Annotated in this window: 52 protein-coding genes, 1 tRNA gene and 1 pseudogene (2 of these 54 running past the window's edge); 36 read left to right on the top strand and 18 right to left on the bottom strand. The window is 61.2% G+C overall.

The window, feature by feature from the left end; genetic code table 11:
• The 5 genes from PPN31114_RS09655 to PPN31114_RS09635 form a co-directional block, all read right to left on the bottom strand.
• On the bottom strand, nucleotides 1-885 hold the 5' portion of the coding sequence (locus tag PPN31114_RS09655) for an alpha/beta hydrolase (RefSeq protein ID WP_150679320.1). The gene continues 48 nt to the left of window position 1, outside the view; 885 of the gene's 933 nt are visible here — the first part of the coding sequence; its start codon is at nucleotides 883-885; the stop codon falls past the left edge of the window.
• 94 nt (nucleotides 886-979) lie between these two features.
• Nucleotides 980-1,435 carry a CoA-binding protein gene (locus PPN31114_RS09650; protein ID WP_150679319.1) on the bottom strand — a complete coding sequence of 152 codons (456 nt, stop codon included), beginning with the start codon at nucleotides 1,433-1,435 and terminating at the stop codon, nucleotides 980-982.
• Nucleotides 1,436-2,221: 786 nt separating this feature from the next.
• Nucleotides 2,222-3,013 (bottom strand): 2-oxo-tetronate isomerase, encoded by a 792-nt coding sequence (gene otnI, locus PPN31114_RS09645; RefSeq protein WP_150679318.1) that lies wholly within the window; start codon nucleotides 3,011-3,013, stop codon nucleotides 2,222-2,224.
• Nucleotides 3,014-3,070: 57 nt separating this feature from the next.
• The gene (locus PPN31114_RS09640; protein WP_150679317.1) at nucleotides 3,071-3,682 is read right to left on the bottom strand and encodes an energy transducer TonB family protein; all 612 of its coding nucleotides are present in this window, start codon (nucleotides 3,680-3,682) and stop codon (nucleotides 3,071-3,073) included.
• 152 nt (nucleotides 3,683-3,834) lie between these two features.
• Nucleotides 3,835-5,082 carry a dienelactone hydrolase family protein gene (locus tag PPN31114_RS09635; RefSeq protein WP_150679316.1) on the bottom strand — a complete coding sequence of 416 codons (1,248 nt, stop codon included), beginning with the start codon at nucleotides 5,080-5,082 and terminating at the stop codon, nucleotides 3,835-3,837.
• Nucleotides 5,083-5,441: 359 nt separating this feature from the next.
• Between PPN31114_RS09635 and arsC the strand changes: the two genes are divergently transcribed.
• Nucleotides 5,442-5,798 (top strand): arsenate reductase (glutaredoxin), encoded by a 357-nt coding sequence (gene arsC, locus PPN31114_RS09630; protein ID WP_150679315.1) that lies wholly within the window; start codon nucleotides 5,442-5,444, stop codon nucleotides 5,796-5,798.
• A gap of 127 nt (nucleotides 5,799-5,925) precedes the next feature.
• Here the strand turns inward: arsC and PPN31114_RS09625 are convergent, their stop codons facing one another.
• Both PPN31114_RS09625 and PPN31114_RS09620 read right to left on the bottom strand, forming a co-directional pair.
• On the bottom strand, nucleotides 5,926-6,717 hold the full coding sequence (locus PPN31114_RS09625; RefSeq protein WP_150679314.1) for a 3'-5' exonuclease family protein: 792 nt from the start codon (nucleotides 6,715-6,717) through the stop codon (nucleotides 5,926-5,928).
• Nucleotides 6,714-7,370 carry an MBL fold metallo-hydrolase gene (locus PPN31114_RS09620; protein ID WP_150679313.1) on the bottom strand — a complete coding sequence of 219 codons (657 nt, stop codon included), beginning with the start codon at nucleotides 7,368-7,370 and terminating at the stop codon, nucleotides 6,714-6,716. Before PPN31114_RS09620 ends, PPN31114_RS09625 begins: the two co-directional genes overlap by 4 nt.
• Before the next feature lie 213 nt (nucleotides 7,371-7,583).
• On the opposite strand from PPN31114_RS09620, the gene PPN31114_RS09615 reads away from it, so the two are divergent.
• The 4 genes from PPN31114_RS09615 to PPN31114_RS09600 all read left to right on the top strand — a co-directional run bounded on the left by PPN31114_RS09615 (nucleotide 7,584) and on the right by PPN31114_RS09600 (nucleotide 11,487).
• Nucleotides 7,584-8,186: a septal ring lytic transglycosylase RlpA family protein gene (locus tag PPN31114_RS09615; protein WP_150679312.1), complete on the top strand. Its 603-nt coding sequence runs from the start codon at nucleotides 7,584-7,586 to the stop codon at nucleotides 8,184-8,186.
• Between the two features lie 439 nt (nucleotides 8,187-8,625).
• A complete protein-coding gene (locus PPN31114_RS09610; protein ID WP_150679311.1) occupies nucleotides 8,626-9,612 on the top strand; it encodes an ABC transporter substrate-binding protein in 987 nt (328 codons plus the stop codon).
• A 169-nt stretch (nucleotides 9,613-9,781) separates the two neighbouring features.
• Nucleotides 9,782-10,690, top strand: a complete 909-nt coding sequence (locus tag PPN31114_RS09605; protein WP_150679310.1) for an ABC transporter permease — start codon at nucleotides 9,782-9,784, stop codon at nucleotides 10,688-10,690.
• A gap of 2 nt (nucleotides 10,691-10,692) precedes the next feature.
• Entirely contained in the window at nucleotides 10,693-11,487 is a 795-nt protein-coding gene (locus tag PPN31114_RS09600; RefSeq protein WP_087721949.1) for an ABC transporter ATP-binding protein, read from the top strand.
• 162 nt (nucleotides 11,488-11,649) lie between these two features.
• Here PPN31114_RS09600 and rsmI read toward each other — a convergent pair whose 3' ends face one another.
• On the bottom strand, nucleotides 11,650-12,534 hold the full coding sequence (gene rsmI, locus PPN31114_RS09595; protein WP_150679309.1) for a 16S rRNA (cytidine(1402)-2'-O)-methyltransferase: 885 nt from the start codon (nucleotides 12,532-12,534) through the stop codon (nucleotides 11,650-11,652).
• Nucleotides 12,535-12,608: 74 nt separating this feature from the next.
• Here rsmI and PPN31114_RS09590 point away from each other — a divergent pair, with 74 nt between their 5' ends.
• The 22 genes from PPN31114_RS09590 to PPN31114_RS09485 all read left to right on the top strand — a co-directional run bounded on the left by PPN31114_RS09590 (nucleotide 12,609) and on the right by PPN31114_RS09485 (nucleotide 34,171).
• Complete coding sequence (locus tag PPN31114_RS09590; RefSeq protein WP_150679308.1) at nucleotides 12,609-12,962, top strand: YraN family protein; 354 nt, start codon at nucleotides 12,609-12,611, stop codon at nucleotides 12,960-12,962.
• A gap of 259 nt (nucleotides 12,963-13,221) precedes the next feature.
• Complete coding sequence (locus PPN31114_RS09585) at nucleotides 13,222-13,809, top strand: phosphoheptose isomerase (protein WP_150679307.1); 588 nt, start codon at nucleotides 13,222-13,224, stop codon at nucleotides 13,807-13,809.
• A gap of 119 nt (nucleotides 13,810-13,928) precedes the next feature.
• The gene (locus PPN31114_RS09580) at nucleotides 13,929-14,702 is read left to right on the top strand and encodes a BON domain-containing protein (protein ID WP_150679306.1); all 774 of its coding nucleotides are present in this window, start codon (nucleotides 13,929-13,931) and stop codon (nucleotides 14,700-14,702) included.
• Between the two features lie 17 nt (nucleotides 14,703-14,719).
• Nucleotides 14,720-15,274 (top strand): c-type cytochrome, encoded by a 555-nt coding sequence (locus PPN31114_RS09575; RefSeq protein WP_150679305.1) that lies wholly within the window; start codon nucleotides 14,720-14,722, stop codon nucleotides 15,272-15,274.
• Nucleotides 15,275-15,283: 9 nt separating this feature from the next.
• The gene (locus tag PPN31114_RS09570) at nucleotides 15,284-16,597 is read left to right on the top strand and encodes an NAD(P)/FAD-dependent oxidoreductase (RefSeq protein WP_150679304.1); all 1,314 of its coding nucleotides are present in this window, start codon (nucleotides 15,284-15,286) and stop codon (nucleotides 16,595-16,597) included.
• 229 nt (nucleotides 16,598-16,826) lie between these two features.
• Nucleotides 16,827-18,608 (top strand): ShlB/FhaC/HecB family hemolysin secretion/activation protein, encoded by a 1,782-nt coding sequence (locus tag PPN31114_RS09565; protein ID WP_150679303.1) that lies wholly within the window; start codon nucleotides 16,827-16,829, stop codon nucleotides 18,606-18,608.
• 390 nt (nucleotides 18,609-18,998) lie between these two features.
• Nucleotides 18,999-19,343, top strand: a complete 345-nt coding sequence (locus PPN31114_RS09560; protein WP_150679302.1) for an ArsR/SmtB family transcription factor — start codon at nucleotides 18,999-19,001, stop codon at nucleotides 19,341-19,343.
• Between the two features lie 168 nt (nucleotides 19,344-19,511).
• Complete coding sequence (gene soxC, locus PPN31114_RS09555) at nucleotides 19,512-20,885, top strand: sulfite dehydrogenase (protein ID WP_150679301.1); 1,374 nt, start codon at nucleotides 19,512-19,514, stop codon at nucleotides 20,883-20,885.
• Nucleotides 20,869-22,119, top strand: a complete 1,251-nt coding sequence (locus PPN31114_RS09550) for a c-type cytochrome (protein ID WP_246182488.1) — start codon at nucleotides 20,869-20,871, stop codon at nucleotides 22,117-22,119. The genes soxC and PPN31114_RS09550 overlap by 17 nt, the downstream gene beginning before the upstream one ends.
• Nucleotides 22,120-22,201: 82 nt before the next feature.
• Entirely contained in the window at nucleotides 22,202-22,531 is a 330-nt protein-coding gene (locus PPN31114_RS09545) for a c-type cytochrome (protein WP_150679300.1), read from the top strand.
• Nucleotides 22,532-22,669: 138 nt separating this feature from the next.
• On the top strand, nucleotides 22,670-23,137 hold the full coding sequence (gene soxY / locus PPN31114_RS09540; RefSeq protein WP_058376480.1) for a thiosulfate oxidation carrier protein SoxY: 468 nt from the start codon (nucleotides 22,670-22,672) through the stop codon (nucleotides 23,135-23,137).
• A 30-nt stretch (nucleotides 23,138-23,167) separates the two neighbouring features.
• Nucleotides 23,168-23,479, top strand: coding sequence for a thiosulfate oxidation carrier complex protein SoxZ (soxZ, locus tag PPN31114_RS09535; RefSeq protein ID WP_150679299.1), 312 nt, complete (start codon nucleotides 23,168-23,170; stop codon nucleotides 23,477-23,479).
• A gap of 87 nt (nucleotides 23,480-23,566) precedes the next feature.
• Nucleotides 23,567-24,430: a sulfur oxidation c-type cytochrome SoxA gene (gene soxA, locus PPN31114_RS09530; protein ID WP_370865861.1), complete on the top strand. Its 864-nt coding sequence runs from the start codon at nucleotides 23,567-23,569 to the stop codon at nucleotides 24,428-24,430.
• 19 nt (nucleotides 24,431-24,449) lie between these two features.
• Entirely contained in the window at nucleotides 24,450-25,100 is a 651-nt protein-coding gene (gene soxX, locus PPN31114_RS09525; protein ID WP_150679298.1) for a sulfur oxidation c-type cytochrome SoxX, read from the top strand.
• Nucleotides 25,101-25,169: 69 nt separating this feature from the next.
• Complete coding sequence (locus PPN31114_RS09520) at nucleotides 25,170-25,700, top strand: TlpA family protein disulfide reductase (RefSeq protein WP_370865860.1); 531 nt, start codon at nucleotides 25,170-25,172, stop codon at nucleotides 25,698-25,700.
• Between the two features lie 89 nt (nucleotides 25,701-25,789).
• The gene (soxB, locus tag PPN31114_RS09515; protein ID WP_150679297.1) at nucleotides 25,790-27,499 is read left to right on the top strand and encodes a thiosulfohydrolase SoxB; all 1,710 of its coding nucleotides are present in this window, start codon (nucleotides 25,790-25,792) and stop codon (nucleotides 27,497-27,499) included.
• A 162-nt stretch (nucleotides 27,500-27,661) separates the two neighbouring features.
• Nucleotides 27,662-27,737, top strand: a tRNA-Ala gene (locus PPN31114_RS09510).
• A 400-nt stretch (nucleotides 27,738-28,137) separates the two neighbouring features.
• Nucleotides 28,138-29,238, top strand: a complete 1,101-nt coding sequence (locus PPN31114_RS09505; protein ID WP_174987891.1) for an EpsG family protein — start codon at nucleotides 28,138-28,140, stop codon at nucleotides 29,236-29,238.
• A gap of 345 nt (nucleotides 29,239-29,583) precedes the next feature.
• Nucleotides 29,584-30,591 (top strand): polysaccharide biosynthesis protein, encoded by a 1,008-nt coding sequence (locus tag PPN31114_RS09500; protein ID WP_150680336.1) that lies wholly within the window; start codon nucleotides 29,584-29,586, stop codon nucleotides 30,589-30,591.
• Between the two features lie 94 nt (nucleotides 30,592-30,685).
• Complete coding sequence (gene wbjC, locus PPN31114_RS09495) at nucleotides 30,686-31,813, top strand: UDP-2-acetamido-2,6-beta-L-arabino-hexul-4-ose reductase (protein WP_150679295.1); 1,128 nt, start codon at nucleotides 30,686-30,688, stop codon at nucleotides 31,811-31,813.
• 7 nt (nucleotides 31,814-31,820) lie between these two features.
• On the top strand, nucleotides 31,821-32,957 hold the full coding sequence (gene wecB / locus PPN31114_RS09490; protein ID WP_150679294.1) for a non-hydrolyzing UDP-N-acetylglucosamine 2-epimerase: 1,137 nt from the start codon (nucleotides 31,821-31,823) through the stop codon (nucleotides 32,955-32,957).
• A 14-nt stretch (nucleotides 32,958-32,971) separates the two neighbouring features.
• Entirely contained in the window at nucleotides 32,972-34,171 is a 1,200-nt protein-coding gene (locus tag PPN31114_RS09485; protein WP_150679293.1) for a glycosyltransferase family 4 protein, read from the top strand.
• A 60-nt stretch (nucleotides 34,172-34,231) separates the two neighbouring features.
• Here PPN31114_RS09485 and PPN31114_RS26615 read toward each other — a convergent pair whose 3' ends face one another.
• From PPN31114_RS26615 to PPN31114_RS09445, 9 genes are all read right to left on the bottom strand, one after another.
• A complete protein-coding gene (locus PPN31114_RS26615) occupies nucleotides 34,232-34,837 on the bottom strand; it encodes a glycosyltransferase (RefSeq protein ID WP_370865875.1) in 606 nt (201 codons plus the stop codon).
• 592 nt (nucleotides 34,838-35,429) lie between these two features.
• Nucleotides 35,430-36,758: a flippase gene (locus PPN31114_RS09480; protein WP_150679292.1), complete on the bottom strand. Its 1,329-nt coding sequence runs from the start codon at nucleotides 36,756-36,758 to the stop codon at nucleotides 35,430-35,432.
• 101 nt (nucleotides 36,759-36,859) lie between these two features.
• Nucleotides 36,860-37,738 carry a DUF4422 domain-containing protein gene (locus PPN31114_RS09475; RefSeq protein WP_150679291.1) on the bottom strand — a complete coding sequence of 293 codons (879 nt, stop codon included), beginning with the start codon at nucleotides 37,736-37,738 and terminating at the stop codon, nucleotides 36,860-36,862.
• 70 nt (nucleotides 37,739-37,808) lie between these two features.
• On the bottom strand, nucleotides 37,809-39,071 hold the full coding sequence (locus PPN31114_RS09470) for a glycosyltransferase family protein (RefSeq protein WP_150679290.1): 1,263 nt from the start codon (nucleotides 39,069-39,071) through the stop codon (nucleotides 37,809-37,811).
• 67 nt (nucleotides 39,072-39,138) lie between these two features.
• Nucleotides 39,139-40,242, bottom strand: a complete 1,104-nt coding sequence (locus tag PPN31114_RS09465) for a DegT/DnrJ/EryC1/StrS family aminotransferase (protein WP_150679289.1) — start codon at nucleotides 40,240-40,242, stop codon at nucleotides 39,139-39,141.
• Nucleotides 40,239-40,694, bottom strand: a complete 456-nt coding sequence (locus PPN31114_RS26535) for an acyltransferase (RefSeq protein WP_150679288.1) — start codon at nucleotides 40,692-40,694, stop codon at nucleotides 40,239-40,241. The genes PPN31114_RS09465 and PPN31114_RS26535 overlap by 4 nt, the downstream gene beginning before the upstream one ends.
• 1 nt (nucleotide 40,695) lies before the next feature.
• Nucleotides 40,696-41,577: a WxcM-like domain-containing protein gene (locus tag PPN31114_RS09455; protein ID WP_150679287.1), complete on the bottom strand. Its 882-nt coding sequence runs from the start codon at nucleotides 41,575-41,577 to the stop codon at nucleotides 40,696-40,698.
• 13 nt (nucleotides 41,578-41,590) lie between these two features.
• Nucleotides 41,591-43,045 (bottom strand): mannose-1-phosphate guanylyltransferase/mannose-6-phosphate isomerase, encoded by a 1,455-nt coding sequence (locus tag PPN31114_RS09450; RefSeq protein ID WP_150679286.1) that lies wholly within the window; start codon nucleotides 43,043-43,045, stop codon nucleotides 41,591-41,593.
• Nucleotides 43,042-43,407 (bottom strand): MarR family EPS-associated transcriptional regulator, encoded by a 366-nt coding sequence (locus tag PPN31114_RS09445; protein WP_150679285.1) that lies wholly within the window; start codon nucleotides 43,405-43,407, stop codon nucleotides 43,042-43,044. Before PPN31114_RS09445 ends, PPN31114_RS09450 begins: the two co-directional genes overlap by 4 nt.
• A 460-nt stretch (nucleotides 43,408-43,867) precedes the next feature.
• Here PPN31114_RS09445 and PPN31114_RS09440 point away from each other — a divergent pair, with 460 nt between their 5' ends.
• The 6 genes and pseudogenes from PPN31114_RS09440 (at nucleotide 43,868) to PPN31114_RS09415 (ending at nucleotide 50,491) form a co-directional block, all read left to right on the top strand.
• Nucleotides 43,868-45,217 carry a hypothetical protein gene (locus PPN31114_RS09440; RefSeq protein WP_150679284.1) on the top strand — a complete coding sequence of 450 codons (1,350 nt, stop codon included), beginning with the start codon at nucleotides 43,868-43,870 and terminating at the stop codon, nucleotides 45,215-45,217.
• Between the two features lie 206 nt (nucleotides 45,218-45,423).
• A pseudogene (locus tag PPN31114_RS09435) lies at nucleotides 45,424-46,551 on the top strand (cytochrome c oxidase subunit II); the annotation flags it as partial.
• 373 nt (nucleotides 46,552-46,924) lie between these two features.
• Nucleotides 46,925-48,745 carry a cytochrome c oxidase subunit I gene (ctaD, locus tag PPN31114_RS09430; protein WP_150679282.1) on the top strand — a complete coding sequence of 607 codons (1,821 nt, stop codon included), beginning with the start codon at nucleotides 46,925-46,927 and terminating at the stop codon, nucleotides 48,743-48,745.
• Nucleotides 48,742-49,368, top strand: a complete 627-nt coding sequence (locus tag PPN31114_RS09425; protein ID WP_246182486.1) for a cytochrome c oxidase subunit 3 — start codon at nucleotides 48,742-48,744, stop codon at nucleotides 49,366-49,368. Before ctaD ends, PPN31114_RS09425 begins: the two co-directional genes overlap by 4 nt.
• A 91-nt stretch (nucleotides 49,369-49,459) precedes the next feature.
• The gene (locus tag PPN31114_RS09420) at nucleotides 49,460-50,131 is read left to right on the top strand and encodes a heme-copper oxidase subunit III family protein (RefSeq protein ID WP_150680334.1); all 672 of its coding nucleotides are present in this window, start codon (nucleotides 49,460-49,462) and stop codon (nucleotides 50,129-50,131) included.
• A 9-nt stretch (nucleotides 50,132-50,140) separates the two neighbouring features.
• On the top strand, nucleotides 50,141-50,491 hold the full coding sequence (locus PPN31114_RS09415; RefSeq protein ID WP_150679281.1) for a cytochrome C oxidase subunit IV family protein: 351 nt from the start codon (nucleotides 50,141-50,143) through the stop codon (nucleotides 50,489-50,491).
• Nucleotides 50,492-50,531: 40 nt separating this feature from the next.
• Here the strand turns inward: PPN31114_RS09415 and PPN31114_RS09410 are convergent, their stop codons facing one another.
• Entirely contained in the window at nucleotides 50,532-51,464 is a 933-nt protein-coding gene (locus tag PPN31114_RS09410) for a LysR family transcriptional regulator (RefSeq protein WP_150679280.1), read from the bottom strand.
• A gap of 204 nt (nucleotides 51,465-51,668) precedes the next feature.
• On the opposite strand from PPN31114_RS09410, the gene PPN31114_RS09405 reads away from it, so the two are divergent.
• The 3 genes from PPN31114_RS09405 to PPN31114_RS09395 form a co-directional block, all read left to right on the top strand.
• A complete protein-coding gene (locus PPN31114_RS09405; RefSeq protein ID WP_150680333.1) occupies nucleotides 51,669-52,442 on the top strand; it encodes a putative hydro-lyase in 774 nt (257 codons plus the stop codon).
• 205 nt (nucleotides 52,443-52,647) lie between these two features.
• A complete protein-coding gene (locus PPN31114_RS09400) occupies nucleotides 52,648-53,988 on the top strand; it encodes an MFS transporter (RefSeq protein WP_150679279.1) in 1,341 nt (446 codons plus the stop codon).
• Between the two features lie 168 nt (nucleotides 53,989-54,156).
• Nucleotides 54,157-56,855 carry the 5' portion of a hydantoinase B/oxoprolinase family protein gene (locus PPN31114_RS09395; RefSeq protein WP_150679278.1) on the top strand. The gene runs 946 nt beyond the window's last position, so 2,699 of the gene's 3,645 nt are visible here — the first part of the coding sequence; the start codon lies at nucleotides 54,157-54,159; the stop codon falls past the right edge of the window.

The raw sequence follows: 56,855 nt of genomic DNA, 5'->3' as shown, positions 1-56,855 counted from the left end.
ACGAGCTTGCGGTACGTAGGGCTGTAGCCGCGCGAAGCTATGCGTCAGACCGGCCGCCTCGATGACCTCGGCGCGCCCTCCCGACTGCGCGGCGAAATGCGCGTATTCCACCGCTTCGTCATGCAACGGGTCGTACTCGGCCGCAATGACCAACGTGTGCGGTAGCGGATGCTTCGGCGCTTCCGCCGTCAAATTCACCCGAACGTCGCTTGCTTTCGGCTCAGTCCCGTTCAGGAACTGCTTCCAGTACCAGCGCATTTCGTCGCGCGTCAAACCGACGCCGTCCGCCAGACGCTCGTAACTCGGCGTGTCGAAGCGATACTGCACCACCGGGTAGATCAGCAACTGCGCACCGATGACACCCGGATGCTGGTCGTTGAACCACGCCGTCGCCTGCGCCGCCAGATGCCCGCCCGCGCTATCGCCCGCGACGGCTAGCCGGTCTGGCGAGACGCCCAGTCGCACGCGCTGTTCGGCCGCCCACGCCAATGCTTCGCGGGCGTCGTCCACCGGGGCCGGAAACGGATGCTCCGGCGCCAGACGGTAATCGACGCTCAACACGGCGAAATCGCCATCCTGCGCAAGAAACGCCGCCATCGTGCCGTGCGTATCGACATCGCCGACCACCCAGCCGCCGCCGTGAAAAAACACCACCAGCGGCACTTCCCGCCCGACCGGACGGTAAAGGCGCGCGCGCACATTGCGCCCCGGCAGGGGAATCTCGAAGGTCTCGCTTTTCAGCCCGGCGGGCAACGGACGCAGCGCCTCATTGGCGACGGTTGCGAAACGGGCGCGGACATCTTGCGGACTCGGGGAACCCTCGGGCGCAGGGTACTTGCGCGCCATCAGGTCGTAGTAGGCAAGCAAATCGGCATCGATGGTCATGGCTGCGGACAGTGTGTGGAGTTAGTCGGTGACGGGCGCTCGGGTGGCGCCTATGTCGCTGTGTCTCGGTGTCTTTCGGGTCTCGCTCGGGCAATTAGGACTGACCGGCGCCGAGCATCTGCCAGCGCTGGTGTTCGATCTTGACGCAGCGATCCATCACGACATCGAGCCCGGCCGCGAGCGCTACTGCGGCGGCATCGTCGTTCTCGATACCCAACTGCATCCATAAACTGTTTGCGCCAATCGCGACCGCCTCGTCGGCGATGGGCGGAATGTCGGCGCTGCGCCGGAAACAATCGACCATCTGAATTCGCACACCCTCAGCGCGCAGCGCATCGGCCGCCTCGGTGAGGCTCGCGTAGACGGGTTCGCCCAGAATGGTCGCGCCGCTGTCGGCGGCCTGCGGGTTCACCGGCACGATGCGGTAGCCGTGCTGCTGCATGTAGCGCGATGTGGTGAAGCTCGGCCGGTCGGGCCGCGGCGACAAGCCCACCACGGCGATCACGCGGTCGCGCGCAAGGATCTGTGCCAGTCGTTCGATGGTTTCCATGCGGGGTCGGCCGGTCCGGCCGGGGAGTCAACGGTTGGACTGCGAAGCTACCCGTGGCCTACCGGGCGCGCGCCAGATTGGTGCACGATTCGGCGGCGCACTATGTTGCCACGCACAAAGACTGAACTTAGCACATCGACGCCCAGGGTGTGAAACCCCTGCCTGCTCACCGCGATGGTGCGTGTATGGATGGGTGCGAGGGTGGGTGGGTTGGCGTGTGTCGTGACGGGGACGAGATTTCGGCGTGTAACTCAAGTTCACGCTCGATTAGATAATTTACTCAGGATGACGAAACAAGTGACATTTGCGTGTCACGCCGCAAAGTCTTGCTGGAGAACGGAGATGCTGAGGGTTTTCGAGGGAATTATGGGCTGAGGTGTTACAACCTGAAACACTTTGTTACCCCTCCTGCTATACGTTTCCACCACAATGCATCTCAACGCTGAAGTGCTTATCCCCCGGTAACACAGCAGCGCGGCTGTATCGGCAACGAGCGTCCCCCGGCGCAATTTGCAAGGTAATTCGATACGGTGCTCCGAATCTGGTCTCCTCGCGCTAACCCCGTAGCGTGTGGTTTTGGCGGGCCCAAGTGTCCCGCCATTTTTTTTGCCTGCAACGTCCTACATCTTTCCTCACCCGTCCTCTGACAAGTGAGCGACACGCGCATGAAGCGCACATGATTCGCGCATGATGCGGTTACGAAAATCGTTCGCCATCCGAGTGAAATTCGGAAATCGATTTCTCCCTGCGTAATTCCAAAATGACGATGGATCGTGAGCACTCCGCTTATCTTGCGGCGCTGCGCAACCATGGTTTGAGCCAGCCAAGTCCCGCGCGTGTTTCGCCCTGTGGCCGATATTCGCAGCCGATCCAGCCCGTATAGCCGAGCTCGTCTAGCAACCGGAACAGGAAGGGATAGTTGACTTCGCCGGTGTCCGGTTCATGCCGCGCAGGTACCCCGGCAACTTGCACGTGTCCGATGTTGGCAATGTGTTGGCGCAACTTCATGGCGAGGTCGCCTTCGACGATCTGGCAGTGATAGGCGTCGAACTGCACTTTGAGATTGCTCGCGCCGACTTCCTGCCGAATCGCCTGTGCCTGATCCTGACGCGTGAGGAAGTAACGCGGAAAGTCGCGCGGATTGATCGGCTCGATCAAGATGGTCACGCCGTGGGCGGCCGCTCGTTCTGCCGCGAAGGCAAGGTTTTCGAGATAAACGGCGCGGCACCGTTCGAGCGATTGCGCCGCATCGGGGCAGCCTGCCATCACGTGCAACTGACGGCAGCCGAGCGTATCGGCGTAGTCGAGCGCGAGTTCGACGCCATCGCGAAACTGCGCTTCGCGCCCCGGGAGCGCCGCGAGGCCTCGCTCGCCGCTCGCCCAGTCGCCGCCCGGCGTGTTGAAGAGCACTTGCGTGAGCCCGGCATCGTCGAGTCGTGCGCGTATCTCGTTGGCGGGGTGTTCGTAGGGAAACAGACATTCCACACCACGGAAGCCGTCGGCCGCAGCCGCGCGGAAACGTTCCAGAAAAGGGACTTCCTGATAGAGCAGCGTCAGGTTCGCAGCAAATCGCGGCATGGGCGGAATCTCCGTCGCGTGAAGCGGATGGTCGGTGGGCAGATGCTTGCCACGATATCACTGGCCGTCGATCTGAGGCGCCGCCACGCTGCGCAATTGATACCGGCCGTCGTTATTGAAGAGCCACGTCTCGACGGCGCGTACCCGGCCGCTGCTGTCGACCAGCGCACGGCTCGGTGCGGGCAACGGACTCGCCCGGCGCAGGCTTGCCACCGCAATGCGCTCGGCCTCGCGATCGCCGTTGCTGCGGTACAGGATCACTTGCGTGACGTTGCCGCTGCGATCGACCCAGTATTCGAGCGACACGACGGAGCGCAGCATCGGCTGCGGATTGCCTGGCGTGATTTGCCGCGCGTTCACTTCGGTCACGCGCTGCGCTGCGGCGATCTTGTATTGATCGAGTGCCGAGACCGGTGCGTTGCCCGGTGAGAAATCGAGCACGAGCGGCGACTTGGGCGCGAAGTCGGGATTGGCGCAACTGGTCAGCAGGAGCGGTGCGCTGTTCAGCAACAGCACCAACGCCAGTGCAGCGCGGCTAAATTTGCCGGGCTTGGCGGGGCTGGCAGCGAGGCTGACGCCAGCGTTGTTGCCAACTTCGCGCCACTCGCGCGAGCGCTGCCAGTGGTGTGAGCCGTTAGGCCGTACGCGTTGGGACGATCCGATTTTCATGGGCGCCTCCTGCCAAGTCAGCGACGCTTCTAGGTTTTTCACGTCCTGTCGCGCGACGACCCGACGGCCGTCACGCGATGTCCTGCTTTGCTGCCTAATGCGGTCGTTAGTGCGATCGTTGGTGCGGTCGTTAATGCCGCCGTCAACGACCGTTAATGCGGCCGAGTGCCGAACGCCCAGTTCGGCATCAGCGTATTGGACGGCAAATTCTCATCCTGCAACTTGCGGGCGGTCTCGATACCGGCCACGGGCAACCCGGTCGGGTCGAGCAAGCCGATTTGCACCAGCACGCTCGCCTGATCCCAATAGATATGCTCGTGCTCGAGCTTGCCGCCCCGGAAGCGCACGATCGCCACGAGCGGAATCTCGACGCGGCGCCCGGTCGGTGCCACGCCCGGCAACATCCAGTCGACCGGTGTCGTGTGCGTGAAGCAAAACAGCAACTCGTCGACCAGTTGCGTCGCCCCAATGGTGCGCGAGATCGGAATGAGCTTCGTGTCGGGCGGGTTGCTGTTGACGAAGTGGTTGCGATAAAAGTGCGCCAATTGCTGATGGCCGACGCCGCCCGTCATCGTCGGGATGTGATTGACGTACGGCTCGTCGACCATCGTCTTCATCAGCGGATCGATCTCGCGAATGGCGAATTCGTAGGCGCAATGCGTCTCCCACAGCGAGGCGAAATCGAAATGCGGACCGATGACGTTGCGCAGGGCACCCATGGTGCGTTGATGCGCGAGTTGTGTCGCCGAGCGGTTGAAGTGATCGCCGGGGCGAGCAAAGGCGTGGTCGGCGTCCGGATAGGTATAGAGGGTGACGTTCGGGTGCTCGCCCAACTGGGCGGCCAGCGTCTCGCGCACTTCGGCCGGGGCGTACTTGTCGAGTTCGGCAATGTGCAGCACGAGCGGCGGATGGTCACCCGCGAGTTCTTCCACGTGCTGTTCCAACCCCACGCCGTAGTAACTCACCGCGACCTCGGCGCTGGTGCGGGTGACGGAGAGCGCCGCGAGTTTGCCGCCGAGACAGTAGCCGACCACGCCAACACCGCCCACGCATTCGGGCAGTGCGCGCAAGGCATCGACGGTCGCGCCGACGTCTTCCATGCCGAGATCGATGTCGAAACTCTGGAACAACGCAAACGCGCGCTGCCAGCCGCCCGGGGAGTAGTCCAACTCGATGCCTGGCTCGATGCGCCAGAACAGATCGGGGGCCAAGACGACATAGCCCTCTTCCGCGTAACGGTCGGCAAGGTCGCGAATGTGCGCGTTCACGCCGAATATCTCCTGACATAGCACCAAGCCCGGGCCTTTGTTGCTGCCCGCTTTGCTCGCGTCGGGTAAGGCGAGATACGCCTGGAAGGTCTTGCCGTCGCGCGACTCGATGCTGATGAAGCGTCCTGCCATGTCACTGTCTCCTGAGGGGCCGGATCGTGCGGCAGACAGCGCTCTTTGCCTAGCTTAGGCGGTGCACGCGCGCCGCGCCGCGCGGTAAACCCGCAGCGGTGCGGCGAGGCGCGCAACCGTGCCCGTGAGGGGCGACGGCCGAGCGCTGCCACCGGTTGGATACGCGGACATTACGGTGATGTTGCGAGGTAACGGTTGACGCTGGTTTGACTCTGGTTTGGCACTGCGCTCGGGCACTGCGGCGCAGAGACTGCGGTCCGTGCCGTGGCGTCAGTAGCGGCATTCGACGATACCATGCATACTCGGTGCGCACGTTCGATGGGTGAACGTTTGCCTGTTTTTGACGCATTGGAGTGACCATGATTACCGTGTATCACAACCCGCGCTGCTCGAAGTCGCGCGAAGCGCTGGCGCTCGTGGAAGGCTCGCCGGCCGTGGGTGGCAGCGATTTGCAGATCATCGAATACCTGAAGGCGCCGCCGAAAGCGGCCGAACTCAAACGCCTGCAAAAGCTGCTGGGCGTGCCCGTGCGCGACATGATTCGCAGCAACGAGACGGAGTACACCGAGTTGGGGCTGTCGGACAAAGAACTGACCGACGAAGAATTGCTCGCCGCGATTGCCAAGCATCCGAAGCTGTTGCAACGCCCCATCGTGGTCAACGGCGACAAGGCGGTGATCGCTCGTCCGCCGGAGTTGGTGAACGAGGTTTTGTAACGTTGCAGGCTGGCGAGCACGGTGGGGTTGGCTCGCCGTGGCGCGGACGCACCATCGGGACACCGGCGCGCCGCTCGGTTGACCCGCCGGTTACGGCGGTGTCAACGCATCCACTGAAAAAGCGCGCCTAGCGGTGTGCCGTGCTGTCTTTCTCCGGACCGGCTTCGTCAGACGACGCGCCGGACTGATCGGGCGCTACGGCACCGGCGGAAGCGGCGGCAGCGGCTGCTGCCTGCGCCGCCGCTGAGCCGAACACCGGCGTGTCGGCATTGGCCGTCAACCCGGCACCGCGCCATTCGGGCAGTGCCGCCAGCGTTTTCTGCTGTTCTTTCAATTCCGCGAGCATGTTGCAGAAGAGGGCGCCTTGTTCGAGGGCGTCGTCGAGCGCGACGTGCGTGTGCGGCAGCGGGTCGAGCCACACCTGCGGCAAGCGCGGTTTGATGCACTTGCGATACGGCATGCCTGTCATCGCGAAGGCCAGCGTCTTGATGTCGAGTGCCGACCACGAGAACGGGCAGCGGCCGACAAAACGCATCATGTACCAGAACATGAACGTGAAATCGAAGCCCGCCGGATACGCCACGAACACCGGTTTGCCGGGCAACTTCTCGACCCACTTCACATAAGCCTTCATTGCCTTAGCCGGATCTTCCGGCTCGATACGGCACGCCGCCCACGCCTCAGGCTCGGTCTTCCACCACTTCATCGTGAGCGGATGGCCTTTCGCGTCGGGCAGGAATTCGAGATTCGCGCTGAAGGTGCCGATCAGTTCCTTATCGGCCGTGTACGCGGCCGAGGCGAAGCTCAGCATCGAGTGCGGTCCGGGAATCGGGCCGTCGGCTTCGACGTCGGTGCTGACAAAAATCTCTTCGTCGACGGGAATGATGCGCGAGGGGATACGGGCGGTCGCGGTGCTCATGCGCCGCTCCGGGCCAGCACGGCGTCGGCCACGTACGGGTTGGTTTCGCGTTCTTGACCGAAGGTGGACACCGGTCCGTGCCCCGGAATGAACGTCACGTCGTTACCCAGCGGCCAGAGTTTGTTGCGAATCGAGGCGATCAGGTCGCCATGGTTGCCGCGCGGAAAGTCGGTACGCCCGATGGAGCCCGCAAACAGCACGTCGCCCACGCTCGCCAACTGCTCGTCCTTGGAAAAGAACACCACATGGCCCGGCGTGTGGCCCGGGCAATGGAAGACGTCCAGCGTGATGTCACCGAAAGTGACGGTGTCGCCGTCGCCTAGCCAGCGATCCGGCGTGAAGGGCTGCGGTTCGGGAAAGCCGAAGCGCGCGCTCTGGGCTTCCAACTGATCGATCCAGAAGGCGTCGTCGGGATGCGGGCCTTCGATGGGTACGTCGTACTTAGCGGCCAGTTCGCCCGCACCGCCGCAGTGATCCAGATGGCCGTGCGTGAGAAAAATCTTTTCGAGCGTCACCCCTTGGCGTTCGATCTCACCGGCGATGCGCTCGATATCGCCGCCGGGGTCGACGACGGCGGCCCGGCGGGTCGCGTCGCACACGAGCAGCGTGCAGTTCTGTTGGAAAGGCGTGACGGGAATCAGGGTGACGTTCATGAGGTATCGGGGACGCGGTTTTCGTCTATTGTAATTCGGTCAGCGAACTCGCCACCGCGTACGACACCCGGCGATCGGCTGGCGGGCGCCACGGGACGTGATACCCAGCCTTGGCGTAACGCTTTGTAAACAAGCCACGCCATGTAAGTGAACGCTCGCTGATGGGTTGACTTTGACGGCGTGTTAAACTTGCGGGCTATGCGAACACGCGACATGCTCAAACGGTTCGCGGTCGGCTGCGCCCTCGCCCTGACGTTGACAGCCTGCACAACGCCGCTCGAACCCTCCAGCCAAACGGCTGCCGCCCCCTCGGCGACAGACGTCCGTACCCGCTCGCGTGAAGCCAACGCCCCCGTCGGCTCCAGCTTCGATCTCCACTGGCCCGGCCGGTCGTATCGCGGTGAGGGTCTGAACCCCGGCGACCCGAACGCCCCGGACCGCGACGGCGAAGCGCGGTTGCGCGCCGACGCTGGCACGTTCTTTCAGACCGGCACGGCCTCGTGGTACGGCAAGAAATTTCATGGCCGACGCACCGCCACGGGCGAGACGTTCGACATGAATGAACTGACCGCCGCCCACCCCACGTTGCCGCTCGCGAGCTTCGTGCTCGTGCGCAACGTCGCCAACAACAAGACGGTGGTGGTGAAGATCAACGATCGCGGCCCCTACACCCGCAATCGCATCATCGATCTCTCCTACGGTGCGGCCAAACAGCTCGACTTCATCCGCTCGGGCCACGCGAAGGTCGAAATTCGCCGCTTGTCGCGTAGCGAAGTCGCCGCCCTCGGTCTCGACGAAAGCAATACCGCCCCCTGAGGCACCCGCTGCATCCGCCACACTCGCCGTTTTCCCGGCCTGCCGTCTCGAATTCGAATCGGATTCCTCTCAAAAACTGGGACGAAAGTGCGTGTCCTTCGACGCGAATCACGTAGCGCGTCCCGGTTTTTTCACCGCCGATCGGCAATTTCTCGCTATCTCATTGGCTGAACGCTTCGCACGAATGTGCGCGAGTGCGAACCAGCGCGCCAAAATCGGCTAATTTTTTTCCGATTGCCGCACAGTTCTGCCAGTCTTTGGGCGCAATCCGATATGTGGCGGGCCTCGCCGTCCGTTGCGTTGGCAACCGTTGTTCGCTGCTGGGGATGTGGGTAGACTGTGCCCCACGCGCAGGTGCACGCTTTAAGTGCATCCGAATGAGGCCCGCAGAGACCCGGGCACGGCGCACCTTTCATAAAGCAATCCTGGAGGAGTTTTGATGTCGACCATGGGCAAATTCGCCAAGCGCACCCTGCTGTGCGCGGTGACGGCAACGATGTTGGGGGCAACGGGCGCTGCATTCGCGCAGGATACGAAGTCGGTAGCCGTGCTGGCCATCGTGGAGCACCCGGCACTGGACGCCATTCGTGACGGCGCGCGCGACGAACTCAAGGCCGAAGGCTACGAAGTCGGCAAGAACCTCAAGTGGGAATACCAGAGCGCGCAAAGCAACGTGTCGACGGCCGCCCAGATCGCCCGCAAGTTTGTCGGCGATAAGCCGGACGCGATTATCGGCATCGCCACGCCGACGGCGCAGGCGGTCGTTGCTGCGACGAAGACCGTGCCGCTGGTCTATTCGGGCGTGACCGATCCGGTCGCCGCACAGCTGGTGAAGAGCTGGGACGCCTCGGGCACCAACGTGACCGGCGTGTCGGACAAGCTGCCGCTGGACAAGCAAGTGGCGCTGATCAAGCGCGTCGTGCCGAACGCCAAGCGCGTGGGCATGGTGTACAACCCGGGCGAAGCCAACTCGGTTGTGGTCGTCAACGAACTCAAGAAGCTGCTGCCCGCCGCTGGCCTGACGCTGGTTGAAGCCGCTGCCCCGCGTACCGTCGACATCAGCTCGGCCGCTAACAGCCTGGTCGGCAAGGTCGACGTCATCTACACGAACACGGACAACAACGTCGTGTCGGCTTACGAGTCGCTCGTGAAGGTGGCTAACGACCGCAAGATTCCGCTGGTGGCATCGGATACCGACAGCGTGAAGCGTGGCGCTATTGCAGCACTGGGCATCAACTACTACGACCTGGGCCGTCAGACGGGTAAGGTGGTCGTGCGCATCCTGAAGGGTGAAAAGCCGGGTGCCATTGCATCGCAGACCAGCTCGAACCTGGAACTGTTCGTCAACACGGCGGCCGCTGCCAAGCAAGGCGTGACGCTGTCGGACGATCTGGTGAAGGAAGCCAAGACGGTCATCAAGCAGTAAAGCGAGCGTGAAACCGGTGCGGCGGGCGAACGGCCTGCCCTGCCGGTGAGCGACTGGGCGGCGCTTGGACACGATCTGTCCGCGCCGCTCTTTTCCGCTTAAGCCCCCCAACGACGCGCCTCTCCGAGACCCGGCGGGGATCGTCTTGTGTAGTGGAATACCGAAAAAAATGTCCCTTTTTTCTATGATGGGCGCCCTGGAGATCGGCCTGATCTTCAGTCTGGTGGCGCTCGGGGTGCTGATCTCCTTTCGCATCCTCAATTTTCCCGACCTGACCGTTGACGGTAGTTTCGCCCTCGGCGGTGCCGTGTCGGCGACGCTGATCGCTGGCGGTATGAATCCGTTTCTGGCGACGGCCGCCGCCATGGCGGCAGGTGCGACGGCAGGCTTCATTACCGGTTGGCTCAATGTGCGTTTGAAGATCATGGATCTGCTCGCCAGTATCCTGATGATGATCGCGCTCTACTCGGTGAACCTGCGTGTGATGGGCGCCCCGAACGTGCCGCTGATTACCTCGCCGACCGTCTTTACGATGCTGCTGCCTGAGAACGCACCGGCATGGCTGCCTGACTTCGTGCTGCGCCCGCTCATGCTGATGGTTGTGGTGGTGGTGGTGAAGCTGGGGCTGGATTATTTCTTCTCGTCGCAACAGGGTCTGGCCATGCGCTCGACCGGCGTGAATTCGCGCATGGCGCGTGCACAGGGCGTGAATACCGGTCACGAAATTCTGGCCGGTATGGCGCTCTCGAACGCGTTGGTCGCACTGGCCGGAGCGCTGTTTGCGCAGTCACAGGGCGGGGCGGATATCTCGATGGGTATCGGTACCATCGTGATCGGTCTGGCGGCGGTCATCATCGGCGAGACGATTTTGCCGGCGCGCCGTCTGATTTTGACGACGTTGGCGGTGGTGGTGGGGGCAGTGCTGTATCGCTTCTTCATCGCGCTGGCGCTCAATAGCGATTTCATCGGTCTGAAGGCGCAAGACCTCAACTTGGTGACGGCGTTGCTCGTCGCGGTGGCGCTGGTGTTGCCGGCCACGCGTCGTAAGCTGTTCCCGCGCAAGAACGGAGGTGCCTGATCATGTTGAGCGCAAAAGACCTGAAAATCACTTTCAACCCGGGTACGCCGATCGAAAACCGTGCGCTGCGCGGCATGTCGCTCGACATTCCGACGGGGCAATTCGTGACGGTGATCGGTTCGAACGGGGCGGGCAAGTCGACGTTCCTGAACGCGATCAGCGGCGATTTGATCGTCGACACGGGCACGATCTCGATCGATGGCAACGATGTCACGAAGAAGACGGCGTGGCAGCGTGCGAGTCAGGTGGCACGCGTGTTTCAGGACCCGATGGCGGGCACCTGCGAGGCGCTGACGATCGAAGAGAACATGGCGTTGGCGGTGAAGCGTGGCGAGAGCCGCAGCTTCCGGTTGGCGCTGAACAAGCCGTTGCGTGAGCGGTTCCGCGAGAAGTTGAGCCTGCTGAATCTGGGGCTTGAGAATCGTTTGTCGGACCGTATCGGGCTGCTTTCGGGCGGTCAGCGTCAGGCGGTGAGTTTGCTGATGGCGTCGTTGCAGCCGTCGCGCATTTTGCTGCTTGACGAACATACGGCGGCGCTCGATCCGAAGACGGCGGCGTTCGTGCTGGAACTGACGGCGCGCATCGTGCAGGAGAGCAAGCTGACGGCGATGATGGTCACGCACAGCATGCGTCAGGCGCTCGATTACGGCGACCGTACGGTGATGCTCCACCAGGGCAAAGTCGTGCTCGACGTGTCGGGTGAAGAGCGCAAGGGGCTGGACGTGCCGGACCTGCTCCAGATGTTCGAACGCACCCGTGGCGAACAACTCGACGACGATGCGCTGCTGCTGAGCTAATCGTCGCGTTAGGCGAACTGGCCAATGAAAAAGCCCGCTTCGGCGGGCTTTTTCATGTCTATGTGGTTGGGTAATTGCCAGCATTACCCACGGAGTTTTCCGAATTTCGAAGGCTTCATCGCCGCCCGTTCGTCGCCCATTCACCGGGCAATCCCAGCCGAATCACCCGTTCTTCAGCGCCAGTGCCCTCTCGTAAAGCGCGTTCTTCGGCGCGCCCGTGATCGCGGCGGCCAGCTTGGCGGCGCTCTTTGTCGGCAACTCCGCCACCAGCAAGGCGAGCACTCGTTGCGCTTCGGCATCGACGCCATCGTCCGTCGTGCTCGCCGCCGCGCCCGATACCACCAGCACGAACTCGCCGCGCTGCCGGTTCGCATCCGCTTTCAGCCATGCCTCGCCGTCGCTCAGTGCGCACTCATGAATGTCTTCGAAGCGCTTGGTCAATTCCCGTCCGATCAGCAACTTACGCTCGCCGCCCAGCCCTTCGGCCAACGCAGCCACCGTTTCGACAATGCGGTGCGGCGCTTCGTAGAACACCTGCGCGGCAGTGGCTCCGGCCAACGCGGTAATGGCCTGCGCACGTTGTTGCGCCTTGGACGGCAAGAAACCGACGAAGGTGAACGTCTCGACCCACGCCCCGGCCGCAGAGAGCAGCGTGATGATCGCGCTCGCCCCCGGCACCGGCACCACGCCGAGTCCGCCCGCACGGACCGCATCGACGAGGCGAGCGCCCGGATCGGAGATGCCGGGGGTGCCAGCGTCCGAAATATAGGCAATTCGCTCGCCCGCCTGCAAACGCTCGACAAGCCGCGCCGCGACGGTGTTTTCGTTGTGTTCGTGCGCCGCAATCAGGGGCTTGTCGATGCCGTAACGCTGCAACAACTGCGCGCTGTTGCGCGTATCTTCGCAGGCGATGGCGTCGACCATGCCGAGGACGTGAAGGGCGCGCACCGTAATGTCGGCGGTGTTGCCCAAGGGCGTCGCGACGATGTAGAGCGTGCCGGGCGGGTAGTGCTGACCTTCGGCCAGCGACATCAGGCGGTCGTCCATCTCAGCAGCCTCCCGCCGTCGGTGCGAGCGCGTCGCGTGTCATCGTGAACATCGGGGTACAGATCGGAACAACCATGTCGAATCAGCTTGGAGAATCGTTTGAAGCCCGCGCGCTGGCTATGCTGGAGCGTCGCGGCTGGCGGCTCGTCGCGCGCAATTACCGGTGCCGCGGCGGCGAAATCGACCTCATTATGCGCGATCGCGCTGGCGTGCTGGTGTTCGTCGAGGTGCGCGCGCGCCGCCGGGGCGACTTCGGCGGGGCGGCGGCGAGCATTACGCACGCCAAGCGTAAGCGCCTGATGCTGGCCGCGCACCACTATTTGCTCCGGCGCCCGGCCGGACGCTGCCGCTTCGATGTCGTCGCGTTCGACGGCGCCCCGCCTGTGGTCAGCTGGCTGCCCGACGCCTTTCGCGCCGATGAGGGGTAGGCGCGGCAAGCGGGCCGGTTGCTGGCAATCAGCGGGCTAGGAGTGGGCGGAAGCAGGCTAGAGGCGCGTTAGACGCCGGCCAGAAGCAGGCCCGGGACGACCCCGCTGGGCGCGCCCTGTTACACTTGCGAAAGTGCCGTCTCCAAGCGGGCTCGGGCTTTTCCGGGATTTCGCGATTGACGGCTGTGATCGTCGGCCATGCAGGGACACTGCGCCCACACCGGGCCGACAGCTTTTGCGACACCCTGGCACAACGACCATGTCGATCGAACGAATTCAACAACACTTCACGGATAGCGTCGAAACCAAGCTGGCCGCGCGCGACGCGCTTGCCGACCCCATCGCCGCCGCCGCCGAGGTCATGTTCAATGCGCTGTCCAACGGCAACAAGATCCTCGCTTGCGGTAACGGCGGATCGGCTGCCGATTGCCAGCACTTCGCCGCCGAACTCGTCGGCCGTTTCGAGCGCGAACGCCCCGAACTGCCGGCGATCGCCCTGACCACCGACTCGTCGATCCTGACGGCAGTGGGCAACGACTACAACTTCGACGCGATCTTCTCCAAGCAGGTGCGTGCGCTCGGGCAACCCGGCGACATCCTGCTGGCCATCACCACGTCGGGCAACTCGGGCAACGTGCTCGCCGCCATCGAAGCGGCACATGAACGCGAAATGCACGTGATCGCCCTGACCGGCAAAGGCGGTGGCAAGGTCAACGCGGCACTGGGTGAACTGGACGTTCACATCTGCGTGCCCGCCGATCGCACCGCGCGTATTCAGGAAGTTCATCTGCTGACCATCCACTGCCTGTGCGACCTGGTCGACGCGATGCTATTCGGCGACGCGTGAACCTAATGTCACTGTAAGGCGTCAAGATCATCACGCACACCAGTCCGCGGGGGCGGGCGGTGTCGGCAGGGGACGGCGGGGGCCGGCCCGTACGACCCATCCAACAAGGAGAATGCCCGATGAGTTTCCAACGCGCAGTCAGGCCGCTGGTAGCGGCTGCGTTGATCACTGCAACCCTGGCCGGTTGCGCCCCCATCATCCTCGGCGGTGCCGCCACCGGGGCACTGGTCGCCACGGACCGCCGCTCAGTCGGTGCGCAGACGGAAGACCGTGAAATTCAGGTCAAGGCGGAAGCCAATACCGCCAACACGCTGACCGACGACGCCGTGCATGTGAACGTGACCGTCTTTAACCGTCGCGTATTGCTCACCGGCGAAGTGCCGGACGAGAACACCAAGCAACGTGCGGTGGACATCGTCAAGCAGATCAGCAACGTGCGCGGTATCGTCGACGAACTCGCGATCGGACCGAAGAGCTCGTTTGGCTCGCGCTCCAACGACGCGTGGATCACCAGCAAGGTCAAGGCCAACCTGATCAACACGAAGGAGATTTCGGCCAACGTGTTCAAGGTGGTGACCGAGCGCGGCGACGTGTATCTGATGGGTCTCGTGTCGGAAGAAGAAGGCCGTATCGCGGCCAATGTGGCGAGCCGCATCGATGGCGTGCAAAAGGTCATCAAGCTGTATGAATACGTGAAGCCGGAAGAAGCACAACGGTTGTCGACCGAAGCGCAGAAGAATCCGGCCCCGGCGCAAAGCGACGACAGCAATGCCGCCACCGTGACGACGACGCCGATTGGCACCGACACCGTGACGGCCAAGCCGTTGTCGTCGCCCGCACCGATTAGCGACGCACCGATCAAGCCCGGCCCGTCGAATAAGACGGGCAACTGACGGCACGCTTCGCGCGCATGCGCGCACCTCTCCTGGAAGGATCGAACCGCCGGCATCGTCTTCGGATGATGCCGGCGCCGTTCATTCTGGCCGCGGGGTTGGCGTTGACGGCGTTGGCAGCCAGCGCATCTGAGTCAGCCACCACGCAACCCGACTGGCAGGCCCGCGATTGGGCGATGGCCTGCATGACGTGCCATAACGCTGCCGCACCGGTGAGTCCGGGCAAGGCGGCGCTGCGAAAACTCGAAGGGCGTCCCGCGGCAGAGCTTGTCGCTGCGCTGCAAGGGTTGCGCAATGGCACCGCAGGCACCGCGGGAACAGCGGGCAAAGCGGTCGGCAACGACGAAAGGCGTCCGGCCACGCTCATGCCGCAATTGCTCAAGGGCTATCGCGATGACGAGTTGCAACGCATCGCGGCTTATTTCGCTTCACAGCCAGCTTCGCAGCCTTCCTTGCAGTCCTCTTCACCGGCGACTTCACAACCGCCAGTGCAAGCATCCCGCGAGCCGTCGCCGCCATCCTCCGCACCACCCAAACCTGTCACGCCCGCTGCGGCGCGTGCGCCTCAATAGGTCTGCGCCATGCATCGCCGCGACTTTCTCCTCGGTTTGGGCTCGGCGGCCACGTTGGCCAGCGTGCCGGACGCGTTCGCAGCCGGAAAGTCGCCATCCGCCAATCCGTGGGTCACACCAATTAAGGGACGCGCGCGCGTCGTTGTGATCGGCGGCGGCTTTGGCGGTGCGACGGCGGCCAAGTATCTGCGTCTGCTCTCGGGCAACACGGTCGACGTGACACTCGTCGAGCCGAACGCGGCGTTCGTCTCCGCGCCGTTGTCGAATCTTGTGGTCGGCGGCAACTTGCGGGTGAGCGATCTCACCGTCCCGTATGACCGTTTGGTCGCCCGTCATGGCGTCACCTGGCGGCGCACGCGGGCCAACGCCATCGACGCGGCCGCCAAGCAGGTGCAACTCGCGGATGGCACAAAACTTCCTTACGACAAGCTGATCGTCGCCCCCGGCATCGCGCTGCGCCGCGACGCCATCGCCGGGTTCAACGACGCGGCGGTTCGCGACGCGCTGCCCGTGGGCTGGACCGATGCGCGCGAGAGTGCCGCGCTGCACGCCCGTTTGCAGGCCATGCCCGAGGGCGGCGTCTTTGCCATCACGATTCCCGAAGCCCCGTTCCGTTGCCCGCCAGCGCCGTACGAGCGCGCCTGTCAGGCGGCCGCATGGCTCAAGCAGCACAAGCCGCGCGCTAAAGTGCTGATCTTCGACGCCAACGATGAAGTGTTGGCCGAAGCCGAACAATTTCACGAAGTCTGGCGCACGCAGTTCGCCGATATCGTCGAGTACCACCCGCAGTTCAATTGCACGGAAGTCGTCATCGACGGCGCCAAGCAGGTGGCGCGTTTCGAACTGGGCGAGGAAGTGCGGGCCGACGTGCTGAACGTCATCCCGCCCATGCGCGCGGGCGATATTGCCACCGCAAGCGGGCTGGCCACCGCCAACGGGCGCTGGTGCGACGTCGATTTCCTGACCTTTGCCTCGAGCGCGCAGCCCGATATTCACGTGCTCGGCGACGCGGTCCAGATTGCGCCGCAAATGCCGAAGTCGGGCCACATGGCCAACCAGCACGGCAAGGTGTGCGCGGCAGCCATCGTCGCAGCGCTGGCCGGTCGGCCGGTCAATCCCGAACCGCTGTACAGCAACACCTGCTACACGTTCGTCTCGGCAACGCAGGCCATGCACGTGGCCAGCGTCCATCGCTATGACGCCGCGCAGCGCACCATGCTGCCGGTGCCCGGTACGGGGGGCGCATCGCCGCACGCCAATCGCGACGAATTCGCGCTCGGGCTCGCGTGGGCGCAAGGAATCTGGGCCGACATGCTGGCCTGATGCGGCACTCGGCGGTATTTCGGTCTGCAACGCAATAGTCCAGCGCGTTTGGAAGGTTTTCTCTAAGCCGCGAAATCTCACTGCCATCCCCTCGTTGCAAGCTTGCGGTCTGATCGCCGCCAGATTGTTGCGTAGGTGCCTCAGTCCCCCTGCTTTCCTTCATTGACGGGGGCTGCGGCCTCTCGGTTACACTGGCTCCACGAAAAAATAAGCGTTGGGGGGCATAGGGATGGCGTATCGCCAGGGAGGGTCCCGTCTTGCGTCGCGCGTCACGCGCGGGGACTCGGTCAAGACCGTTCGCAGCCGTCAAGTCGCACGCGTTGTTCGCATCGTCCATCTCGTCACCACGTCGGTTGCCATCGGCGGTCTGCTCACCAGTCAACTGGCGTGGGCCGATGCCAGCCCGGTGCGCGGCGACCCGATGCAGAGCATTCCGAAGATCGAGGCGCCCAAGCCCGCGCCTGCCACCATCCACATTGCGCCACCCTCGCAGGACGACGCCCTCAAGGCCTTGCTGGCCCGCCCGATCACCCCGCAGCGTTTCGGTATCGAAGGGGTGAAATCCATCCCGTTCGATCAGGTGGCGGCGCTCTTCGCCCCCATGGCGGGCAAGGAAGTGACGATCGGCGATCTGGTGGAAAAGGCCAATCAAGTCACGAAGATGTATCAGGACGCGGGCTACCTGCTGTCGTTCGCCTTCGTGCCCGCGCAGGATTTCGCCAATGGTTTCGTGCGCGTGACGATCGTCGAAGGCTATATCTCGTCGACGAAGATCACGGGGAAGCCAGGGCCGTCCGAGCAGCACTTGCGCGACATTGCCGCCCACATCGAAGCCGAGCGCCCGCTCAAGCGCGCCACGTTCGAGCGCTATCTGAACCTGCTCACGCTCGTGCCCGGCATGAAGATCAAGGCCGACGTGCAGCCGCCCACGCAGACCGATGGCGCGACCGAACTGTCGCTGGATGTCTCGCGTCAGCCCATCGCCGCCGGTACGTCGCTCTCGTATAACAACCCCGGCATTCGCGGCGTGTTTACGGTCACGAGCAACGCGCTCACGCCGCTTGGCGAGCAGATTCAACTGACGGCGATTGCGCCGAAAGGGCACAACGACGAGGAGTTTTACTCGGCGTCGTACATTCAGCCGCTCGGCTCGAACGGTTTGCAGGCGCGCTTGGATGCGTCGCACTACCGTGGTCAGCCGGACGATCAAGCCCTCGCAGGGCTGACGCGTCACCTCGACACCAAGCGCGTGGCGGTAAGCCTCTCGTATCCGATTCTGCTCAACAACCAGCGCAGCCTGACGGCCAGCGGCGGCATGTACGGCGTGAATTCGCGCGACCGGTACGAAGTGCCGGACTCACCGAATTTCATCAATTCACAAGCCAATGTGCGTGCCGCCCAGGTGCAGCTCGCGTACAACGAAGTCACCGACAAGCAAACGCGTAGTGCCACGCTGGGCGTGTTCAAGGGCTTTAACGGCATGGGCGCGAGCCAGTCGTACACGACGCAGCCAGCAGGTATCCAGCAGATTCTCGGGCCCTACGATCTGGGCTTTTGGCGCTTTACGCTCGACGCCAAGCAGGGCGTTGTATTGCCGTGGGACTTCGGTGTCGTCGTCTCGGCGGGCGCGCAGTACAGCGGCAACACCTTGCCCACGTCGGAGCAAGCCACGTTCGGTGGCACGCGTTACGGCCTTGGCTATCCGGCGGGTGAAGTGGCGGGTGACAAGGGCTGGGGTGCGTCGCTGGAAATCAATCGCTTGTTCCGCACTGACTTCCGGTATCTGAAGACCGTGCAGCCGTACCTGATCGCCGACACCGCGCGCGTCTACGTGAACTACGGCCAGGTCGTGCATAACAACCTCGCGTCGGTGGGTCTCGGCGTGCGGATCTCCGACCGGAAGTACTACACGCTCGATCTGTCGGTCGCCAAGCCGATGGCCGACGCCCCCACCAACTCGCCGAACCGACCGCTGCGCTTCAACGCGAATTACTCCTACCAGTTCGAGTGATGCGCATGCACAGCGCGTCACGACCGACGTCCTTCGGGACGCCGTACGCAGAGCAGGGTGCTCTGGTGCGGCGTCCCGAGTCATTTTTCTTATCGGGTTTTTCCCTGATGCCAGCGATGAACGTGGCGCGCGAAGCGATTGCCCACTTGCCGAGGACATTCTCGGCGGCCATCCGGCACAGGTATCACCGGCTGCGCGCTATATCCGACCGTATACACGGGAATCCGATTTTCGCGTCTCCAGCGGACGGAAAACCGCGTAATAGATCGGCGTCCGATATGTTGCACCGCAGCTTGCTTATCCGCGCCGTTATTTCGATTATCCGTATATGCGTATGTAGGCATATACGGTCTTATTCACGCCTTCACACGAACTTGATTGCCGAACGTCATGGAAGAACTCGACCGCGTATTCGAAAAGGTATCTCACTACTTCAGCCTGCTCTCGGAGCCGACTCGGCTGCGCATTCTGCATGCCTTGTGCGGCGGCGAACAGTCAGTGAGCGATGTGGTGAGCGCGGTGAATTCATCGCAGACGAACGTGTCGCGACACCTCAACGCGATGTATCAGGCGGGGGTTTTGGGACGGCGCAGGGAGGGCAATCAGGTGTACTACACAATTGCGGATACCGGGGTGGTCGAGATCTGTCGCGCCGTGTGCGTGCAGGTCGCCGGCCGAATCGAGGAGGAAGCGCTGCCGCATCAGGCGGTCGACGGCTTTATGCCGCGCGGCTAGTCGAGCAGGACAGCGCAGCATCGCAACTTTGCAAGACCCGTAGTGCAGCGCGGCGACGAGACCGCGCGAAGTTCCGGGGCCGGTTCGCATGTAGTCGTGTGAACCGGCCCTAGCCTGGTCACTGTCCTTCGCGACGCAGGCCGGTGCCACAAAACGCGAGGAGACAGGGTGAGCAAGACCAGCGATAACACATCGCGAGCCGGCCGTTTGCGCCGGGCTCCGGAGAATTTCATCGACGGCACACTGGCCGGCGATATCGCCCGCGATGGGCTGAATCCCACACGACGTAACTTCCTGCAACGCAGCTTTCTCGCCGCTGGCGCCGCGCTGGCGGGCGGGGCCGCGTTTGCTGCCGATGCCCCCAAGCTGATCGGCGACGGCGACCCGATGATTCTCGAGCCGCGCCCTTGGGCGACGTCGCTCGGACAGCCGGTGGCGGCGCGCCCCTACGGCATGCCGTCGAAGTTCGAAGCCAATCTGCAACGCCGCCAATCGCCAGGGCTCACGCAAACGACGCAAGCGTCCGTGGCCTTTACGCCGCTGCAAGGTTTGTTCGGCATCATCACCCCGAGCGGCCTGCACTTCGAGCGTCACCATCAGGGCTGGCAGGAGATTGACCCGACGCAGCATCGGCTGATGGTGCACGGGATGGTGCGCGAGGCGAAGGTCTACACGATGGACGACATCATGCGGTTGCCGTCCGTCTCGCGCATGCACTTCATCGAATGCGGTGCGAACACCGGCATGGAGTGGGGCAACTCGGCCGTGCCTACCGTGCAATACACGCACGGCATGCTCTCGTGCTGCGAATTTACGGGCGTGCCGCTGTCGGTGCTGCTCGACGATGTGGGTGCCGATACCAAGCGCGGCCAGTTCGTGCTCGCCGAAGGCGGCGACGGCTCCGGCATGACGCGCACCATTTCGATGGAAGCTGCGCTCTCGGACGTGCTGGTCGCGTGGGGCATGAACGGCGAAATGCTGCGCCCCGAGAACGGCTATCCGCTGCGGCTCGTGGTGCCCGGCGTGCAGGGCGTGTCGTGGGTGAAATGGCTGCGCCGCATCAAAATCGGCGACGCGCCGTGGAATACCAAGGATGAAACGAGTCACTACGTCGACCTGATGCCGGACGGCCAGCACCGTCAGTACACGTCGATTCAGGAGTGCAAGTCGGTGATTACGTCGCCCTCGGGCGGGCAAGCGCTGCTCGATCGCGGCTACTTCAACGTGACCGGGCTGGCATGGTCGGGGCGCGGGCGCATCAAGCGTGTGGATGTGTCCACCGATGGCGGCAAATCGTGGCGTCAGGCGCGTCTCGAGTCGCCGGTGCTGCCGAAGTGCCTCACGCGCTTCAACTTCGATTGGCAATGGGACGGTTCGCCTGCGCTGCTGCAAAGCCGTGCGGTGGACGAAACCGGCTTCGTGCAGCCGCGCTATCGCCAGTTGCGCGACGTGCGCGGCACCAAATCGATTTATCACAACAATGCGATTCAGACGTGGCAAGTGGCTGCCAGCGGGGAGGTGACCAATGTTCACGTCGACTAAAGCGTATGGCATGCCGAAGCCGAACCGGCGCACGGTGTTGCGCCGTCGCGCTCAGGCGGCGGCGATCGCGTGCCTCTGGGCGAGCGCGCTTGCCGTGGCCGGGCTGACGGTAAGCGCATGGTTGAGCACGCCTGCAAAGGCCGCGCCCGCCAACGCAACGACTGCCGCATCGACTGCCGCACCCACCGCCGCGCCCAAGATCAAAGCCCCCTCCGGTATCGGCCGCGATGCCACACCCGCCGAACTGAGTGCGTGGGATATCGACGTACGCCCCGACTTCAAGGGCTTGCCGAAGGGGCAAGGTTCGGTGGCCGACGGGCAGAAGTTGTTCGATGCCCGCTGTGCGTCGTGCCACGGCACGTTCGGCGAGAGCAACGAGGTGTTCAACCCGTTGGTGGGCGGCACGACGGACGACGACATCAAGACCGGCCATGTCGCTTCGCTGCGCGCGAACAACCAACCGGTGCGCACCACGCTGATGAAGGTCGACACCGTTTCCACGATCTGGGACTACATCCGCCGCGCGATGCCGTGGAACGCACCGAGATCACTGACGCCGGACGAAGTCTATGCCGTAACCGCTTATATCCTGAATTTGGGAGAAATCGTACCGGCCGATTTTGTGCTGTCCGACAAGAACATTGCCGATGTACAAAAGCGCATGCCCAATCGCAACGGCATGACGCGCGCGCACGGCATGTGGCGCGTGGGAGACAAACCGGATACCCATAACCGCGCGTGTATGCAGGATTGTCCTGAGGCTGGTATCGTGACGTCCGCACTCCCTGCGTACGCCCGCGACGCACATGGAGATCTGGCCGCGCAAAACCGAGTCATCGGACCGGTGCGCGGTGTCGATACGAAGCTGCCGCCGCTCTCAGGCACTGCCGCGCAAAATGCGTCGGTGCGCAAGATGGCGGCTCTCGCCACGCTTGGCATGGCGAGTCCGGACGCGCCGGCTCAAACCGCCGCAGCGACGTCACCGGCAGCAACGCTTGCGGACAAAAACGGTTGTCTGGCCTGTCACGGCGTGACCGACAAGAAGATCGGGCCCGCCTTCTCGGAGGTCGCCACTAAGTACCATGGGCAGTCGGATGCGACTGAAACACTGGTGGCGAAGATACGTGCCGGAGGTGCCGGTAACTGGGGCAGCATGCCAATGCCGCCGCAGTCGCAGGTCGCCGAGACCGATGTCCGTACGATGGTCGACTGGATTCTCCGTGGTGCAAAGTGAGCGGGCAAGGTGTCCGACGGCGGCGCTTTGTCTTGCCTGCCGCCGCAGGCCACCGTCCCCTACATAAATCGAAGGAGATACGATGAAAAAGTTGTTGATCGCCGCGGCCATGATGGCCGGTGCCTCGCTGGCTCACGCCGGTATCGACGTTGCAGCGGCGACCAAGCTGGCGGCTGCCAACGCTTGTATGGGCTGCCACGCTGTCGATAAGAAGCTGGTCGGTCCGTCCTATCAGGACGTCGCTGCGAAGTACAAGGGCGACAAGGATGCCGTGGCCAAGCTGGTCAAGAAGGTGAAGGGTGGCGGTTCGGGCGTTTGGGGTCCGATCCCGATGCCGGCACACCCGACGATGTCGGATGCCGACGCCAAGCTCCTGGTGGATTGGGTTCTGGCAGGCGCCCCGGCCAAGTAAGTCCGGGGCAGGGGGCTCGTGCGGCACGTCTCGACTACGGGGTGTGAAGCGCGGGCGAACGGCGGCCAGTGTGGCGGGAGACTCGGGATGTTCGAGCGCCTTCGCACTGGCGGCCTTCAAAGAAGGAAATACACGAAGATGAACCAACAGCGACGCGACATGCTGCGGTTTTCCGCGGTAATGGGACTGGCGGTGGCCGCCGGGCTGATCAAGCCCGAAGAGGCACGCGCGGCCGAAGCGCAGTGGAACAAGGCGGCGTTTGCCACCAAGAGCGTGGCCGATACGGTCAAGGCACTGGGTGGCACGAGCGCCAGCCCGAGCGATCTGGTCGTGCTCACCGCGCCCGACATTGCCGAAAACGGTGCAGTCGTGCCGGTGGCGGTTACGAGCAAGGCCCCGAATACGCAATCGATCGCCATTCTGATCGAGAAGAACCCGAACACCCTCGCGGCGTCGTTCGATATCCCTGACGGCACCGACCCGTCGGTGACTACGCGCGTCAAGATGGGCCAGACCTCGAAGGTCTATGCGCTCGTCAAGGCGGACAACAAGTACCTCGTGGCCGAGAAGGAAATCAAGGTCACGCTGGGCGGCTGCGGCGGTTAAGCGCGCGACGAGAATAACGAGGAGCCAAACATGGGTAACCCGATGCGCATTCGCGCAACCGAGGCCGGCGGTGTCGTCGAGGTCAAGGTGCTGATGAGCCACATCATGGAAACCGGTCAGCGCAAAGACGCTTCCGGTAATATCGTGCCCGCACACTTCATTCAGACCGTGACGGTCGCTTGCAACGGCAAGACGGTGCTGTCGGCGGAATGGGGTCCGGCAGTGTCGAAGGATCCGTTCCTGTCGTTCAAGTTCAAGGGCGCCAAGAAGGGTGACAAGGTCACGGTCACGTGGGTCGACAACAAGGGCGACACGCGAACCGACGAAACGGCCATCGCCTGACGAAAAAGAAGCAAGCGCCGGGAAGTGCGCGGTGGCGCTCACGGGGTCCCCGTGATGCGCCAAACAACCCACACAGAGGAGAGTCAGATGCTTGATGCGCAAGATAGCGCACGGGTGAGCACCCCGCGACACGAAACATGGCTGCGTCGGACAGTGCTCGGCGGCATGCTCGCCATCGCGGGTGTGAGCGCCCCCGCATTCGCTGCTGAACAATCGACGGCAGAAGCCATCGCGCAATATCGCGAGATGCTCGCCGACGGGAATCCGGCCGAACTCATCGAGATGCGTGGCGAAGAACTCTGGAAGACGCCGCGCGGCCCGAACAACGTCTCGCTCGCGCAGTGCGACCTCGGCCTCGGTGCCGGTGTCGTGAAAGACGCCTACGCGCAACTGCCGCGCTATTTCCCCGATACCAAACGTGTGCTCGACGCCGAGTCGCGCATCGTCGAATGCATGGTGAACCTGCAAGGGTTCAAGCGTGCCGACGTCATCAAGCAGCCGTTCTCGAAAGAAGGGCAAGACCCGACCGATCTCGAGTCGCTGACTGCCTACGTGGCAGGCCAGTCGCGCGGCGCCGTCATCCATGTGCCGCAGGCGCACAAGGAAGAGAAGGACGCTTATGCGCGCGGCCAAAAGATCTTCTATTACCGTGCCGGTCCGTACGATTTTTCGTGCGCATCGTGCCATGGGTCTGACGACAAGCGCATTCGCTTGCAAGACCTGCCGAATCTGACCAAGCCCGCCGCCGCCCGTCAGGCGTTTGCGACGTGGCCGGGCTACCGTGTCTCGCAGGGCGCACTGCGCACGATTCAGTGGCGCATGTACGACTGCTTCCGTCAGCAGCGCATGCCTGAACTGAACTACGGCTCGCAGGCGTCGATCGATCTGATTACTTTCCTTGGTGTGATGGCCAACGGCGGCAAGATGGACGCCCCCGGCCTGAAGCGCTGACCGATCACGAGGCACACCCATGAAAACATTCGCATTGCGCACGGCGACCGCCGTGCTGGGCGCGGCCGGGGCACTCGTCATCGGCACCGCATTCGCACAGGGCGAGGGCGCTAAGCTCGTGACTGGCTCGTCGGATGCGGCAGTCGTGCAGGAATTGCGCGACTCGTTCCGCCCGTCGGGCATTGCACAGCTCGACCGTATCGATCAGAGCGAGTTGCAGAAGCTGTGCACCCAGTACGCCACCAAGCCGATGCCGGCCAAGATTGCCGAACGTCTGCAAAAGGCCGAACTGGCTGCCGTCAAAGCACCGGCGGACGGCAAGTATCTCGGTGACTGGAAAGAGGGCGAGAAGGTGGCCCAGAACGGTCGCGGCATGCAGTTCACCGACAAGGCCGACACGGTCAATGGCGGCAACTGCTACGCGTGCCACCAACTGACCAAGGCCGAGATCTCGTTCGGCAACATCGGCCCGTCGTTGTATCACTACGGCAAGCTGCGCGGCGATTCGCCCGAGGTCGTGAAGTACACGTGGGCGAAGGTCTACGACTCGCATAGCTATATGGCTTGCTCGAACATGCCGCGTTTCGGCGCGGCAGGCATCCTCACCGAGCAGCAGTTGAAAGACGTGATGGCGTTGTTGCTCGACCCGGCCTCGCCGGTCAATCAGTAAGTCGTCTGCCGTACCGGCCGATTGCCTGCGTCAAGACGACAGGCAATCGGCGGGCTTCCGGAGTGCCTCATGACATCCCTGCTTCATTCGATTCGTACCGCCCGCGATCACGCTTGGCGGCGGCTGGCGTTCGCCATGTTCGGCATCGCGATCATGGCCTTCGGTATGCCTGCACAAGCCGTTGAAGTCGGCGACACGGTCACGCTGCCTGCGCTGACCACGTTCGACGGTAAGACGCTATCGGCCGAGTCGTTCAAAGGCCGTACGGTCATCGTCGAGTATTGGGCGTCGTGGTGCCCGTTCTGCGCGCAGCAAAATCCGCATCTTCAGAAGCTGTACGACGCGACGCGTGGCAAGCCGATTCAGATCGTCACGTTGTCGATCGACAAGAAGCCGACGGAGGCGATCGAGTACATCAAAGCGCACCACTACACGTTCCCGGCGGGCATGGATAACGAGGCATGGCAGGCGGCGCTCGGCAAGCGGCGCGGGCTGCCGGAGCTGTATGTGATTGGCCGCGACGGCAAAGTGCTGCGCAAGGAAGTGGGCGAGATGTTTGGCGAGGACGTGGCGGCGCTGGCCGATTACGCGGGCAAGTAACGCTGCGCCAAACGGCCGCGTGCGACGGCCAACCAATGACATAGAAAGCTCGCCTGACAGGCGGGCAAGTGGGTAACACGGGAGACGAAATGGATCGACGCGAGTTCATGCAGGTATTGGCCGTGGCGGCCGCGGGCGGTATGGCGTTGTCGCATCACGAGGATGCGGCAGCCAAGGCGGCCGAGGCGTTCTACGATCTGCCGAAGTTCGGCAACGTGCATTTGCTGCACTTCACCGACTGCCATGCGCAATTGCTGCCGATCTACTTCCGTGAGCCGAGCGTCAATCTGGGCATTGGGGAGCAGGCCAACCGCGCGCCGCATCTGGTCGGCGATGCTTTCCTGAAGGCATACGGGCTGCGTCCGGGCACCCCCGATGCTTACGCGTTCACCTATCTCGATTTCGTCGCGGCGTCGCGCACCTACGGCAAGGTGGGCGGCTTCGCGCATCTGGCCACGCTGGTCAAACGCATGAAGGCGTCGCGCCCAGGCGCGTTGCTGCTCGATGGTGGCGATACGTGGCAGGGCTCCGGCACGGCGATGTGGACCAAAGGGCAGGACATGGTCGACGCCACACTCGCGCTGGGCGTGGACGTGATGACGGCGCATTGGGAGTTCACGTACGGTGCCGAGCGCGTTAAGTCGGTTGTCGAGGAGCAACTCCAAGGCAAGATCGACTTCGTCGCCCAGAACGTACAGACCAACGACTTCGGCGACCCGGTCTTCGCGCCGTACACGATGAAGACGATGAACGGCGTGCCGGTGGCCATCATCGGGCAGGCGTTCCCGTACACCCCGATTGCGAACCCGCGGTATCTGGTGCCCGACTGGACGTTCGGCATTCAGGAGGAGCGTTTGCAGACGATGGTCGACGAAGTGCGCGGCAAGGGCGCACAGGTCGTGGTGGTGCTCTCGCACAACGGCATGGACGTCGATCTGAAACTGGCCTCGCGCGTGCGCGGTATCGATGCGATTTTGGGCGGGCACACGCATGACGGCGTGCCGAAGCCGGTGATCGTGGCGAACGCGGGCGGCAAGACGCTCGTGACCAATGCTGGGTCGAACGGCAAGTTCCTCGCGGTGCTCGACTTTGATGTGAAGGGCGGCAAGCCGGTCGACTTCCGCTACAAATTGCTGCCGGTGTTTGCCAATCTGTTGCCGGCCGACGCGCAGATGCAGGCGCTGATCGAGCGCGTGCGCGCGCCGTTTGCGGCGAAGTTGGCCGAGCCGCTCGCGGTTACCGAGGGCGTGCTGTACCGGCGCGGGAATTTCAATGGCACCTTCGACCAGTTGCTGCTCGACGCCGTCATGAGCGAGATGGACGCCGAGATTGGGTTTTCGCCGGGCTTCCGCTGGGGGACGTCGCTGTTGCCGGGACAGTCGATCACGATGGAGCAGTTGCTCGATCAGACGGCCATTACCTATCCGTATACGACGCTCACGCCGATGACGGGCGAGACCATCAAGACCGTGCTCGAAGACGTGGCCGATAACCTGTTCAACCCGGACCCCTACTATCAGCAGGGCGGTGACATGGTGCGCGTGGGCGGCATGGATTACACGATCGACCCGATGGCGCCGATGGGGAAGCGCATCACCGACATGCGTCTGAACGGCAAGCCCATCGATGCGGGCAAGACGTACAAGGTCGCGGGCTGGGCGCCGGTGGCCGAAGGGGCTCAGGGCGAACCGGTATGGGACGTGGTGGCACGGTATCTGCGCGCCCAGAAGACCATCGTGGCGAAGGCGCCGAAGTTGCCGGTGATCCGGGGCATGAAAGGGAATCAGGGCGCGGCCTGATGGTGGCGCTGATGGCGCCCTGACATTGTCCTGACATCGCCCTGACACGAGGATTTGCGGGGCTCTGCGGGATTTTGCGGTGCGGTTTTGCGGCAAATCCCGAGCAAATTTGTCGGGCGCTGGCGGGTTAAAAAAAAAGCCGCTATGATCGTTGCCTGATGTGGGGCGGTAGCTCAGCTGGGAGAGCGTCGCGTTCGCAATGCGAAGGTCGGGAGTTCGATCCTCCTCCGCTCCACCAATCGAAACACTTAGAGATTCGCGCGGCCCGCCGTCTGGCCACGATGCGCACGGCCTTCACTTCCCTTCATTTCGGCGCCGAAATCCGATGCCTCGCCGCCGAAATCGTCCGGCTCACCGCCTTACGGCGGTTGGCAGCCCCAGTCGAGTCCTGGTCGGCTATCATTCGATAATCCTGTGGTTGATGGGCAACGCGGACATCGCGTCGTCGTACGCTTTTCATTTGCGTTCTCTACGATGGTCTGCCGTGCGCAAACCATGCCACTGATTCCCTTCCCGGCCTCTCTTCGCTACATAGTGCAGAAGTCCGCACTCCAGATATTCAGCGCATGACATATTTGATCGCTTTTATATATCTAATATACATCTCTGTATTTGAACCGGATGTCAAAAGAACATCCTTGAAGTACAAGCTGAATATCGTATTGCTATTCCTGCTGATGGCGCTTATCGCGGGATTGCGTTACAGAATGGCTCCCGATAGCGTCTGGTATATGACCTGGTTTGAGAGCGAGGTGCCCAGCCTCGACTCAATGGGGTTTGACGATATCTTCCACGCAAGATACGAACCGCTCTGGAATATCCTTGCTTCGGTGTGTAAAAGCATCGGTGGGTATTTCTTCTTTCAAGTCACGGTTTCCAGTTTGCTTGCCTATTTCGTCATATTTTTCTTTAAGAATGCGACGAAGATGGTTTTTCTCGGCGTCTCGCTCTATATCGCGGCGTGCTATCTGTACTTCAGCATGGAGATTTTGCGGGAATCGCTCGCAATATCGCTGTTCCTGATGTCCGTTATCTTTTTGTCGAGAGAAAAATACTTCAAGATGACGATGGCGATGTTGTGCGCTATCGGGTTTCACAAATTCGCAATTTTCTCGATCTTGCTTTTGCTTCTTTCGACAAGAAGGGTTTCTTTCAGAATGAAGCTGTTGGCAGCGGCACTGGTTGCGGTCTTGCTGACCATTACCGGCGACCCGATCAATTACGCAGAACCCATTATCTTGTCGTTTTCTTCCGCAGATCTCTCGTTCTATAAAATGGACGTGAATCTGACGTTTGCCGGATACGCGTACAACATATTGAGATTCTTGCCGGTTTTGATATTTCTCTATATCTACCGGAACAGAGATATTCCGAATCTCCTGATGTCGCGGAGAATTCTTTATAGTGGCTGCCTGGTGTACGTTGTGTTGATTTTCATTCGTATCACCGCTACGCCATATGTCGATCGCGTTGCGAATTACTTCGTTTTCTTCCCGCTCGTTCTGTTCGCGTGTACGGTGCCGGATTTCATCGCCAAATTCCTGCGTTTGCGCACGGCTGCGATCTTTAGCCCGTTCGTGCTGATATTGGTGGTGTTGTTCAATACGCTTCCCCTGCTGAGTCCAAATCCAGCGATCGATATTCCTACCTACAAACGGTATTACCCGTATTACACGTTTATGTCGGGTGACGTCGATCCGGATAGAGAGGAAATTTCGAGGCTGGAAGCGAAGGAATAGCGGCGGCACTATCGATCAAATCACGTCATAGCGCGGGCCGGCAGACAGAATGTGGACAGGGTCCATCACGGACGTTATCGAGTTAGGTAGAATGCTAGATTCGAACGATCGTGGGTGTATGGAGAGCCGGCACCGACGTTCCAGCACTGTGGGTCATGGCGAAAACGTTCGCCTGCGACCTAGTCCAGTGGCTTGGCAACTTCCGATTTGACGAGCCCCTGCGGGCGCATAGCGCCTGCATAGCCGAGCGAAACTGCCCGACGGCATACGTTCACTCGATACAACAGAGGTTCGCATCGTTCGCTGATGGATGGCGATCGGTCATTGATACTCATAGATACTTTTATGTTCACCAACAAGACTCTTCTCATTAGCGGCGGTACGGGATCATTTGGGAATGCGGTGTTGCGTCGCTTCCTCGATTCAGATATCGGGGAAATCCGAATCCTGAGTCGGGATGAGAAGAAGCAGGACGACATGCGTAAGGAGTACAACAATCCCAAGCTGAAGTTCTATATCGGTGACGTCCGTGACTATCAGTCCGTGATGAGCGCTGTGCGGGGCGTTGACTACATCTACCATGCCGCCGCCCTCAAGCAAGTGCCTTCCTGCGAGTTTCACCCCCTCGAAGCGGTGAAGACCAATGTCCTGGGAACGGAGAACATTCTCGAGGCAGCGATTACGTGCGGCGTTAAGCGCGTGGTTTGTCTGAGCACGGACAAGGCCGTCTACCCGATCAATGCGATGGGCATCTCGAAGGCCATGATGGAAAAAGTCATGGTCGCCAAATCGCGTAACAGCAATTCGACCGTCATCTGTGCAACGCGCTATGGCAACGTGATGGCGTCGCGCGGCTCGGTGATTCCGCTGTTCATCGACCAGATGCTCGCGGGCAAGCCGATTACGGCGACCGATCCGAACATGACGCGCTTCATGATGACCCTGGACGATGCCGTCGACCTGGTGCTGTTCGCGTTCGAGAACGGCAATCCTGGCGAAATCTTCGTTCAGAAGTCCCCTGCTGCGACCATTGAAACGCTCGCTCGCGCACTGGCCGAGTTGATGCAACTGCCGGACTATCCGATCGATATTATCGGCACCCGTCACGGCGAGAAGCTCTATGAAGTGTTGTTGAGCCGAGAAGAAATGGTGATGGCGCAAGACGTCGGCGACTACTACCGTGTTCCGCCTGATTTGCGCGACCTGAATTACGGCAAGTACATCGATCAAGGCGAGACGAAGATTTCGGAAGCGACCGATTACAACTCGCACAACACCACTCGACTCGATGTGGAAGGCATGAAGAAGCTGCTTCTGAAGCTGCCGCTGGTTCAGTCGATTATCCCGAAATAAGCCTCAGGGTCCGCGACAACGCCGGGGCGAGCCGCCCTGATCGAACATTGCCAGAGTTGCCCGCGAAACGCGGGCGCACGCCAACGAACAGCTTATGAAAGTACTTGTCACAGGGTCGAATGGATTCATCGGGCGAAATCTGCTCCTGAAGCTTTCCGAGTTTAAGGATGTGGAAGTCGTGCGTTTCGATGCGCAGAGCGATATCGGCGAATTGCCTCAAATGCTCGAGGGCGTCGAATTCGTATTTCACCTTGCAGGCGTCAATCGATCGCAAGATGCCGATGACTTCGAGCGCGGCAATCGCGATCTGACGCAAGCCTTGTGCGACGCGCTCGCGACGATCGCCGAATCGACCGGACGCCGGATTCCGGTCATCTTGACGTCATCGACGCAAGCCGGCCGCGAGAGCCCCTACGGCCAGACCAAGCAGGCGGCCGAGCAAGCGGTGCAAGCGCTCGCCGCGCGCCATGGCAACCCGGCCTACATCTTTCGACTGCCCAACGTCTTCGGCAAGTGGTGTCGGCCCAATTACAACTCCGCGGTGGCGACCTTCTGTCACAACATCGCGCGGGGACTGCCTATCGAGATTCACGATCCCGCTGCCAAGCTCACGCTTGTCTACGTGGACGATGTCCTTCAGCGCTTCACCGACCTTCTGTTCGGCGCCGACGCGGCCCCCGATGCTCAGGGCTTCGAGAGCGTGACGCCGTCATATACGACGACCGTCGGCGAGGTCGCTAGCGCGATTCAAGCGTTCAAGGACAGCCGCGCTTCGCTGATGACAGAGCGAGTGGGCACGGGTCTTCAACGGGCGCTTTATTCGACGTTCGTCAGCTATTTGCCCGTGAGCGATTTCGCGTACAGCGTGGCGCGCCACGAGGATCCTCGTGGGGTCTTCGTCGAGATGCTCAAGACGCCGGACTGCGGTCAATTTTCGTATTTCACGGCGCATCCGGGGGTGACTCGCGGTGGTCACTACCATCATTCCAAGACCGAGAAATTTCTCGTGATGAAGGGGCTTGCCAGTTTCCGCTTCCGGCATATGCATACCGGTGAAACGGTGGAGTTGGTGAAGAATGGCGAGCAAGCCGAAATTGTGGAAACGGTGCCGGGCTGGACGCACGACATCACCAACATCGGCAACGACGAACTGATCGTCATGCTCTGGGCCAATGAAGTGTTCGATCGCGCGCGGCCGGATACTTTCTCAAGCACTCTGTAAGGCAAAAATGAAGAAGCTAAAGATCATGACGGTCGTCGGGACGCGGCCGGAGATTATTCGCCTGTCGCGAGTCCTGGCGGCACTCGATGAGCACTGCGATCACGTGCTCGTCCATACGGGCCAGAATTACGATTACGAACTGAATCAGGTCTTTTTCGAGGACCTCAACGTTCGACGCCCCGACCACTTTCTCAATAGCGCAGAGGGCAGCCGCAGCGCAGCCCAGACGATCGGGAACCTGATCATCGAAGTGGATCGCGTGTTGGCCGATGTCATGCCGGATGCGCTGCTCGTGTTGGGCGATACCAATAGCTGTCTGTCGGTCATTCCGGCCAAGCGTCGCCAGATTCCGATCTTCCATATGGAAGCCGGGAACCGTTGCTTCGACTTGCGCGTTCCGGAAGAAACGAATCGCCGCATCGTCGACCACACGTCGGACATCAATCTGACGTACAGCACCATTGCACGCGACTATCTGCTCAGAGAGGGCCTGCCTCCCGATCAAGTGATCAAGACGGGCAGCCCGATGTTCGAAGTGCTGAATCACTATCTGCCTTCGATTGAAGCGTCGGACGTGTTGGATCGACTTTCTCTGGCGTCTGAGCGCTATTTCGTCGTCAGTGCGCATCGCGAAGAAAACATCGAACCCGAGGCAGGTTATCGGAAGCTCGTCGACGTGCTGAATGCCGTCGCCGAAGATCACGACATGCCCGTGATCGTGTCGACGCACCCGCGTACCCGCAAACGCATCGATGCGGCGGGGTCGACCTTCCATCCGCAAATTCAATTCCTGAAGCCGCTCGGGTTCCACGACTACGTGAAGCTCCAGATGTCGGCGAAAGCCGTGCTGTCTGACAGCGGAACGATCAGTGAAGAGTCCTCCATTCTCAATTTCCCGGCGTTGAATCTGCGCGAGGCGCACGAGCGTCCGGAGGGCATGGAAGAGGCGGCGGTCATGATGGTGGGGTTGGAAGTCGACCGTGTGCGGCAAGGCTTGGCAATTCTCGAGTCGCAGCCGCGTGGCGCGCAGCGAGGTCTTCGTCTGGTTGCGGACTACAGCATGCCCAACGTTTCGGACAAGGTCGTGCGCATCATCCATAGCTATACCGACTATGTGCGCCGCGTGGTCTGGAAAAAATATTGACGATCGGGAAGTCGATGCGAATCGCTTTGGTGACAGAGAATTTCCCGCCGCAGAGAACCTCCGGGGCGGTGCAACTGCGAGACTTGGCCCGTGAATTTGCCCGTCAGGGGCACGCACTGACCGTCATACTGCCGAGCGCCGACATCGACGGCGCGTGGAAGCTGGAGCAAGTCGACGGATTCGATGTGCTTCGGTTACGCGCGCCTGAAACGAAGGGCATTGGCTACGTGCGCCGGACGATCAACGAGTTCGTCATGCCCTTCGCCATGCGAAGGAATTTGCGTCGAAGCCCGCTAGCCGACCAGAAATGGGAAGGCGTCGTCTGGTACTCGCCCTCGATTTTTCACGGCCCGCTCGTGAAGTACTTGCAGCGCAAAAGCGATTGCAAGACCTACTTGATCATCCGAGACATTTTTCCGCAATGGGCGGCTGACATCGGGTTGATGGGGCGTGGTCTACCGTACCGTGTCTTCGACGCCGTGGCGCGTTATCAGTATTCCGCTGCCGACACGATCGGCGTGCAAACGCAAGGCAACGTCGGCTATTTCGACGACTGGGCGCGGCAGCCCGGGCGGCACGTGGAAGTGCTGCCTAACTGGCTCTACGAAGCGCCGGTCACCGGGTGCCCCATCGATATCGCGAAGACGCCGTTGGCAGGCCGCAAGGTGTTCGTCTACGCGGGGAATATGGGCGTCGCACAAGGCATGGGCATCCTGCTGGATCTCGCCGAACGGCTACGCGCGCGCCAGGATGTCGGCTTTCTGTTCGTCGGGCGCGGGAGCGATGCGGCACAACTCGCGGCCGATGCCGCGCGGCGTGGGCTCGATAACGTCGTCTTCCACGACGAAATCCATCCCGACGAGATTCCGGGGCTTTATGCCCAATGTCACATCGGGCTGGTGGCCCTCGATCCCCGGCACAAATCGCACAATATCCCGGGGAAATTTCTGTCGTATATGGCGAGCGGTTTGCCCGTATTGGCCAATATCAATCCCGGGAACGATCTGGCGGATCTGATTCGCGCCAACGACGTGGGGCAGGTCAGCGAAGACAATACGGTGGAAACACTGGAGCGTCTGGCGCTGAAACTGATCGCCGATCTCGACTCGACGTCCTCGATCGCGGTGCGATGCAAGGCGCTGTACACGAAACTGTTTGCGCCCGAGACAAAGGTGCAGCAGATCGTCGCGGCATTGGGCGGGCGCAGGGCATAATCGCTCGCTCGCTCACGCATGCACGGCGGATCACCGCCGTGCTGCTCAACTCAAGGGCGGCTATCGCGCCGCCACCGCACCCATTTCCCCGCTGAGAATCTTCTCGTAGAGGCCTCTCACGTCCGCATCGAACGCCTTGTTGTATTGCACCAGCGCTTCCGGCGACGGACGATAGTCATCTGCGCTGGCGGCTGCCGCCGAGGCCATTTTTTGCGCCAGCGCTTCGGGGTCTTCGCTCGTGAAGAACGATGCACTCGGGATCAGCGAGTTCGCTCTGAACATTGCAATGTCGGAGCAGATCAGACCGGTGCCCAGCGCGAACACGGTTCCCGGAATGCCGCTATTGGTGCCGCGCTTGTACGGCAGGACGACATAGTCCGCCTCAGCGATCAACTCCACATACCGCTCGTCGGAAATGAATTCCGCGATCACAGTGACGCCCGGCACGCCCGAGAGAAGCGCCATCGCTGCGTGATTGCGGCTCAGATTGGACGCCACGACAAGGCTGTGTTGCGCCGCACCGAACGCCTCCGATTGCGCAAAAACGGCCCACGCTTTGGCGAGGACATCGAGGCCTTTCTCTGAACGGGGATGCCCGACAAACAAGAACTTCGTGCCGCCGTTGCGTCGATGATCCGTTTTTTCTCGTGTCGACGGACCGTGCATTCTGGCCGGGTCCATGATCGGGAAATCATGCAAGCTGATCGGGCCGTCAAAGGTGAAGCTCGATTTAAAGTCGTCGGCAGAGTTTTTGTTGTGAAGCAGAATCGTATCCGCGAGGTCGATGATCGACTGCTTGATTCGGTGTCTCGGCGTGACATTGATGTGTTGCGACTCGAACGGAATCACATCGTGCAACGTCAACATCAGCTTCCTGCGCAGGACCTTCTTTACGACGAGCAAGAACAGGTATTCGGCGAAGTGCTCGCTGATCAGGTTGTAATTCAGGACCTTGGTTCTGTTCTTGCTCACCAAGAATAGCGCAATCAGGAGCCCATAAAGCAACTCGATGTATCTCACGATGAAGCGGAGATACTTGAAGTTCTTCAGCTTGTTCGGGCCTGTCAGTTCCGTGTACTTAAAGAAAATCTTCTTCCCGTACGGAAACGGGAAGTAATGATTCACCAACGCTTCCTGAGAAAATTCGCTCTCAAGCGCTTTGTAGATGCGATCGGTGTACAGCCCCGCGGAGCCAGCAGTGCCGAAGTACAGGTGAGTGATGTCGGTCATAGAGCAGTGATGGATGCCGGTTCGGCGCTTACGCGCTGCCTGAGGTGGTGCCGGGCGCCGAGGCGCTCGCGCTTTGCGCAGGACGAAGGGATGCGGACAATTCGCGGCGCAGATACAGCAGGACCAGCAAATCGAAAAGTGCTCGCGACGACCATGCGATAGCGGCGCCGACGATGCCAACGGTGTGCAGAATCAGCAGCAACGAGGGGATGTAGATAATCGTCTCGAAGATGTGGATAAACGCCGTCGTTCTCGACTTGCCCGCCGCCTGAATGTACGTGAAGGGAACGCTCGCGAGCGAATTGAAGAAGATGCCAATAAACAGGATCGACGCCACCATCCACGATTGTTCGGCAAACTTCGCCCCAAGCCAGATCGACAGCAAAACTTTCGACAGCACGGCAATCGCCAGGCAGATCGGAAGCATGACGTACAAAATGAGCTTCAGACTGCCCTTGTAGTTGGCTTCGGCTTCGTGGTGACGCGAGCCGATGACATTAGCGAGCCGGGGGAACAGGGCGCCGGTCAACGCGACGGGAATAATCAGCAACCGGTTCGCGATCTCGAACGGCACGGTGTAGTAAGCGACTGCCGTTGCGCCGAGCACCGAGGAGATGAAAAAGCGATCCGCGGAGACCAGCAACGGGCCGATGACGTTCGACGCGGTGGTCCATCCGCCGAAGGCGATCAGCTCTTTGACATAGCCCCACTGGACGCCGAGACGGTTGAAGCGAATGCCGTAGACATTGCTGACATATCGCCAATGAATCGCGACGACGAGCAGTCTCGTGACGATTAGGCTGAGCGAAATCCAAATCAGGGAATTGCCGACGCACGCAACGACGATGGCCGGTGCCGCAAAGTTGAGAATGCCCAGAATGATGCGGAACACGCTCGAAATCTTAAAGTTCTCGAACGCTTCCAGAACGCCGCGAAACCCGATCGTGAGCGTGGTGATCGGAATGCCGATAGCCGAAATGATCAGGGACCAAAACGTCTCGTCGATCAACGGGCCACTGACATTGAGCCACTTATTCGCGAGTATGTGAGCGAGCACCGCAAGCAAGAGCATGCCGAACATGCCGGCGGCGCCGGTCACGACCAAGCCGCTCTGAATGATCGGGTTGACCTCGTTCTTTCTATCCGAGTTGAGGATCGAGCTGACCTTCTGCGTGATAGCACGGCCGAGACCCAGGTCGAACAGACTGAAGTAGCCGATCAAGGTCCAGATCAGCGTCAAGATCCCGAACGCCTCCACCCCAAGGTGGCGGAGCAAATAAGGAACGGTGACGGCTGCGACAAGTAATGGCCCCCCCAGACCAGCCAGGTTCCAAAGGGAGTTTTTCTTTATCGACATGGTGCGAGATTCCTAATATCCATAACGGTAGTTCATGCATGGGAATATTGTGATCTCCGCACATGAAGCCTATTTGCCGTAACCACGGCGTGACATCGGCCCTACGACTGGTGCAGCTTATTCTTTGCCAGGTGCTCGTAATTCGATTGCGTTGCCCGCGTAAAACGGTAGTACGCGTTCGCCGCCGTCCGATAGTAGAGGCTATTGAAGTGAGTCTTTTGCGCGGACGGATCCACCCAAAGAATCTGCGATTGCTTCGCCCGCATGTTGTGCTTCTTGATGAAGACTTCGAGCAGGATTTCGTGCATGTATCCGAAGACGCGAATCTGATGGATCGGATACTTCGTCGGATCGATGCGTCTTTCGACTTCGAGCAAGATGTCGAAAACCCAGTCACAGTAGCGCGTGAAGTTGTCCCAACTCATGATGAACATGTTGTGGCCGATCATCTTGTTGTTCTCGTACATATGATCTCTGTACGCCGCTAAATAGTCTGGGTACTTCTCTTCGACGACCCGCTGCAAAATATCGAAATCGCGGTCGTTATAGTTCATGCTGCAAACGCGAGCGATGCTATAGGCATACGTGTACGGCACCGGCGTGATGATGTCGGCATCGCCGAAAAGCGCCTGCGCGGTAGGGAGCGTATAGCCGTCGACGAACTGTTGCCCACGGGGCACGTCGAGAATCTCGATCGGTTTTGCAGAGTCGAAACGGAAATTGAAGAAACGACGATAGCTGCAAAGGCCGACGTAAGGCACCTTTTCGATGTGCTTCCAAGCCCAATACAACCCGGTGATCTCGGACCAATAGGCGTTGCGCGAGCTGATGTTGTCCCCAGTGTCGTAGCCCAACATGGGCAGATGCGATGTCATCTCGCTTCTGCCGCATTGGACGTTAATCAGGAACTCTCGATCGGTGTTTATCAGTGCCTTGTTGTGATAAAAACAAAGCAGCTTGATATCGTCTTCCTTGTTCATTGTCTTTGGAAAGTATTAATCAATTAGGCGCGAGTATTCGACAAGATAGGAAGTGGCTGGTCGAGACCACTCACTGGCTGGCGACGTTGAACAACACGCGGCGCAGCACATTTGCCTTCGGTTGATCTTCCGAAAATCCGTTTGGCGAGATTTTTTTGGTTGCTTTGATGATCTCGACGTAGCGCGAAAAATTCTCGGCAACGGAGTAATGGGTCTTGGCGTATTCGTAACACTTCGCGGCTACGCCGAGGTAATCGGCCTCGACTGCCTGGATGACGTCGGTCAGTTCCGCAATATCCGGGCCGTCGCTGTTCATTAGCTCGGAGCCATCGCAACCAAGCGGCTTGTCGAAAAATAGGCCGCCGCAAATCGGCTTATCGAACAGCGCGTGATCGTAACTCGCCAGCGCGACGATGACCGGAATTCGGTAGCGGGCCAATTCGACGAGCGACGTGCCCATCGCATAGCCGATGGAGTGTTTGACGATCTCCTCGCGAATCTTGTCGTAAGGCAATTCGCCAATGAAACGGATACGCGCGGGATCGACACCGAATTTTCGGACAGCCTCATCGATTTGTGCCGTCGCGCCGCTGCCAACGATGGTGAGCGTGTAGTCGGTTCGCTTCGAGAGGAACTCAACCATCGCGCAAACCGCAGGTATCTTGAAGTCGACGATTCGGCCAATCCAGATGATCGACTTGTTGTTGGCTTCGGCGCCCGCCCCTGGCTCAGCTTCGGAGAACGAGGGCAACGGAACAATGCGGTTTCTCGGCACATGAAGACCGAAGGTGCGCTCCCAGTGATCGGCGATGACCTGAGCCATGCAAATCAATCCGTTGTTGTCGTTGATCTGCTTGAGCAGCGCCCGGTTGAAATTGATCAGGGCTTTGTTGCGAAATGCCCGCTTCTTCGTCAGGGCGTAGGCAGCCTTGTCGAACAGTGTCTGCCCGAGATACAGATCGTCCTGAACGTGAAGAATCAGGTGCGAAATCGAGATGTTCGCCACCTGGTGACTTAACGCTCTCGCGAGATGCAGGTCGCGCATGCAGAACGTGACAAATTTGACTTCGTTCTGCGCGCCAATGCTTGCGCTGACCTTCGCGAGCAACGCCGCCTGCGCGTCTTTCTTCAGATAGAAATAATCGAGATCACCCGATAAGGCGACGACCTTGCCTTTGACGCTGGGGGAAGCCGCCAACTTCTGTTGGATAAAGCTGCCCTCGGCGCAAATCGCAATGTAGGGCTCATCGATCGAATCGAGATAATCGCAGAAGCGCACAAACAGCGTTTCTCCGCCGCCTAGATAGTGATTTACGTTGTACAGAACGATCATGCGCGTCGGGTTGCCTGAATAGAATGTGATTCTGCGTATTTCGGGGTGAACTCGATTGCCGTTGGTGTTAGCCGCAAATTTCGAGGATCGACGTAGCGACATAAGCCGCCTCGTCTTCGGTCAGGACCGGACTCATGGGAATGCTGAGAATCGTCTCGTGAATCCGCTCGGAGATGGGAAGGCTTCCCTTCTCGAGATTCAGGTCGCTATAGGCTTCTTGAAGATGCGGAGGAATCGGGTAGTGAATGATCGTCCCGATGTTCTTCTCGGTCAGCTTTGCCTGCAACTGATCCCGATCGTTGAATCGAATGGCGAAGATGTGAAACACGGATTCACACGTCGGCAGCGTTTTCGGAAGAATCAGCTTGTCGGACTTCGACAGCAGGTTCATGTAGACGTCGGCCACTTCGCGACGCTTCTGATTCTCTGCATCGAGGTATTGCAGCTTCTTGCGCAGAATCGCGGCCTGCAACTCGTCCAGACGGCAATTGAAGCCTTTGACTTCGTTGTGATACTTCTTGCTCGATCCGTAATTCAGCAACAACCGGACCTTCTGCGCCAGCACCGGGTCGTTGGTCGTGACGCCACCGGCATCGCCCAACGCACCGAGGTTCTTGCCGGGGTAGAAGCTGAACCCTGCGGCATCGCCCAGCGCGCCGGCCTTCTTGCCCTTATACGTTGCGCCGTGGGCCTGTGCTGCGTCCTCGACGACTTTGATGCCGTGACGGCGAGCGATCTCGTTGATCGGATCCATGTCCGCCGTTTGCCCGTACAGGTGGACGGCGATGATTGCCTTGGTATTCGGCGTGATGGCAGCCTCGATCTTTGCGGGATCGATGTTGTAAGTGGCTTCATCGGGCTCGACGGGCACGGGCGTTGCGCCGGCATAGGTCACAGCCAGCCAAGTGGCGACATAGGTATTCGACGGGACGATAACTTCGTCGCCGGGACCGATGTCGTACGCGCGAAGAATCAGGTGAAGCGCATCGAGCCCGTTGCTCACGCCGATGGCGTGTTCGGTACCGCAATAGCTCGCAAACTCGTTCTCGAACGCGCGCACCTCCTGGCCCAGAATGTACCAGCCTGAATTCAACACGCTGACCATGGTCTGCGTCAGCTCGGCTTCGTGAGCGAGGTTGATCTTCTTAAGGTCGAGGAAGGGAATATTCATTTTAGGATTCGAAGGATGCGAGCGGGATTTCCGGCGACGACGGCGTTTGCCGGAACATTTTTGGTGACGACGCTGCCGGCGCCGATCATGGCGCCCTTGCCGATTTCAATGCCCGGAAGAATGGTCGCGTTCGCACCGATCGACGCGCCCTCCCGAACGATAGTCTTAGCAAACGTCTCGGGATAAACCTTGGAGCGCGGGAAATTGTCGTTCGAGAACGTGACGTTCGGACCGATAAAGACATCGTCTTCAATGACGGTGCCGTCCCACAACTGAACGCCGCACTTAACCGTCACTCGATTCCCGACCTTCACGTCGTTCTCGATAAAACAATGGGAACAGATATTGCAATCGTCACCAATCTCGGCATTCGGCAGTACGACGACGAATTGCCAAATTTTCGTGCCTTTCCCAATCGATTGGCTTTGCACATCGCTGTAAGCGCTAAGCATCTCAGGTCCCTTGGCCAATAAGGTTCAGGAACTCGCCGTAGTCGCGGATGTAGTCTTTCCCGTCGTAATGGTGGGAGGCGAAGACCAGCAGCAGTGCGTCGTGCGAGTACTTATATTGAATACCCCACACCATCGGCGGAATGTAGATGCCCGTGGCGGGGTCTTTCAGTTCGACCTCCGCGCGTTTGTGGCCATCGTCGACCACAACGGAGCAGCTACCCCGCACACAAATCAGAAACTGATGGCATTCGTGGTGCGCGTGTTCTCCGCGAATTTCGCTGCTGGGGACGTCGTACACCATGAAATAGCGCAGCGGCGCGAACGGGATTTGCGTCTCGAATTCGCCCACCGACAAGTTGCCGCGCAAGTCGGGAATCACCGGAAACCGAAAAACCTCGACACCGCGAACGTCCAGTGCCGTGCGAGGCGTGCGCTGCCCGGCCGTCGCGGCGGATTGGATCTCTGGGCGGTTCGTATTCACATAGCCGACGATCGTCGCGGGATTGCCCTCGACGATTGCGCTGGGCGGAATCGAGCGCGTGACCACGGTGCCCGGACGCACGTTGGCGCCGGCGGCGATACGCACACCCGGATAGATGACCGACCCCTCGCCAATGTTGACGTCGTCCTCGACAACCACACCCACGTCGGCGTCCGGGTTGTCGGAGGCGGCGAATACGACATGGCTACGAATCCGCACACCGTTCCCCAGCGTCACGCCCTTGGGGATGTATACGCCTACGCCGATGGTCGAATTCTTTCCAATCACCGTTTCGGGTGCGACGAACGAGAGCGACTCGCCCGATTCGGAAACTGATTTTCTGGTGTTCACTTCCATTACTTGGTTTCGTCTGGAGAGGTATGTGGAGTGCGTCGGATCCAAGCGTCTCGGCGGATCATCGCGTGCGGCCGTACGTATCTTCGAAGCGAACGATGTCGTCTTCACCGAGGTAGTCGCCCGACTGAACCTCGATAATTTCCAGCGGAATCTTCCCCGGGTTGCTCAGACGATGCACCTGCCCCAACGGAATGTAGATGCTTTGATTTTCGGTGAGCAGTCGCGTCTCTTCGCCATTGACGACCTCCGCCGTTCCTTTGACGACGATCCAATGTTCTGCGCGGTGATGGTGTTTTTGCAGACTCAAGCTGCCGCCGGGTCGTACCTGAATTCGCTTGACCTTGAAGCGCCGGCCTTCATCGACCGAGTCATACCAGCCCCACGGACGGTGCACTTTGCGATGCAGCGAGTGCTCGTCACGGTTTTCCTTGGCGAGCATGGACACGATGTTCTTGACGTCTTGGCTGTGGTTGCGGTTCGCCACAAGCACGGCGTCGGCAGTCTCGACGACGACCAGGTCTTCCACGCCGACGAGCGCGACTAGACGCGTCGACGCGTGGGCAAGCGAATTCTTCGTGCCGGTGGCCAGTACGTCGCCGAAGTAGGCGTTCCCTGACGTATCACGCGGGGTGGCCTTCAGCACGGCGTCCCACGAACCCAGGTCGTTCCAGCCTGCGTTGAGCGGGACCATCTTGATCTCGAACGCACTACCCGGGCAATGTTCCATCACGGCGTAGTCGATCGATTCAGCGGGTACCTCGTGAAAGGCTTCCTTTGCCGGGCGGACAAAGCGGACATCGAGCGTGATCTCGCGGGTGCTTTGGGTCCAGGCGCTTGCGGTGGTCTGCGCAATGTCCTGTCGGAATTGACCGATGGCCTGCAACCAGACCGAGGCCCGAACGACGAAGATACCGGCGTTCCAGAAATATCCGCCGTCTTGCATATAGCGCTGCGCGGTCTCGATATCGGGCTTCTCGACGAAGCTGCGCACATTGCGCGGGCCGTCTTCGCTAGCGGCGCCTGCCTGAATGTATCCGTAACCGGTTGCCGGATGATCGGGCTGGATACCGAGAATGACAATGCCGCCTTTATCCGCTTCGTGGATGGCAGCGCGCATTGCCGCAGTGAACGCGTCGTTGTCCTCGATCACCTGATCCGATGGCGTGACGACCAAGATCGGATCGTTGCCGTCGGCCATGGCTTCAAGCGCCGCTAGGGTCATCGCGGGCGCCGTATTCTTGCTCTCCGGCTCGAGCAGCACGCGGTCGGCTGCGATGCCGATCTCGCGCAACTGTTCAGCCAGCAGGAACCGGTGCTCCTCATTGGAGACGATGATGGGATTCGCAATCGCGATCTCGTCGCTACGAAGCTGCATCGAGCGGTTCGCCGATAATTGGAAAAGGCTCTCTTGCCCCGTCAGGCAAAGAAATTGCTTCGGAAAACCCGCTCGGGACAAGGGCCAGAGGCGCGTGCCGGAGCCGCCGCAGAGAATTACAGGTGTGGCGTGAATCATGCCTCTTGCTCCTTCGTTTCCACAGCGCTTGCGATTTCGGATTTCAATGCGTCGATCTCCATTTTCAGAGCTTCATACTCATCCATCTTTCGCTTCAGAAATTTGCTCGTCAAATTCGCCTTTTCGACAATCCCTCTCGGCGTCAACATATAGACGTAGCCAAATTTATTCTTTGAGTTGGCGAAATTGAGCATCTTCACCCACCCTTTTTCCATTAACGACCTGAGGCAATAATTCAGCCCACCGACGCTGACACCCAGCTTAGCGGCCAACTCCCGCTGGGTAAGGTCCGGGTTCTCATACAAGATGCGCATGACACGGAAATACGTATCTTCTTGTAATTTCGCTTGTCTACTCGGCATAAATTTGGTGATTTGTCGATGAATGAGGGAAGCAAACCCAATTTGCCTGCGCCGCCACTATTGAAATCTGCGATTGACACCGAAAATCGATAGTCGCGAATGTCTGTATGAGTTCGAGCAATTCTACTTGAGTCTAGGCGGGCTGGATCATGTTTGTTTCGAGGCGCCCGTGTGTATTGGGTTTGGCCGTGATGCAAGAACCATCAGAACATCATCAATGGCCTGCTAAAATCCCGCGTTGCCGATAGTAAGCGAGCGGTGATTCGGTGTCTGCCAGGTGGCACCCAGATAGTTTGGGCGACGACATATCGAATCGTGGGCGCGCTGCGAAGTTTGTGACGGGTCAATATTCAGTTCCGAAGGTACGGATATTGTTAGCCCTGGCAAACCGCCCCGGGGTGTCCGCATGGATGCGGTCACTAATACAATGACAATGTTTGAAATTTATTAAGGTCGAGACATGCGTAGTGGTGATACGTCGGCGGGCAAGAGGCTCGTTCTGGTTGAGCTCAACGAAATCAATTTCGACATTGTGCTGAACTACATTGAGGCGTTTCCTGGACGTTTCCCGGCGCTCGCGAAATTGACGTCCGGCGCGGGTATCAGCACGACCTGCGAACGCAACTACGAAGAACTTGAACCGTGGATCCAGTGGGCGTCCGTGCATAGCGGGCAAGCGTATACGGAGCACGGTATTTTCCGTCTTGGCGATATCGTCGGCTCGAACGTTCCGCAGGTTTTCGAGCAGCTCGAGCGCAGCGGTTTGCGCGTGGGTTGCGTGTCCGCGATGAACGCCGAGAACCGTCTGCGCGCGCCGGCCTACTTCATTCCGGACCCCTGGACCGCCACGCCGAGCGACGATTCCTGGTGGAGCCGGGTCTTGACCTCCGCCGTATCGCAGACCGTCAACGACAACGCGCAGGCGCGCATCACGTGGAAAAGCGCCTTGCACCTGGGGCTGGGGCTGCTGCGCTTCGCCCAACCGAAGCATTACGGGCTGTACGCCAAGCTGATCGCGGGAAGCCGTGGGGCGTCGTGGCGAAAGGCGTTGGTGCTCGATTTGCTGCTGCACGATATTCACGCGAAGCTCTTCCGTGCACGCCTGCCGAATTTCTCCGCCGTATTCCTCAATGCGGGCGCGCACATTCAGCACCATTACTTCTTCAACTCGCATGTCTTGAAGGGCAAGGCGAAGATGTCGAACCCGGCATGGTACGTCGCCCAGGATGTCGACCCGATTGCCGAGATGTTGAGCGTGTACGACAGTCTGATCGCCGATTGCATGAGTTTCGACGGTACCGAAGTCATTGTTGCCACAGGCTTGTCGCAACTGCCCTATGACCGGGTGAAGTATTACTACCGTCTCAAAGATCACACCGAGTTCATGCGCATGATCGGCGTTCAGGTCCGATCGATTCAGCCGCGCATGACGCGTGACTTCTTGCTCGAGTTCGACTCGGCCGCCGAAGCGCTTGCGGCACAGTCCCGACTCTCGGAACTTCGCGTCGTCAAGGATGGGCAGCCTGTATTTGGCGAGATCGACAACCGCGGGGATAGCCTGTTCGTGACGCTCACTTATCCGCACGAAATTACGGCGGACTTGCGCGTCACCTTTGGCGACGATCAGTGGCCGCTTGAGCCGTACGTCGCTTTCGTCGCCATTAAGAACGGCATGCACCAGGAGAAGGGCTTCTCTTACTTCACGCGTGGGGTTGCGCAATACGCACCGAGCGATCGCAGCCATGTGAAGGAATTGCACTCGACGATCTTGCAGTTTTTCGGCCACGAAGCCCAAAACGGCCGCGCGTAAGCCCGCCGGATTGGCGCACCGTCCCTTGACAGGAAGGATTCGCGAACTAACCTGAATAAGTACGCGAACATCGGGCGGTGCCTGTTTCAGGATCGGGGTGTACTGGAGTCGAGTGACTGATCCGCGGCCTTCCCGCGGACGCGCCATGCGAACTTCGTCCCTCGATCGTCGGGGCGTCGTTGAAAGGCTCGACAAAGGCAGGTGCCATGGCCCTCCCGATCCTCCTGATCGTCATCGTCGCCGCCGCGCTCGCGTTTCATTTCTGGAGCCCGTGGTGGCTGACTCCGCTGGCGTCGAACTGGCGCCAGATGGACGACACCCTCACCATTACGCTGGTGATCACCGGCGTGGCCTTTGTTGCCGTCAATCTTTTCGTGGCATGGGCGATCTTCCGCTATCGCCATCGCGACGGCCACCGCGCCGCTTACGAGCCCCATAACCGCCGCCTCGAAGCCTGGCTCATCGGTATCACCACCGTCGGCATCGCCGCCATGCTCGCGCCCGGCCTGTTCGTCTACGCCAAGCTGATCGACCCGCCGTCGAACGCCATGGTGGTCGAAGTGGTCGGCCAGCAGTGGCAATGGCGGTTTCGGCTGCCGGGACCGGACGGACGCCTCGGCACCTCCGATCCCAGCTACGTCACCGCCGACAACCCGCTCGGCTTGAATCCCAAAGATCCCGCGAATCAGGACAATCGCATCGTCGATGCGCCCGAACTCCATTTGCTCGTCGGCGTGCCGGTCAAATTGCTGCTGCGCGCCAAAGACGTGCTGCACGACTTCTACGTCCCGCCGTTTCGCACGCGGATGAACATGGTGCCGGGGATGATCACGCAAATGTGGCTCACCCCCACCCAAACCGGGCGCTTCGACATTCTCTGCGCGCAGCTTTGCGGCGTGGGCCACTCGAACATGCGAGGCGTTGTCGTGGTCGATGACCGCCCCGCCTACGATGCCTGGCTCGCCAAACTGCCGACTTTTGCTGCACTGCAAGCACAACACGCCGGTGCAGGCGCATTAGACCCACTCGCCGCCAAAGGCAAGCTGCTCGCCCAAGCGAAAGGCTGCGCGGGCTGCCACTCCGTCGACGGCTCTGCGGGCGTCGGGCCGACGTGGCACGGGCTGTACGGTAAGACGGAGACGTTCCAAGACGGCAGTACCGCCAAAGTCGACGACACCTATCTCGCCACGTTCATCCGCAACCCGACCGAGCGTGTGCCGAAAGGTTTTGCGCCGCTCATGCCGAAGCTCGAGCTCACCGATGCCGATCTCGCGGCACTGATCGCTTATATCAAGACGCTTGCCCCGGCCGCGCCCACTGCACCGGCTGCCCCCACGGCGAGCACAGAGACGTGGCAACTTGCCCAGAACTCATTAGTCACGCCACGCGAGCCCATGCAGATGGCGCCGCTCTCGCCGGGGCCAGCCTCGTCGCCGGGCTATAGCGCCCCGAGCGCGCCGCCCATGTCGGGGCCGCCGCCGCTTGCCACGCCGTTGCCGCAGTTGGCGATCCCGCCGCAACCGGGCAATGCACCCACGGCACCATCGGCCCCATCGCAACCGCGCGTGCCGTCGATGGTGCCACCGCAAAACCGATAGCCGCAGACGTAACGAAACAGAAGACACAGACAAAGCAGACCGAACAGGCAACACCGAAAGCACAGACAGCGTAGAAAGCACAACACAGACGCTAAGGAGGAGAGGCGCCATGGCGTACGGCACATCCGCACACGGCGAACACGATGGCCCGCAGAGCTTCTGGACGAAGTACGTCTGGAGCCAAGACCACAAAGTCATTGCCGTGCAATACGCGCTCACGGCCATCGCGGTCGGGCTGGTCGGTCTCGTGCTCTCGAACCTGATGCGCTTGCAGCTCGGCTTCCCCGGCAAGTTCTCGTTCATCGACGCGAATCACTATTACCAGTACGTCACCATGCACGGCATGATCATGGTGATCTACCTGCTCACGGCGCTGTTTCTCGGCGGCTTCGGCAACTACCTGATCCCGCTCATGGTCGGTGCGCGCGACATGGTGTTCCCGTTTCTGAACATGCTCAGTTACTGGGTCTACCTGCTCGCGGTGATCGTGCTGATGGCGAGCTTCTTCGTGCCGGGCGGCCCGACCGGTGCCGGTTGGACGCTCTACCCGCCGCAGGCCATCCTGCCGGGCACACCGGGTACCGAGTGGGGCATCGTGCTAATGCTGATCTCGCTGCTGATCTTCATCGTGGCCGCGACGATGGGCGGTCTGAACTACGTCACCACCGTCTTGCAGGCGCGCACCGAAGGCATGACCTTGCTGCGTCTGCCGCTCACGGTGTGGGGCATCGTGATGGCGACCGTCCTCGCGCTGCTCGCCTTCCCGGCGCTGTTCGTGTCCGGCGTCATGATGCTGCTCGACAAGACGCTGCACACGAGCTTCTTCATGCCAGCCATCGTCTCGTTGGGGCAGCCGCTCGACTATCGCGGCGGCAGCCCGCTGCTGTTCCAGCACTTGTTTTGGTTCTTCGGCCACCCTGAGGTCTACATCGTGGCGCTGCCTGCTTTCGGCATCGTCTCCGATCTCATCAGCGTGCACGCCCGCAAAAACATCTTCGGCTATCGGATGATGGTCTGGGCGATTCTCGCTATCGCCGTGCTGTCGTTCGTCGTGTGGGCGCACCACATGTTTATCAGCGGCATGAATCCGTACTTTGGGTTCTTCTTCGCCACGACCACCCTCGTTATCGCGATTCCGACGGCGATCAAGGTCTACAACTGGGTGCTCACCCTGTGGCGCGGCGACATCCACCTGACAGTGCCGATGCTGTTCGCTATCGGCTTCATCAGCACGTTCGTCATCGGCGGTCTGACAGGGTTGTTCCTTGGCAACGTGAGCGTCGACATGCCGCTCTCGAACACTTACTTCGTGGTCGCGCACTTTCATATGGTGATGGGCGTCGCACCGCTGTTAGTGGTCTTCGGGGGCATCTATCACTGGTATCCCCTCATCACCGGACGCCGCCTCGACGACCGGCTCGGGCAGTGGCACTTCTGGATCACGTTCGTCGGCACCTACGCCATCTTCTTCCCGATGCATTACCTCGGCGTACTCGGCATGCCGCGACGCTATTACGAATTTCAGGGCTACAGCTTTATTCCGCAGTCGGCCCACACGATGAACACCTATATCTCGGTTGCCGCCTTCATCGTCGCGCTCGGACAACTGCTGTTCCTGTTCAATCTCGCGTGGAGTCTGCGGCACGGCAAACTCGCCGGGGCGAATCCGTGGCGTGCGGCATCGCTCGAATGGCAAACGCCGAACGTGCCGCCCGTGCACGGCAACTGGGGCCCTGCGCTACCGGTGGTGTATCGCTGGCCCTATGAGTACAGCGTGCCGGGAGACATCGAAGACTTTGTGCCGCAGAACGCCGCACCCGATCCGCGACGGCCCGCCACCTTGGCTGACGGCGATGGTTCGCATGGAAACCGTTCGCCGTCCTCACCCGTGCCGCCTGCGCCGGACAGCCCCAAAGGAGCCGCATCATGAGACCCGTTCCGTCGTGGCCGCCCATGCCCTCGGGTGGCGTGCCGATTGCGCAACCGCCGCGCCGCCGCGCATCGCAAATCGCCGTGTGGTGGCTTATGGGCGTAATCGGCGTGCTCTTCGGGCTGATGCTCGTCGCTTATGTGATGCGCATGAGTCTCGGCGACTGGCGTCCGTTGCCGTCGCTTCCCGTGTTGTGGGTGAACACGGGCGTGCTCGCGGCTGCGTGCATCGTGATGCAGTCGTCCGTCTGGCAGGCGAAGCGCGGCGAGTTGCGTCGCTCGCGGCGAGACTGGATGGCAGCGGGTGTGCTGGCGATGGTGTTTGTGATCGGGCAACTGTGGGTGTGGCGCGATCTCGTCGCACGGCATTACGGCGTGGCAGGCAATCCGGCGAACAGTTTCTTCTTCCTGCTGACTGGGCTGCACGCGCTGCATTTGATCGGCGGGCTCGTCGCGTGGGCGCTGCTCATGCCGCGTGCCATCTCGCACGGCACGCGCGCACGGCGCTTGGCGCTCACCGCGCAGTATTGGCATTTTCTGCTGGTGCTGTGGCTCGTGCTGTTTGCGGCCGTCGCCAACCTCACCCCTGAGATTGCGCAACGGTTGTGCGGCGTGAGTCAGTAACTACCGCGTAACTAGCGAGTAGGAATATCAGCAGGTAAGACGGAGCGTCATCGTGAATACGACATCGTCCTCTTCGAACGCCCTGAACGCCATGACAGACACGGCAGATCTGCCCGGCGGCTGGCGCGGCATCGTCACCGACTGGTCGGGCGATCGCGCGGCGTTCCACGTGCCGTGGGGCAAGGCGATGATGTGGATCTTCCTGCTCTCGGACACGTTCGTATTCAGCAGCTTCCTGATCGGCTACATGACGGTGCGCATTTCCACCACCGCCCAGTGGCCGAACCCCGCCGAAATCTTCGCGCTCAACGTGAACGGGCACCCGGTGCCCTTGCTGCTCATCGCCATCATGACGTTCGTGCTGATTACCAGCAGCGGCACCATGGCCATGGGCGTGAACTATGCCTACCGGCAAGACCGCGATAAGACGGCGGCGTGCATTCTGGCGACGGCCTATCTCGGCATCGCATTCGTCAGCATGCAAGCGTTCGAATGGACGAACCTGATCGTGCACGAAGGCATTCGCCCGTGGGGTAACGACAAGGGGGCAGCGCAGTTCGGTGCGTGCTTCTTCATGATCACGGGCTTTCACGGCCTGCACGTGAGTGCGGGCGTGATCTATCTGCTCACCGTGATGCGTAAAGTGCTCAACGGCACGCTCGAGCGGCGCGGTAACTATCAACTCGTCGAGATCGCAGGCCTTTACTGGCACTTCGTGGATCTCGTCTGGGTCTTCATCTTCGCGTTGTTCTATCTCTGGTAGAGGCTTGCTATGGACCCTGCTGCCACATCCGCTGTACCCACCGCTCCCGCCAGTCATTCCGGGCAACAGCATCCGGTCGGCATTTACCTGAAAGTGTGGGGGCTGCTGTTCGTGCTCTCGACGTTTTCGTATCTCGTCGATTACGCGAACCTGCACGGGTATCTGCGCTGGGGGTTGATTCTCGCGCTGATGGTCGCCAAGGCGGGCCTGATCGTGGCGGTGTTTATGCACATGCGCTGGGAGCGGCTCGCACTCGTGTACGCGATTCTGATCCCGCCACTCGCGCTGCTCGTGTTGATGGCGTTGATGGCCACCGAGGCGGATTACACGTTCCTGACGCGGCTCGCGCACTTCGGTTGATGGGCGTGCCGTCGCAGGCTCAACGTACGCTCAGGCACGCTCACAACAACTCCACCAGCCGCCGGTCGCTCTTGCGGCAATACTCCGCGCAAGCCGCACGCGCTGCCGTCGCAGCACTGTGTACGAACAGCGGGGCGTCGGCGCGGCGCGACATCGATACCACGATGGACGGCGGCGCGGGTTGCAATGGCAACTCGACCACTTCTCCACTCGCAATCAGCGCGTCGACGAACAAGCGCGGAATCGCTGCCACGCCGAACCCATCGCGTACCAACTGCACGATCACCGCAATGGATGGCGAGCCCGTGATGCGCGTCTCCGAGAGCGGCACGCCGTGCACGCCCGCCAGTTTCGCGACGATGTCTTCGAGCGCGCGGTGCGGGGCGGTGCCGCGTCCGTAGGTGAGGATGGGGTGTTGCAGCACCTGCTTGGCGAGCCCGCCGCGGGTATTCGGAAATAGCCCCGTGCGCGCGATCCAGTGCACGGGGTAATTGGCGAGCGCATCGCAGACCACGCTGCTGTCGTCGCTGCCTTCCACGCGAATGATCAGATCGAGTTCGTCGGCCAGAAGGCGGCGCTGCAATTGCACCGAGACGTCGACCGTCAGTTCGACTTCCAGCGTGGGGTAATCAGCGGCGAGTCGCCGCAAGTAATGCGGTAGCCAGCTATGCACCACCGTTTCGATCACGCCGAGGCGCAGGCGTCCACGGGTGGTGCTCTCGCCGGAAGCGGCCGCTTGCAGACGCTTGGCCGCTTCCACTACCGCCTTCGCGTACCCGAGCAGATATTCGCCGTTGGGCGTGAGCCGGAAGTCGCGGCTTTCGCGATCCACAAGTGCGGTATTGAGTTCCTCTTCCAGCGCTTTGAGCCGCTGCGAAATGGCGGCGGGCGTGGCGTGCAGCGCGGTGGCCGTCGCGCGAAAGTTGCGCAGTTTGGCCAGCGTGACGAAGGTTTCAAGAAATCGGGTGTTCACGGCGATCCTCGGGAAAACCCGCGAAGTTGTTAAGAAATTCTATACGGTAGCGCGTAGAAAAACTCGTTAGCGACAACATTTTTTTCTTTCTATGCTTCACCCATCCGATGCTCCCAAGGCATCTCCCCCGAATCGTTGCTCACTCGCCGAACCGCCATGAACCACCCTGCCACGCCGCTCGACTTCACATCGCAACGCGAGACGATCATGCCCTTCGAATTCCGACAAGCCGTGCGCAGCGGCCAATTCCGCGGGCCGACCGCCGGCTATTGCGGCGAGTTTGCGCAGGCCAATCTGGCGATCCTGCCCGTGGCCCATGCGCACGATTTCCTGCGCTTCTGCCAAAGCAACCCGAAGGCGTGCCCGCTGCTGGGCGTGGGCGAGCCGGGGCAGTGGCATGTACCGTCTCTGGGCCGCGAGGTGGACATCCGCAGCGACGTGCCGGGCTACAACGTTTATCGCGACGGCAAGCTCGCCGGTGAAGTCGACAATCTGGCCGAGTACTGGCAAAGCGATTTCGTTGTGTTCGCTATTGGCTGCTCTTTTTCGTTCGAGCACATGCTGGCGAAAGCGGGCATTCCGCTGCGTCACGTGGAAGAGGGCTGCAACGTGCCGATGTATCGCACGAAGATCGCCAACCAGCGCGCAGGCAAGTTCGGCGGCGAACTGGTCGTATCGATGCGGCCGATGAAGGGCGCCGATGCCATTCGCGCCGTACAAATCACGAGCCGCTTTCCCGGCGTGCATGGCGCACCGATTCATATCGGTGACCCGGCCGAGTTGGGCATTGCCGACCTCTCGAAACCGGAATTCGGCGACGCCGTCACGATCCGCGATGGCGAGCTGCCCGTGTACTGGGCCTGTGGCGTGACGCCGCAAACCGCACTCATGGGCGCGAAGCTGCCGCTCGCGATTGCGCACAAGCCCGGCTACATGCTGATGACCGATATCCCGAATGCATCGCTCGCCGTCTTCTAACCGTTGCTAACTGCGGCTAACGGTTGTTGACGGCGAGTCAGCACCAAGCACCACGCACTAGGTAGCACGTAGCACATAAAAACACCGCGCCATGACGGAAGTCGGCAGAGCACCCGTTGCCTGCCGCTGACCCAACACGCCCATCGCGGAGCGCGGCCCGAGGGCATCACACGGCAAGACAGGACATCACCGGAGTCTTCTTCTCATGGAAAGCAAAACCCCTCTCGCGAGCCCGTCGGCAGCCGCTGCTGCAACGGTGCCGGATACGGCCTCGGCCCCCGCTGGCGGCAGCCTGTTCGGCTGGTACGGCGACGCGACACCGCGCGAAAAGCGCGCGTTCTGGAGCTGCAAAGTCGGCTACATGCTCGACGGCATGGATACCCAGATGCTGAGCTTCGTCATTCCGACGCTGATCGCCACGTGGGGCATCAGCCTTGCCGACGCGGGCTTCATCGGCACGCTCACGCTGCTCGCCTCGGCACTGGGCGGCTGGGTCGCCGGTATTCTGTCCGACCGCATCGGGCGCGTGCGCACGCTGCAACTGACGGTGCTGTGGTTTGCCGTGTTCACCGGGCTGTGCGGTCTCGCGCAGAACTATCACCAACTGCTCGCGGCGCGTGCTCTCATGGGCTTCGGTTTCGGCGGCGAATGGACCGCCGGTGCCGTGCTGATCGGTGAAGTGATTCGCGCCCGCGATCGCGGCAAGGCTGTCGGTCTGGTGCAGTCGGGCTGGGCCATCGGCTGGGGGCTGACGGCCATTCTCTACTCGGCGCTGTTCTCGCTGATGCCCGCCGAAATGGCGTGGCGTGCGCTGTTCCTGATCGGTTTGCTGCCCGCGCTGCTGGTGCTCTTCATCCGCCGCTATGTGCAAGAGCCGGAGGTGTATCAGAAAGAGAAAGCCAAGCAAGCGAAGTCGGCCGACGCGCCGGGGCTCACCGCCATCTTCAGCCCGAAGCTGCTCTCGACGACGATTCGTGCCGCGTTGCTGACCACGGGCGCGCAAGGCGGTTACTACGCCATCACGACGTGGCTGCCGACGTTCCTCAAGACCGAGCGTCACCTCACGGTGATGGGCACGGGCGGCTATCTGGCGATGATCATCTTCGGTTCGTGGGTGGGGTATCTCGCGAGCTCGTATCTGACCGACCGCCTCGGCCGCAAACCGAACTTCATTCTGTTCGCCGTGGGCTCGATGGTGATTGCGTTCTCGTACACGTCGCTGCCGCTCACCGATAGCGCGATGTTCTGGCTGGGGTTCCCGCTGGGGTTCTTCGCGTCGGGCATCTTCAGCGGCATGGGCGCGTTCCTGACCGAGCTGTTCCCGACCAACGTTCGCGGCTCTGGCCAAGGCTTTTGCTACAACGTGGGCCGAGCGGTCGGGGCACTGTTCCCGTTCTTGATCGGCATGCTCTCCAAGCAGTACGGGCTGGGCACGACCATCGGTATCTTCGCTGCCTCGGCGTACGGTGTGCTGATTCTCGCCGCGCTCACCCTGCCGGAGACACGTGGACGCGAGTTGGATGCGGTAGATGCCGCCGCGCATTGAGCGGCTGGCCCTTCGCCCCACGCTGATTTTCTGAAACATCGCGGCAGCCGTCGCTGCCGCGCCTGAAAACTTCCCCCCAAGCACTACCTTCTGTGTGCGGCTCGCTGGCGAATGCGCCAAGCGAGCCTGCACGGGAGTCGTGCGCACTGACGAAACACGAGTGACCTCATGACGAACGCTCTCGCCCCTGCCGCTCACCACAACGTCGCCACCGATGCGCGCTGGCAATTCTGGATCGACCGTGGCGGCACCTTCACCGATATCGTGGCGCGGCGCCCAGACGGCACGCTGGTGACCCACAAGCTGCTCTCGGAGAACCCGGAGCAATATCGCGACGCAGCGGTCGCTGGCATCCGTCATCTGCTCGGCTTGAGCGTGAACGAACCCATCACGCCCGCCCAGGTCGAGATGGTGAAGATGGGGACGACGGTCGCGACCAATGCACTGCTCGAACGCAAGGGCGAAGCCCTCGCACTTGTCACCACGCAAGGCTTTCGCGACGCGCTGCGCATCGCGTATCAGAATCGTCCGCGACTGTTCGATCTCGATATTGCGCTGCCCGAGGCGCTGTATGCGGAAGTGGTGGAAGTCGACGAGCGTGTCGGCGCGCACGGCGACGTGGTGCGTGAGCTCGATCTGACGTCGGCACGCCGCGCGCTGGCGGCCGTGTTCGCGAAGGGCGTACGTGCGCTCGCCATCGTGTTGATGCACGGGTATCGCTATCAGGCGCATGAAAAGGCACTGGCGGCGCTCGCACGCGAGTTGGGCTTCACGCAGGTATCGGTGTCGCATGAAGTGTCGCCGCTGATGAAGCTGGTGTCGCGTGGCGATACCACTGTCGTCGATGCGTATCTCTCGCCGATTCTGCGCCGCTATGTGGAGCAAGTGGCGCAGGAGATGCCCGGCGTGAATCTGCAATTCATGCAGAGCAGCGGCGGGCTGACGCGGGCCGACAATTTTCAAGGCAAGGACGCGATCTTGTCCGGCCCGGCGGGCGGCATCGTCGGCATGGTGCGCGCATCGAGCGCAGCCGGTTTCGAGCGAGTGATCGGCTTCGACATGGGGGGCACGTCCACCGACGTGTCGCACTACAACGGCGAGTTCGAGCGCGTGTTCGAGACGCAGGTTGCAGGCGTGCGCATGCGCGCGCCGATGATGAGCATTCATACCGTGGCGGCCGGTGGCGGGTCGGTGCTGTCGTTCGACGGCACACGTCTGCGTGTGGGGCCGGATTCAGCCGGTGCCAACCCGGGGCCTGCCGCGTATCGTCGCGGCGGCCCGCTCACCGTCACCGACTGCAACGTCATGCTTGGCAAGATTCAACCCGCGCACTTCCCGAAGGTGTTTGGCCCGCACGCCAACGAAGCGCTTGACCGCGATGTCGTCGTCGCGAAGTTCACTGCGCTCGCTAAAGAGATCGAGGCGGCCACTGGCCGTCACCAAACGCCGGAAGCGCTCGCTGAAGGTTTTCTTGAAATCGCCATCGGCAGCATGGCCAACGCGATCAAGAAAATTTCCGTGCAACGTGGCCACGACGTGAGCCGCTACGTGCTGACGACGTTCGGCGGGGCAGGCGGTCAGCATGCCTGCGGTGTGGCCGACGCGCTCGGGATGACGCAAGTGTTTGCGCATCCGTTAGCGGGGGTGCTGTCGGCGTACGGCATGGGGCTTGCCGATCAGACGGCAATGCGCGAGCGCATGATCGAGGCGCCGCTGTCGGACGACACGTTGCGCGCTTTGGAAGACGCGCTCGGTGCGCTGGCCGACGAAGCCGCGAACAGTCTGCTGGCGCAAGGCGTGCCTCCGTCGCGCATCGAGACGGTGCGCCGTGTGCATGTGCGCTACGCCGGTACCGATTCTGCGATTGCAGTGCCGTTCGGTGACGTGGCGCAAATGCGTGCGGCGTTCGAAGCGGCGTATCGTCAGCGTTATTCCTTCCTGATGGACGGTGCTGCGTTGATCGCCGAGGTGGCCTCGGTCGAAGCGATCGGCCACTCGGATGCGCCGGTCGATATCACGCCGCTGGCCGCCCGTACGACCGGGAGCGCGCAGCCGATCGATCAAGTGAAGCTCTACGCGGGCGGTGCGTGGTGCGACGCAGCGCTGTACTCGCGCGACACGCTGCTCGCAGGCGACATCGTCGACGGTCCAGCCATCGTGGCGGAAAAGAGCGGAACCACCGTGGTGGAACCGGGATGGCAAGCGCAGATGAGCGCGCAGGGCAATTTGATTCTCACGCGCGTGGTGCCGCGTGCATCGCAACGTGGCCTGGGTACGCAAGCCGATCCGGTGCGGTTGGAAATCTTCAACAACTTGTTCATGTCGATTGCCGAGCAGATGGGCTTGCGCCTGCAAAACACGGCGTACTCGGTGAACATCAAAGAACGCCTCGACTTCTCGTGCGCGTTGTTCGACCGCGAGGGCAACCTGATTGCCAACGCGCCGCACATGCCGGTGCACCTGGGATCGATGGGCGAGAGCATCCGCACTGTCATCGAGCGTAACCACGGTGCGATGCGCGATGGCGACGTGTTCATGCTTAACGATCCGTATCACGGCGGCACGCATTTGCCGGATGTCACGGTCATCACGCCGGTGTTCATGCCGGGTGACGAAGCACCGCTGTTCTACGTCGGCTCACGCGGGCACCACGCCGATATCGGCGGCATTACCCCGGGCTCGATGCCGCCCGATTCGACGCATGTCGAAGAAGAGGGCGTGTTGATCGACAACTGGCAACTCGTGGCCGCAGGAGCGTTGCGCGATCGCGAGACGCGCTCGCTGCTCGCTGGCGCACGCTACCCCGCGCGCAACATCGATCAGAACATGGCGGATCTGCGCGCGCAGGTGGCGGCAAACCAGAAAGG

Origin of the sequence: Pandoraea pneumonica (assembly GCF_902459645.1) — a bacterium.
GTDB lineage: Bacteria > Pseudomonadota > Gammaproteobacteria > Burkholderiales > Burkholderiaceae > Pandoraea > Pandoraea pneumonica.
This window is presented reverse-complemented; position numbering and strand designations above follow the sequence as displayed.

Excerpts from the sequence above, each read along its gene's own strand:
- PPN31114_RS09650 (WP_150679319.1), bottom strand. The coding sequence starts at position 1,435 with ATGGAAACCATCGAACGACTGGCACAGATCCTTGCGCGCGACCGCGTG.
- otnI (WP_150679318.1), bottom strand. The coding sequence starts at position 3,013 with ATGCCGCGATTTGCTGCGAACCTGACGCTGCTCTATCAGGAAGTCCCT.
- PPN31114_RS09640 (WP_150679317.1), bottom strand. The coding sequence starts at position 3,682 with ATGAAAATCGGATCGTCCCAACGCGTACGGCCTAACGGCTCACACCAC.
- PPN31114_RS09635 (WP_150679316.1), bottom strand. The coding sequence starts at position 5,082 with ATGGCAGGACGCTTCATCAGCATCGAGTCGCGCGACGGCAAGACCTTC.
- arsC (WP_150679315.1), top strand. The coding sequence starts at position 5,442 with ATGATTACCGTGTATCACAACCCGCGCTGCTCGAAGTCGCGCGAAGCG.
- PPN31114_RS09625 (WP_150679314.1), bottom strand. The coding sequence starts at position 6,717 with ATGAGCACCGCGACCGCCCGTATCCCCTCGCGCATCATTCCCGTCGAC.
- PPN31114_RS09620 (WP_150679313.1), bottom strand. The coding sequence starts at position 7,370 with ATGAACGTCACCCTGATTCCCGTCACGCCTTTCCAACAGAACTGCACG.
- PPN31114_RS09615 (WP_150679312.1), top strand. The coding sequence starts at position 7,584 with ATGCTCAAACGGTTCGCGGTCGGCTGCGCCCTCGCCCTGACGTTGACA.
- PPN31114_RS09610 (WP_150679311.1), top strand. The coding sequence starts at position 8,626 with ATGTCGACCATGGGCAAATTCGCCAAGCGCACCCTGCTGTGCGCGGTG.
- PPN31114_RS09605 (WP_150679310.1), top strand. The coding sequence starts at position 9,782 with ATGTCCCTTTTTTCTATGATGGGCGCCCTGGAGATCGGCCTGATCTTC.
- PPN31114_RS09600 (WP_087721949.1), top strand. The coding sequence starts at position 10,693 with ATGTTGAGCGCAAAAGACCTGAAAATCACTTTCAACCCGGGTACGCCG.
- rsmI (WP_150679309.1), bottom strand. The coding sequence starts at position 12,534 with ATGGACGACCGCCTGATGTCGCTGGCCGAAGGTCAGCACTACCCGCCC.
- PPN31114_RS09590 (WP_150679308.1), top strand. The coding sequence starts at position 12,609 with ATGTCGAATCAGCTTGGAGAATCGTTTGAAGCCCGCGCGCTGGCTATG.
- PPN31114_RS09585 (WP_150679307.1), top strand. The coding sequence starts at position 13,222 with ATGTCGATCGAACGAATTCAACAACACTTCACGGATAGCGTCGAAACC.
- PPN31114_RS09580 (WP_150679306.1), top strand. The coding sequence starts at position 13,929 with ATGAGTTTCCAACGCGCAGTCAGGCCGCTGGTAGCGGCTGCGTTGATC.
- PPN31114_RS09575 (WP_150679305.1), top strand. The coding sequence starts at position 14,720 with ATGCGCGCACCTCTCCTGGAAGGATCGAACCGCCGGCATCGTCTTCGG.
- PPN31114_RS09570 (WP_150679304.1), top strand. The coding sequence starts at position 15,284 with ATGCATCGCCGCGACTTTCTCCTCGGTTTGGGCTCGGCGGCCACGTTG.
- PPN31114_RS09565 (WP_150679303.1), top strand. The coding sequence starts at position 16,827 with ATGGCGTATCGCCAGGGAGGGTCCCGTCTTGCGTCGCGCGTCACGCGC.
- PPN31114_RS09560 (WP_150679302.1), top strand. The coding sequence starts at position 18,999 with ATGGAAGAACTCGACCGCGTATTCGAAAAGGTATCTCACTACTTCAGC.
- PPN31114_RS09550 (WP_246182488.1), top strand. The coding sequence starts at position 20,869 with ATGTTCACGTCGACTAAAGCGTATGGCATGCCGAAGCCGAACCGGCGC.
- PPN31114_RS09545 (WP_150679300.1), top strand. The coding sequence starts at position 22,202 with ATGAAAAAGTTGTTGATCGCCGCGGCCATGATGGCCGGTGCCTCGCTG.
- soxY (WP_058376480.1), top strand. The coding sequence starts at position 22,670 with ATGAACCAACAGCGACGCGACATGCTGCGGTTTTCCGCGGTAATGGGA.
- soxZ (WP_150679299.1), top strand. The coding sequence starts at position 23,168 with ATGGGTAACCCGATGCGCATTCGCGCAACCGAGGCCGGCGGTGTCGTC.
- soxA (WP_370865861.1), top strand. The coding sequence starts at position 23,567 with ATGCTTGATGCGCAAGATAGCGCACGGGTGAGCACCCCGCGACACGAA.
- soxX (WP_150679298.1), top strand. The coding sequence starts at position 24,450 with ATGAAAACATTCGCATTGCGCACGGCGACCGCCGTGCTGGGCGCGGCC.
- PPN31114_RS09520 (WP_370865860.1), top strand. The coding sequence starts at position 25,170 with ATGACATCCCTGCTTCATTCGATTCGTACCGCCCGCGATCACGCTTGG.
- soxB (WP_150679297.1), top strand. The coding sequence starts at position 25,790 with ATGGATCGACGCGAGTTCATGCAGGTATTGGCCGTGGCGGCCGCGGGC.
- PPN31114_RS09500 (WP_150680336.1), top strand. The coding sequence starts at position 29,584 with ATGTTCACCAACAAGACTCTTCTCATTAGCGGCGGTACGGGATCATTT.
- wbjC (WP_150679295.1), top strand. The coding sequence starts at position 30,686 with ATGAAAGTACTTGTCACAGGGTCGAATGGATTCATCGGGCGAAATCTG.
- wecB (WP_150679294.1), top strand. The coding sequence starts at position 31,821 with ATGAAGAAGCTAAAGATCATGACGGTCGTCGGGACGCGGCCGGAGATT.
- PPN31114_RS09485 (WP_150679293.1), top strand. The coding sequence starts at position 32,972 with ATGCGAATCGCTTTGGTGACAGAGAATTTCCCGCCGCAGAGAACCTCC.
- PPN31114_RS26615 (WP_370865875.1), bottom strand. The coding sequence starts at position 34,837 with ATGCACGGTCCGTCGACACGAGAAAAAACGGATCATCGACGCAACGGC.
- PPN31114_RS09480 (WP_150679292.1), bottom strand. The coding sequence starts at position 36,758 with ATGTCGATAAAGAAAAACTCCCTTTGGAACCTGGCTGGTCTGGGGGGG.
- PPN31114_RS09475 (WP_150679291.1), bottom strand. The coding sequence starts at position 37,738 with ATGAACAAGGAAGACGATATCAAGCTGCTTTGTTTTTATCACAACAAG.
- PPN31114_RS09470 (WP_150679290.1), bottom strand. The coding sequence starts at position 39,071 with ATGATCGTTCTGTACAACGTAAATCACTATCTAGGCGGCGGAGAAACG.
- PPN31114_RS09465 (WP_150679289.1), bottom strand. The coding sequence starts at position 40,242 with ATGAATATTCCCTTCCTCGACCTTAAGAAGATCAACCTCGCTCACGAA.
- PPN31114_RS26535 (WP_150679288.1), bottom strand. The coding sequence starts at position 40,694 with ATGCTTAGCGCTTACAGCGATGTGCAAAGCCAATCGATTGGGAAAGGC.
- PPN31114_RS09450 (WP_150679286.1), bottom strand. The coding sequence starts at position 43,045 with ATGATTCACGCCACACCTGTAATTCTCTGCGGCGGCTCCGGCACGCGC.
- PPN31114_RS09445 (WP_150679285.1), bottom strand. The coding sequence starts at position 43,407 with ATGCCGAGTAGACAAGCGAAATTACAAGAAGATACGTATTTCCGTGTC.
- PPN31114_RS09440 (WP_150679284.1), top strand. The coding sequence starts at position 43,868 with ATGCGTAGTGGTGATACGTCGGCGGGCAAGAGGCTCGTTCTGGTTGAG.
- ctaD (WP_150679282.1), top strand. The coding sequence starts at position 46,925 with ATGGCGTACGGCACATCCGCACACGGCGAACACGATGGCCCGCAGAGC.
- PPN31114_RS09425 (WP_246182486.1), top strand. The coding sequence starts at position 48,742 with ATGAGACCCGTTCCGTCGTGGCCGCCCATGCCCTCGGGTGGCGTGCCG.
- PPN31114_RS09420 (WP_150680334.1), top strand. The coding sequence starts at position 49,460 with ATGACAGACACGGCAGATCTGCCCGGCGGCTGGCGCGGCATCGTCACC.
- PPN31114_RS09415 (WP_150679281.1), top strand. The coding sequence starts at position 50,141 with ATGGACCCTGCTGCCACATCCGCTGTACCCACCGCTCCCGCCAGTCAT.
- PPN31114_RS09400 (WP_150679279.1), top strand. The coding sequence starts at position 52,648 with ATGGAAAGCAAAACCCCTCTCGCGAGCCCGTCGGCAGCCGCTGCTGCA.